Source organism: Serratia sp. 25CWL12 (assembly GCF_055790885.1).
Genome location: NZ_CM147698.1, coordinates 173,015 through 230,685 on the forward strand (window position 1 = coordinate 173,015; position 57,671 = coordinate 230,685).

52 protein-coding genes, 1 tRNA gene and 5 pseudogenes (1 of these 58 cut by a window edge) are annotated in these 57,671 nt (G+C 46.9%); 20 read left to right on the forward strand and 38 right to left on the reverse strand.

Annotated elements, in window-relative coordinates:
- Window positions 1-187: 187 nt before the first annotated feature.
- From ACX9GV_RS00790 to ACX9GV_RS00820, 7 genes are all read right to left on the reverse strand, one after another.
- Window positions 188-487, reverse strand: coding sequence for a YqjK-like family protein (locus tag ACX9GV_RS00790; RefSeq protein ID WP_473196703.1), 300 nt, complete (start codon window positions 485-487; stop codon window positions 188-190).
- Window positions 465-884, reverse strand: a complete 420-nt coding sequence (locus ACX9GV_RS00795; RefSeq protein WP_473196704.1) for a phage holin family protein — start codon at window positions 882-884, stop codon at window positions 465-467. Before ACX9GV_RS00795 ends, ACX9GV_RS00790 begins: the two co-directional genes overlap by 23 nt.
- A gap of 2 nt (window positions 885-886) precedes the next feature.
- Window positions 887-1,192 carry an ElaB/YgaM/YqjD family protein gene (locus ACX9GV_RS00800; RefSeq protein WP_473196705.1) on the reverse strand — a complete coding sequence of 102 codons (306 nt, stop codon included), beginning with the start codon at window positions 1,190-1,192 and terminating at the stop codon, window positions 887-889.
- Window positions 1,193-1,402: 210 nt separating this feature from the next.
- Complete coding sequence (locus tag ACX9GV_RS00805; protein WP_023489313.1) at window positions 1,403-2,068, reverse strand: DedA family protein; 666 nt, start codon at window positions 2,066-2,068, stop codon at window positions 1,403-1,405.
- Window positions 2,069-2,214: 146 nt separating this feature from the next.
- Complete coding sequence (locus ACX9GV_RS00810) at window positions 2,215-2,664, reverse strand: hypothetical protein (RefSeq protein ID WP_473196706.1); 450 nt, start codon at window positions 2,662-2,664, stop codon at window positions 2,215-2,217.
- Window positions 2,665-2,929: 265 nt separating this feature from the next.
- Window positions 2,930-3,706, reverse strand: coding sequence for a transcriptional regulator ExuR (gene exuR, locus ACX9GV_RS00815; RefSeq protein ID WP_473197944.1), 777 nt, complete (start codon window positions 3,704-3,706; stop codon window positions 2,930-2,932).
- A 113-nt stretch (window positions 3,707-3,819) separates the two neighbouring features.
- Window positions 3,820-5,118, reverse strand: a complete 1,299-nt coding sequence (locus ACX9GV_RS00820; protein ID WP_473196707.1) for an MFS transporter — start codon at window positions 5,116-5,118, stop codon at window positions 3,820-3,822.
- A 396-nt stretch (window positions 5,119-5,514) separates the two neighbouring features.
- On the opposite strand from ACX9GV_RS00820, the gene uxaC reads away from it, so the two are divergent.
- From uxaC to ACX9GV_RS00835, 3 genes are all read left to right on the forward strand, one after another.
- A complete protein-coding gene (gene uxaC / locus ACX9GV_RS00825; RefSeq protein ID WP_473196708.1) occupies window positions 5,515-6,927 on the forward strand; it encodes a glucuronate isomerase in 1,413 nt (470 codons plus the stop codon).
- A 20-nt stretch (window positions 6,928-6,947) separates the two neighbouring features.
- Window positions 6,948-8,438, forward strand: coding sequence for a UxaA family hydrolase (locus tag ACX9GV_RS00830; protein ID WP_473196709.1), 1,491 nt, complete (start codon window positions 6,948-6,950; stop codon window positions 8,436-8,438).
- A gap of 61 nt (window positions 8,439-8,499) precedes the next feature.
- Window positions 8,500-9,069, forward strand: coding sequence for a YgjV family protein (locus tag ACX9GV_RS00835; RefSeq protein ID WP_023489469.1), 570 nt, complete (start codon window positions 8,500-8,502; stop codon window positions 9,067-9,069).
- A 39-nt stretch (window positions 9,070-9,108) separates the two neighbouring features.
- Here ACX9GV_RS00835 and sstT read toward each other — a convergent pair whose 3' ends face one another.
- Entirely contained in the window at window positions 9,109-10,344 is a 1,236-nt protein-coding gene (gene sstT, locus ACX9GV_RS00840; protein WP_023489468.1) for a serine/threonine transporter SstT, read from the reverse strand.
- 278 nt (window positions 10,345-10,622) lie between these two features.
- A complete protein-coding gene (locus ACX9GV_RS00845) occupies window positions 10,623-11,597 on the reverse strand; it encodes a TerC family protein (RefSeq protein WP_473196710.1) in 975 nt (324 codons plus the stop codon).
- Between the two features lie 745 nt (window positions 11,598-12,342).
- Between ACX9GV_RS00845 and ACX9GV_RS00850 the strand changes: the two genes are divergently transcribed.
- A complete protein-coding gene (locus ACX9GV_RS00850) occupies window positions 12,343-13,434 on the forward strand; it encodes a DUF262 domain-containing protein (RefSeq protein WP_473196711.1) in 1,092 nt (363 codons plus the stop codon).
- 384 nt (window positions 13,435-13,818) lie between these two features.
- Here ACX9GV_RS00850 and ACX9GV_RS00855 read toward each other — a convergent pair.
- The 3 genes and pseudogenes from ACX9GV_RS00855 to ACX9GV_RS00865 form a co-directional block, all read right to left on the reverse strand.
- Window positions 13,819-13,932 (reverse strand): annotated as a pseudogene (locus ACX9GV_RS00855) (glutamine amidotransferase); the annotation flags it as partial.
- Between the two features lie 3 nt (window positions 13,933-13,935).
- Window positions 13,936-14,916, reverse strand: coding sequence for a Gfo/Idh/MocA family protein (locus ACX9GV_RS00860; protein ID WP_473196712.1), 981 nt, complete (start codon window positions 14,914-14,916; stop codon window positions 13,936-13,938).
- A 51-nt stretch (window positions 14,917-14,967) separates the two neighbouring features.
- A complete protein-coding gene (locus ACX9GV_RS00865; protein ID WP_473196713.1) occupies window positions 14,968-15,516 on the reverse strand; it encodes a M48 metallopeptidase family protein in 549 nt (182 codons plus the stop codon).
- 185 nt (window positions 15,517-15,701) lie between these two features.
- Here ACX9GV_RS00865 and rlmG point away from each other — a divergent pair, with 185 nt between their 5' ends.
- Window positions 15,702-16,841, forward strand: coding sequence for a 23S rRNA (guanine(1835)-N(2))-methyltransferase RlmG (gene rlmG, locus ACX9GV_RS00870; protein WP_473196714.1), 1,140 nt, complete (start codon window positions 15,702-15,704; stop codon window positions 16,839-16,841).
- A 177-nt stretch (window positions 16,842-17,018) separates the two neighbouring features.
- Here the strand turns inward: rlmG and ACX9GV_RS00875 are convergent, their stop codons facing one another.
- Window positions 17,019-19,040, reverse strand: a complete 2,022-nt coding sequence (locus ACX9GV_RS00875) for an oxidoreductase (RefSeq protein ID WP_473196715.1) — start codon at window positions 19,038-19,040, stop codon at window positions 17,019-17,021.
- Window positions 19,041-19,305: 265 nt separating this feature from the next.
- On the opposite strand from ACX9GV_RS00875, the gene ACX9GV_RS00880 reads away from it, so the two are divergent.
- From ACX9GV_RS00880 to aqpZ, 3 genes are all read left to right on the forward strand, one after another.
- Window positions 19,306-21,012 (forward strand): amidohydrolase, encoded by a 1,707-nt coding sequence (locus ACX9GV_RS00880; protein WP_473197945.1) that lies wholly within the window; start codon window positions 19,306-19,308, stop codon window positions 21,010-21,012.
- 343 nt (window positions 21,013-21,355) lie between these two features.
- Entirely contained in the window at window positions 21,356-22,699 is a 1,344-nt protein-coding gene (locus ACX9GV_RS00885; protein WP_473196716.1) for an APC family permease, read from the forward strand.
- Window positions 22,700-23,317: 618 nt separating this feature from the next.
- The gene (aqpZ, locus tag ACX9GV_RS00890; RefSeq protein WP_023492656.1) at window positions 23,318-24,013 is read left to right on the forward strand and encodes an aquaporin Z; all 696 of its coding nucleotides are present in this window, start codon (window positions 23,318-23,320) and stop codon (window positions 24,011-24,013) included.
- Window positions 24,014-24,086: 73 nt separating this feature from the next.
- Here aqpZ and yfcF read toward each other — a convergent pair whose 3' ends face one another.
- Window positions 24,087-24,722, reverse strand: a complete 636-nt coding sequence (yfcF, locus tag ACX9GV_RS00895) for a glutathione transferase (RefSeq protein WP_473196717.1) — start codon at window positions 24,720-24,722, stop codon at window positions 24,087-24,089.
- A gap of 395 nt (window positions 24,723-25,117) precedes the next feature.
- On the opposite strand from yfcF, the gene ACX9GV_RS00900 reads away from it, so the two are divergent.
- Window positions 25,118-26,578 (forward strand): EmmdR/YeeO family multidrug/toxin efflux MATE transporter, encoded by a 1,461-nt coding sequence (locus ACX9GV_RS00900; protein ID WP_473196718.1) that lies wholly within the window; start codon window positions 25,118-25,120, stop codon window positions 26,576-26,578.
- A 238-nt stretch (window positions 26,579-26,816) separates the two neighbouring features.
- Here the strand turns inward: ACX9GV_RS00900 and ACX9GV_RS00905 are convergent, their stop codons facing one another.
- The 3 genes from ACX9GV_RS00905 to gss form a co-directional block, all read right to left on the reverse strand.
- Window positions 26,817-27,245, reverse strand: a complete 429-nt coding sequence (locus ACX9GV_RS00905) for a PIN domain-containing protein (protein ID WP_473197946.1) — start codon at window positions 27,243-27,245, stop codon at window positions 26,817-26,819.
- The gene (locus ACX9GV_RS00910) at window positions 27,245-27,499 is read right to left on the reverse strand and encodes a type II toxin-antitoxin system Phd/YefM family antitoxin (protein ID WP_037384135.1); all 255 of its coding nucleotides are present in this window, start codon (window positions 27,497-27,499) and stop codon (window positions 27,245-27,247) included. Before ACX9GV_RS00910 ends, ACX9GV_RS00905 begins: the two co-directional genes overlap by 1 nt.
- A 479-nt stretch (window positions 27,500-27,978) precedes the next feature.
- Window positions 27,979-29,838 carry a bifunctional glutathionylspermidine amidase/synthase gene (gene gss / locus ACX9GV_RS00915; protein ID WP_473196719.1) on the reverse strand — a complete coding sequence of 620 codons (1,860 nt, stop codon included), beginning with the start codon at window positions 29,836-29,838 and terminating at the stop codon, window positions 27,979-27,981.
- Between the two features lie 474 nt (window positions 29,839-30,312).
- Here gss and ACX9GV_RS00920 point away from each other — a divergent pair, with 474 nt between their 5' ends.
- Both ACX9GV_RS00920 and ACX9GV_RS00925 read left to right on the forward strand, forming a co-directional pair.
- On the forward strand, window positions 30,313-30,648 hold the full coding sequence (locus ACX9GV_RS00920; protein ID WP_473196720.1) for a hypothetical protein: 336 nt from the start codon (window positions 30,313-30,315) through the stop codon (window positions 30,646-30,648).
- A gap of 53 nt (window positions 30,649-30,701) precedes the next feature.
- On the forward strand, window positions 30,702-32,726 hold the full coding sequence (locus tag ACX9GV_RS00925; protein ID WP_473196721.1) for a family 10 glycosylhydrolase: 2,025 nt from the start codon (window positions 30,702-30,704) through the stop codon (window positions 32,724-32,726).
- A gap of 642 nt (window positions 32,727-33,368) precedes the next feature.
- Here the strand turns inward: ACX9GV_RS00925 and ACX9GV_RS00930 are convergent.
- The 6 genes and pseudogenes from ACX9GV_RS00930 to ACX9GV_RS00955 all read right to left on the reverse strand — a co-directional run bounded on the left by ACX9GV_RS00930 (window position 33,369) and on the right by ACX9GV_RS00955 (window position 37,228).
- Window positions 33,369-33,746, reverse strand: coding sequence for a YidB family protein (locus ACX9GV_RS00930; RefSeq protein WP_473196722.1), 378 nt, complete (start codon window positions 33,744-33,746; stop codon window positions 33,369-33,371).
- 44 nt (window positions 33,747-33,790) lie between these two features.
- Window positions 33,791-34,240, reverse strand: a complete 450-nt coding sequence (gene lysM, locus ACX9GV_RS00935) for a peptidoglycan-binding protein LysM (RefSeq protein ID WP_473196723.1) — start codon at window positions 34,238-34,240, stop codon at window positions 33,791-33,793.
- A 283-nt stretch (window positions 34,241-34,523) separates the two neighbouring features.
- Window positions 34,524-34,907 carry a hypothetical protein gene (locus ACX9GV_RS00940; RefSeq protein ID WP_473196724.1) on the reverse strand — a complete coding sequence of 128 codons (384 nt, stop codon included), beginning with the start codon at window positions 34,905-34,907 and terminating at the stop codon, window positions 34,524-34,526.
- Between the two features lie 521 nt (window positions 34,908-35,428).
- Window positions 35,429-35,917: pseudogene (locus ACX9GV_RS00945) on the reverse strand (transposase); the annotation flags it as partial.
- Window positions 35,918-35,923: 6 nt separating this feature from the next.
- Window positions 35,924-36,574 (reverse strand): HipA domain-containing protein, encoded by a 651-nt coding sequence (locus tag ACX9GV_RS00950; RefSeq protein WP_473196725.1) that lies wholly within the window; start codon window positions 36,572-36,574, stop codon window positions 35,924-35,926.
- 15 nt (window positions 36,575-36,589) lie between these two features.
- A complete protein-coding gene (locus ACX9GV_RS00955; protein WP_473196726.1) occupies window positions 36,590-37,228 on the reverse strand; it encodes an ArsR family transcriptional regulator in 639 nt (212 codons plus the stop codon).
- A 111-nt stretch (window positions 37,229-37,339) separates the two neighbouring features.
- Between ACX9GV_RS00955 and ACX9GV_RS00960 the strand changes: the two are divergent.
- The 5 genes and pseudogenes from ACX9GV_RS00960 to ACX9GV_RS00980 form a co-directional block, all read left to right on the forward strand.
- Window positions 37,340-37,497, forward strand: a pseudogene (locus ACX9GV_RS00960) (phage virion morphogenesis family protein); the annotation flags it as partial.
- A gap of 80 nt (window positions 37,498-37,577) precedes the next feature.
- Window positions 37,578-37,871, forward strand: a complete 294-nt coding sequence (locus tag ACX9GV_RS00965; RefSeq protein ID WP_473196727.1) for a TM2 domain-containing protein — start codon at window positions 37,578-37,580, stop codon at window positions 37,869-37,871.
- 444 nt (window positions 37,872-38,315) lie between these two features.
- Window positions 38,316-38,552, forward strand: coding sequence for a TA system antitoxin ParD family protein (locus tag ACX9GV_RS00970; RefSeq protein WP_473196728.1), 237 nt, complete (start codon window positions 38,316-38,318; stop codon window positions 38,550-38,552).
- Window positions 38,553-38,572: 20 nt separating this feature from the next.
- Entirely contained in the window at window positions 38,573-38,851 is a 279-nt protein-coding gene (locus ACX9GV_RS00975) for a type II toxin-antitoxin system RelE/ParE family toxin (RefSeq protein WP_473196729.1), read from the forward strand.
- Window positions 38,852-39,009: 158 nt separating this feature from the next.
- The gene (locus tag ACX9GV_RS00980) at window positions 39,010-39,891 is read left to right on the forward strand and encodes a hypothetical protein (protein ID WP_473196730.1); all 882 of its coding nucleotides are present in this window, start codon (window positions 39,010-39,012) and stop codon (window positions 39,889-39,891) included.
- 528 nt (window positions 39,892-40,419) lie between these two features.
- Here ACX9GV_RS00980 and ACX9GV_RS00985 read toward each other — a convergent pair.
- The 3 genes from ACX9GV_RS00985 to ACX9GV_RS00995 form a co-directional block, all read right to left on the reverse strand.
- A complete protein-coding gene (locus ACX9GV_RS00985; protein WP_473196731.1) occupies window positions 40,420-40,896 on the reverse strand; it encodes an NUDIX hydrolase in 477 nt (158 codons plus the stop codon).
- Window positions 40,897-41,116: 220 nt separating this feature from the next.
- Window positions 41,117-42,154 carry a hypothetical protein gene (locus ACX9GV_RS00990; protein WP_473196732.1) on the reverse strand — a complete coding sequence of 346 codons (1,038 nt, stop codon included), beginning with the start codon at window positions 42,152-42,154 and terminating at the stop codon, window positions 41,117-41,119.
- Between the two features lie 249 nt (window positions 42,155-42,403).
- Window positions 42,404-43,309, reverse strand: a complete 906-nt coding sequence (locus ACX9GV_RS00995; RefSeq protein ID WP_473196733.1) for an SIR2 family protein — start codon at window positions 43,307-43,309, stop codon at window positions 42,404-42,406.
- A gap of 415 nt (window positions 43,310-43,724) precedes the next feature.
- Between ACX9GV_RS00995 and ACX9GV_RS01000 the strand changes: the two genes are divergently transcribed.
- Both ACX9GV_RS01000 and ACX9GV_RS01005 read left to right on the forward strand, forming a co-directional pair.
- Window positions 43,725-44,036: a type II toxin-antitoxin system HigB family toxin gene (locus ACX9GV_RS01000; protein WP_473196734.1), complete on the forward strand. Its 312-nt coding sequence runs from the start codon at window positions 43,725-43,727 to the stop codon at window positions 44,034-44,036.
- Window positions 44,033-44,452: a helix-turn-helix domain-containing protein gene (locus ACX9GV_RS01005; protein ID WP_473196735.1), complete on the forward strand. Its 420-nt coding sequence runs from the start codon at window positions 44,033-44,035 to the stop codon at window positions 44,450-44,452. The genes ACX9GV_RS01000 and ACX9GV_RS01005 overlap by 4 nt, the downstream gene beginning before the upstream one ends.
- 552 nt (window positions 44,453-45,004) lie before the next feature.
- Here the strand turns inward: ACX9GV_RS01005 and ACX9GV_RS01010 are convergent.
- Together ACX9GV_RS01010 and ACX9GV_RS01015 are read right to left on the reverse strand one after the other, a co-directional pair.
- A complete protein-coding gene (locus ACX9GV_RS01010) occupies window positions 45,005-45,205 on the reverse strand; it encodes a hypothetical protein (protein ID WP_165843119.1) in 201 nt (66 codons plus the stop codon).
- On the reverse strand, window positions 45,198-45,377 hold the full coding sequence (locus tag ACX9GV_RS01015) for a host cell division inhibitor Icd-like protein (RefSeq protein WP_473196736.1): 180 nt from the start codon (window positions 45,375-45,377) through the stop codon (window positions 45,198-45,200). Before ACX9GV_RS01015 ends, ACX9GV_RS01010 begins: the two co-directional genes overlap by 8 nt.
- A gap of 195 nt (window positions 45,378-45,572) precedes the next feature.
- Between ACX9GV_RS01015 and ACX9GV_RS01020 the strand changes: the two genes are divergently transcribed.
- Complete coding sequence (locus ACX9GV_RS01020; protein WP_473196737.1) at window positions 45,573-45,755, forward strand: YlcI/YnfO family protein; 183 nt, start codon at window positions 45,573-45,575, stop codon at window positions 45,753-45,755.
- A 652-nt stretch (window positions 45,756-46,407) separates the two neighbouring features.
- Here the strand turns inward: ACX9GV_RS01020 and ACX9GV_RS01025 are convergent.
- Both ACX9GV_RS01025 and ACX9GV_RS01030 read right to left on the reverse strand, forming a co-directional pair.
- The gene (locus ACX9GV_RS01025; protein ID WP_473196738.1) at window positions 46,408-47,121 is read right to left on the reverse strand and encodes a BAR domain-containing protein; all 714 of its coding nucleotides are present in this window, start codon (window positions 47,119-47,121) and stop codon (window positions 46,408-46,410) included.
- A pseudogene (locus ACX9GV_RS01030) lies at window positions 47,118-47,441 on the reverse strand (tyrosine-type recombinase/integrase); the annotation flags it as partial. The pseudogene ACX9GV_RS01030 and the gene ACX9GV_RS01025, both read right to left, overlap by 4 nt.
- A gap of 239 nt (window positions 47,442-47,680) precedes the next feature.
- On the opposite strand from ACX9GV_RS01030, the gene ACX9GV_RS01035 reads away from it, so the two are divergent.
- Window positions 47,681-48,831 (forward strand): IS3 family transposase gene (locus ACX9GV_RS01035; protein WP_473196739.1). Its coding sequence is split into 2 segments (ribosomal slippage): window positions 47,681-47,942 and window positions 47,942-48,831, totalling 1,152 coding nucleotides; the frame shifts between segments, so codons are not numbered across the junction.
- 386 nt (window positions 48,832-49,217) lie between these two features.
- Here ACX9GV_RS01035 and ACX9GV_RS01040 read toward each other — a convergent pair.
- From ACX9GV_RS01040 to dnaG, 8 genes and pseudogenes are all read right to left on the reverse strand, one after another.
- Entirely contained in the window at window positions 49,218-50,558 is a 1,341-nt protein-coding gene (locus tag ACX9GV_RS01040; protein ID WP_473196740.1) for a KAP family P-loop NTPase fold protein, read from the reverse strand.
- 159 nt (window positions 50,559-50,717) lie between these two features.
- Complete coding sequence (locus ACX9GV_RS01045) at window positions 50,718-50,987, reverse strand: Ogr/Delta-like zinc finger protein (protein WP_473196741.1); 270 nt, start codon at window positions 50,985-50,987, stop codon at window positions 50,718-50,720.
- Window positions 50,988-51,043: 56 nt separating this feature from the next.
- A pseudogene (locus tag ACX9GV_RS01050) lies at window positions 51,044-51,250 on the reverse strand (phage portal protein); the annotation flags it as partial.
- A gap of 323 nt (window positions 51,251-51,573) precedes the next feature.
- Window positions 51,574-51,649: transfer RNA gene (locus ACX9GV_RS01055), tRNA-Ile, on the reverse strand.
- Window positions 51,650-52,182: 533 nt separating this feature from the next.
- The gene (locus ACX9GV_RS01060) at window positions 52,183-54,372 is read right to left on the reverse strand and encodes a phosphocholine-specific phospholipase C (RefSeq protein ID WP_473196742.1); all 2,190 of its coding nucleotides are present in this window, start codon (window positions 54,370-54,372) and stop codon (window positions 52,183-52,185) included.
- Between the two features lie 422 nt (window positions 54,373-54,794).
- A complete protein-coding gene (locus ACX9GV_RS01065; protein ID WP_473196743.1) occupies window positions 54,795-55,019 on the reverse strand; it encodes a hypothetical protein in 225 nt (74 codons plus the stop codon).
- A 487-nt stretch (window positions 55,020-55,506) separates the two neighbouring features.
- Window positions 55,507-57,345, reverse strand: coding sequence for an RNA polymerase sigma factor RpoD (rpoD, locus tag ACX9GV_RS01070; RefSeq protein WP_023491307.1), 1,839 nt, complete (start codon window positions 57,343-57,345; stop codon window positions 55,507-55,509).
- Between the two features lie 157 nt (window positions 57,346-57,502).
- Window positions 57,503-57,671: the 3' portion of a DNA primase gene (dnaG, locus tag ACX9GV_RS01075; protein ID WP_473196744.1), read on the reverse strand. The gene runs 1,580 nt beyond the window's last position; the window shows 169 of its 1,749 coding nt (coding positions 1,581-1,749); its start codon lies beyond the right edge, outside the window; the stop codon is at window positions 57,503-57,505.

Genomic DNA, 57,671 nt, shown 5'->3' on the forward strand with positions numbered 1-57,671 from the left:
GGCTGTTCTTAGCCAAAACGGATTAGTGGAGTGAATGTTAAACGGGGATGGTTTAGGTTGTTAGTAATAATTATTGGCGTTTTCTTTCAAAAAAAATGAGTATGTCGGCGGTGTTTAAAGCAGCCAGATGGGGGATGCCCATAGTGATGGTCCTAGCGGTGCTGCCATTTGAGTGCATACTCGGCGCTTAATCCTTTACGCGTAATGCCCGATAACTTTTACGCATTAAGCGGAATGTTCCCCATAAGCTCAATGCTCGTCGTGACCAACGCATCAGCTTGTTGGGGTGTCGCAGGCTGTAAAACGTAAAAATTGTGGAGCCGATGGCGATATATTTACGTAGGCCATATACCACCTGCCAGCCGTGATCGATGGGGGCGGTTTTTTCCAGCCATAGGGTTTTACTGGCAGCCAGATCCAGCCGCTGTAGCTGGATCTGCAGTAACAATTGCTCTTTTTGCCATTCACGGTATTGGCGGTGATTCATGTTCCCCCTCCAATGCCGAACGGTCGAGTTCTAATTGCTTGCGTGTTGCCCCTAGTAGGGTTGAACGGCGAGCCTTGTTTAATGTCCAGATGCCCACCACGATTGCCAGGAACAGTAAAGCAGCCGTGGTGGTGCCCAGTGCAATCAGACGGTAAGCCGGATCGACTGCCCAGAAGATCAGCAGCAATAGGCTCATTAGCCCAAAGGCGGTAAACAGCAAGGTGATCCCGGCCATCATCAGTAACTGGACGAGGTTGGCTTTCTCCTCTTCTAATTCGATAACAGCCAGCTTGACTCGCGTTTCCACTATCCTGACCAAGATGGTAAGAATACGTTGCGCAATATCCAGAACCCCTTTAGCGGGGCCCTGTTCACGAGATTGTGGAATATTTGCCATAATCAGCGGCGCGCGAGCAGAACGCCTAACACCACGCCAACTGCAGCACCGATGCCTACACCAGCCCACGGATTGCCACGCACATACTCATCAGCGTGACCAGCAATCTGTTTGGTTTGGTGGACTAATTTATCACCCGCATCGCTGAGGTGAGCGCGGCTATCTTTCAGTGCGTTTTCTGCTTTGGCACGGAGTTTTTCGAGCTCAGCTTTCGATTTGTCGGAGGAGCTATTGAGTACTTCTTCCAGTGTATCGGCCAACGACTTCAGTTCGGCGCGTAAACTTTCTGCATGTGGATCTTGTGCCATGATAACGACTCCTTAAGATTAACTGAGACAGAGCTTCAACATAGCTGATTTATGGGGGAGAGCAAAGGGATGTAGCCCACAATTGTGACTATATCTATCGTAATGGACTCGTTACAGAGGGCGGAGTGGGTTACTGTTCCTGATATCAACGCTCTGATACCACAAAGAGGGGCATACTCGCGTATGTTCCCCCTCTGCTTGTTACGCGCGTTACTTTTGCTTATTAGCGCGCTTCTTACGCCATAGCATCACCAAGGAACCGAAAAATCCAAGCACCAGCAGCACTACTGGCAACATCATCAGCCCGGACATCAGTTTCTCTTCATATTGATGGAACACGGCGGTGTTCCCCAAGCTAAAACCCACAGAAACCAGGATCAATACCCACAGCAATCCGCTAACCCAGTTGAAGAACTGAAAACGAACATTACTTAAACCGGACAAACCGGCGATAGTCGGTAACAAGGTACGCACAAACGCCAGGAAACGGCCAATCAGCAGTGCTGACAGGCCATGACGATAAAACAATTGGTGAGCGCGCTGGTGGTAATGTGCTGGCAAGTGTGAAAGCCAGTTTTGCACAATACGTGTGTTACCCAGCCATCGGCCTTGTATATAACTGAGCCAGCACCCCAGGCTGGCTGCCGTCGTCAGAATCAAGATAGTGACGGGGAAGTTCATGGTCCCTTTGGCGACCAGCACTCCCACCAGGATCAACAGACTGTCACCCGGTAGAAAGGCGGCGGGTAGCAGGCCATTTTCCAGAAATAAAATAAGAAACAGCAAGACATAAAGTGTCCAGACTAACGAGGGGTTAGCCAACATTTCAAAGTCTTGTTGCCATAATGCATGCAACAATTGCTTAATAATTTCCATCCGGTGTTCCTAAAAACGTCATTGTTTGTTTTCGTTCAGCAGTTGGGCGGCGGTAAACAAGATGATCGCGAAAGCCTATAACTACTGAAAATAATGAGACAGGGCTGCGTTATTCTTTACTTCACTTCTTTTGGGGCAACACCCGCTCACGAATCATAAGTCAGTGAGCCACGGTAGAGTATGTTACTTTCTTTCCAACCGCCGACTCTGTTTTGTTGCGCTGGTGAGTGCAGCATCCAGTTGATCTGTTGAAGTCGTTGGGCAATAGGGGGAACTGGCCGCCATTGTTGACGCATACCACCGATTGGCTCTGGAGTTTCTGTTGTTAAAGTATAGGCCGGAACCAACCAGGAAGAAGCGAGCAGTGAATTAGCGTAGGTATGTACCCGGAGCAACAGTTGCGGTCTCTGGCTAAGGGGCTTACGGCGCAAATCACTGGATGGACGATCAAGCTCAACATGATGTTCAGAAGCTGAAATCCCGGGGTGCTCATCAGCGATTGTAGCACTGAGCGAGGCAACGATACCGGTGGTTTTAGTTGCATGAGATGTTTGGCCGGTAGCCGAATCGGCCCAACAAAAAAGTACAATCAGCATGGCAAACAACCCGTGCATCTATTCGCGTTCCGCCCCAGTATCCACAGATAAAAAAGTGGTCTCACTTTACCAAAATAGCACGATTGGCAACAGGGAAATCTATGTTGAAAGCGGCGTAATATGACACGAAAGTAAGGGAATCTGGGATCGATTCAGCCGTTTTTACAAAACCTGACACTGAAGCCCCATGCATTACTCTTGGATGACCTTATACCTGTCGTTATTCACGGTATAGGGGAGCTTGAATAGCAGACAAAAATAAAGACTATTTGCTACCGGTTGCCAGAGTATCGAGATGGATCACCGGGTTCTCTGCAAACAAGTAGCGGTCTGCATTGTACTCAAAGTCATCTGTTGTTGCGTTAAATAGCATCTGCTTGGTGTTTTCCAAGTGCTGCCACATTGCCAGTTTGGCTCCATGGGGGTCTTTGCGGATCAGGGCTTTGAGAATTTCATCGTGGTCGTCACACCAACTGGCAATCGAGCGTGCGTCGATGTGTTCATGCAGTTTGAGCCAGTAAGGGTTGCTGACACGCTGAGCCCACATTTTTTCTACAATGGTCGCCATGGCGGTGTTCTGGGTCGCTTGGGCCACTTGAACGTGAAATTTAAGATCCCATAACGAATCGCGGAAGCGGTCTTCCTGGCGCGCTTGTTCCTGGATCTCCATCAACAGGACGATATCCTGCTTGGTGACTTGGGTCGCGGCGAATTCGGCAATGTTACTTTCGATTAACTGGCGCGCCTGTAGCAGTTCAAAAGGCCCGGCAGTGGCAAATTCGAGACTGTCGCTACTCCCCACCAGATTCTTCTGTTGGTTGGAAATGACATGGATCCCAGAACCTTTACGTACTTCGACATAACCTTCCACTTCCAACATGATGATGGCCTCACGCACCACGGTGCGGCTCACATTCATCTCTTCAGCGATATAACGTTCGGCTGGCAATTTATCACCCACTGAATAAACCCCTCCTTCAATGCGTCGCTTGAGTTCGGCGGCTAACTGCTGATAAAGGCGTCTGGTTTCAGTGAATTCCATCATGAATACTCGGCGGTAGGCAGGAAAATAGGCTGTAATGAGGGTTGTTATACCACTTAACCCCCATGGCTGCCAATGAAAAGCCCGGTACAGATGACCGGGCTTCAGGAGGGTTAACTATAATTGTCTATTATTTTTAGTCGTTCCTGTTCCAACTCCACAACTGAGTGGTTTTGCAACACGATCCAGATGACGATGGCACCCAGGATATCGAATACAGACAAGGCGGCGAATAGTGGGCTGAAACCCCATGTATCGGCCAGCGCACCAACCACCAGAGCAAATAGGGTGCTCGCGGTCCAGGCAGCCATACCGGTCAGACCGTTAGCGGTGGCTACTTCGTTGCGGCCAAACACGTCTGAAGACAAGGTAATCAGTGCGCCAGACAGGGATTGGTGAGCAAAGCCACCGACGCACAATAGCGCAATGGCGACATAAGGGCTGGTAAACAGACCAATCAGCCCAGGGCCAATCATCAGCACTGCCCCCATAGTCACCACGAGCTTACGGGAGACGATTAAGTTGACTTTAAAGTGCTTTTGGAAGAATGGCGGCAGATAACCCCCCACAACGCAACCCAGATCGGCGAATAGCATTGGCATCCAGGCGAACATGGCAATCTCTTTCAGATTAAAGCCATAAGCTTTAAACATGAATAATGGGATCCAGGCGTTAAAGGTGCCCCAGGCGGGTTCTGCCAGGAAACGTGGTAAAGCAATACCCCAGAACTGACGGTTGCGCAGGATCTGCCAGGCAGACATCTTTTTGGCGTTAGTGGTCTGATGATGCGCTTCTTGCCCTTCCAGAATATAGTCACGCTCTTTATTAGAGAGTTTCTTCTGGTCTTTAGGGTGTTTGTAGAAGATCAGCCAGCAGATAGCCCAGATCAGGCTCAGGATACCGATGATGACAAATGCCATTTCCCAGCTGTATACCACAATGGCCCAGACCACCAACGGTGGCGCCAGCATAGCGCCGATAGATGAACCGAGGTTGAAGTAACCGACGGCGATAGAACGTTCTTTGGCTGGGAACCATTCACTACTGGCTTTTAAGCCGGCAGGTATCATTGCAGCTTCGGCCATACCGACTGCACCGCGAGCCAGGGCTAGACCGCCCCAGCTATTCGCCAGTGCGGTGGCCATACAGAAGATGGCCCACAGGATGGCAAACATGGCATAACCGATTTTCGTGCCGAGCAGGTCAAGGATATAACCTGCCACAGGCTGCATAACGGTATAACAGGCCGAATAAGCGGCGACAATATAAGAATATTGCTGGGTAGTAATCCCCAACGAGCCTTCTAATGTAGGTGCTGCGACGGACATCGCATTGCGTGTTAGATAACCGAGCACGGTGCCAACAGTCACCAATCCGATCATATACCAGCGTAACCCTTTAATTTTACGCATCCCAAATCTCTCCCAGTTTTGAGTTCCTGCCACTGGCTAACCTGTGGCGGTTGTGCGGTGGTAATTCCCTTTCATCCTGTTGCCGATATTCCTTTACTGGCACTGCCTGCGCATTGGGATAGTGAATTGCCAAAAGCCCTTAGCAGGATGGTGTCACAATAACTTGTCATACAACTTTGAAAGTTGAGTGATATCACAAAAGGCGTTATTTTATTAAGTAATAATAAAACGCATCATATGGCACTAAATTAACGATGAATTTCCCGCGAAATGGGCTTTGGTGCGATGAAAAGGTATAAACCAAGTCAATATGGTGCGGGGTGCTTCATTAAATTGGTATAATATCTTTTTGGAATGACAGCGATACTAGATAGGACACAAGGTGAGGAGCCCGATATGGCCACGTTTTTGAGTGATGATTTTTTGCTAGACAGTGAATTTGCCCGTCGCCTGTACCACGACTATGCTGCGGAGCAACCTATTTTTGACTATCACTGCCATCTGCCACCGCAGCAGATAGCCGAAAACACCCGTTTTCAGAATATGTACGATATTTGGCTGAAGGGGGACCACTATAAATGGCGTGCTATGCGTACTAATGGTGTCGCAGAACGTCTGTGTACCGGTGATGCTTCTGACCGTGAGAAATTTGATGCCTGGGCAGCAACCGTGCCGCATACCATTGGCAATCCACTGTACCACTGGACCCATCTGGAATTGCGCCGTCCATTCGGGATCACCGGTAAACTCCTTTCCCCTACTACTGCGGATGAAATTTGGCAGCGCGGTAACCAGTTGTTGGAGCAGGATACTTTTCGTGCTCGCGGCATTATGCAGCAGATGAAGGTGAAAATGGTGGGTACCACGGATGATCCGATCGATGATCTGCGGCACCATAAAGCCATTGCGGCTGACAGCAGTTTTGCTATCAAGGTGTTGCCAAGCTGGCGACCTGATAAAGCCTTTAACATTGAATCTGCCGGGTTTAATGATTATATGCAAAAGCTCGAAGCCGCTGCGGATACCTCAATTACCCGCTTTAGCGATCTCTGCGATGCATTGAAAAAACGGATGGACCACTTTGCTGCACATGGTTGCAAGATTTCCGATCACGCGCTGGATGTGGTGGTTTATGGCGAGGCCGATGAAACCACACTGGATAGTATTTTGGCGCAACGCTTGAGTGGCAAACAGCCAACAGCGTCACAAGTTGCCCAGTTCAAGACGGCGGTCCTGCTGTTCCTGGCGACAGAATATCAGCGCCGTGAGTGGGTGCAGCAGTATCACATTGGTGCGCTGCGCAATAATAACAGCCGGATGTTTAACCACATTGGCCCAGATATTGGCTTTGATTCCATTAACGATCAACCGGTGGCCGAACCGCTGTCACGTTTACTCGATGCTCAGGCCAAACAAGGAACCTTGCCGAAGACCATCCTTTACTGCCTCAACCCGGGTGATAACGAAGTGCTCAGTACCATGATCGGTAACTTCCAGGGGGAAGGGATGCCAGGCAAGATGCAATTTGGTTCTGGCTGGTGGTTTAACGATCAGAAAGACGGTATGCAGCGTCAGATGACTCAGTTGGCTCAACTTGGCTTGCTTAGCCGTTTTGTCGGCATGTTAACGGATAGCCGTAGTTTCCTTTCTTATACGCGGCATGAATACTTCCGTCGTATTCTGTGCCAGATGATTGGCCGTTGGGTGGTTGATGGCGAAGCGCCAGCAGATATGGTGTTGCTGGGGGACATGGTGAAAAACATCTGCTTCGACAACGCTAAACGCTATTTCGCTATCGAATTGGGCTAGTTAGAACTCAAGGTTGGTTTATGCAAAGCATTATAAAGATTCATGCAAAAGATAATGTGGCGGTAGCGCTACGTGATTTGGCTACTGGTGAAAGACTAACATGGGATGACCAGACGATTACCTTGCTGCAGGAGGTGGCTCGAGGGCACAAGTTTGCCCTTGAACCGATTGCTGTGGGGGAGAGGGTTATCAAGTACGGTTTACCGATTGGTCATGCGTTGGCTGCTATTGCACCGGGTGAGCATATCCATTCGCAAAATATCAAAACCAACCTGAGTGATCTGGATAGCTATCAATATCAGCCGGAATTCCAGACGTTACCGCAGCAAGCGGCTGATCGTGAAGTACAACTCTATCGGCGTAGCAATGGTGAGGTTGGGATCCGTAACGAACTGTGGATCATCCCGACGGTAGGCTGCGTCAACGGTACTGCACGTCACATCCTGCAGCGTTTTCTGAAAGTGACCGAAGGAGCACCTGGTATTGACGGTGTGTATCTATTCAGCCATCCGTTCGGTTGCTCTCAACTTGGGCAGGATCATGATAATACCCGCACCATGTTGCAGAATATGGTGCGTCATCCCAATGCAGGTGCGGTATTGGTGATTGGTTTAGGTTGTGAGAATAACCAGGTAGATATTTTCCGCAGTACGCTGGGTGATTTTGACCCGCAGCGCGTGAGTTTTATGGTCTGCCAACAGCAGGATGATGAAGTTGAAGCTGGTTTGGCCTCTCTACAGGCGTTATACCAGACCATGCGAGATGATCATCGCCAGCCAGGCAAACTCAGTGAGCTGAAGTTTGGTTTGGAATGCGGTGGCTCTGATGGGTTATCGGGGATCACCGCCAATCCATTACTGGGCTGTTTTTCTGACTATGTGATCGCTAACGGTGGCACCACGGTACTGACCGAGGTGCCGGAAATGTTTGGTGCCGAGCGGATACTGATGAGCCGTTGTCAGGATGCGGTGACTTTTGAAAAAACCGTTGCCATGGTTAACGATTTCAAACAGTACTTTATTGCGCATGACCAGCCGATTTACGAGAACCCTTCACCGGGTAACAAAGCCGGTGGCATCACCACGCTGGAAGAGAAGTCATTGGGTTGTACCCAAAAAGCGGGGCAAAGTGAGGTTGTGGATGTTTTAAAGTATGGTGAACGTCTGCATCGGCCAGGGCTGAACCTGTTGAGTGCACCCGGTAATGATGCGGTGGCTACCAGCGCGCTGGCGGGGGCGGGTTGCCATATGGTGTTATTCACTACCGGACGAGGAACACCCTACGGTGGTTTTGTTCCAACGGTGAAATTGTCCACCAATTCGGAGTTGGCGGCTAAAAAACCGCATTGGATCGATTTTGATGCTGGCCGCTTGATCCATGGCGTGCCGATGGCGCAACTGCTGACGCAGTTTATCGATTTAATTGTCGCCATTGCTGATGGTAAACCGACATGTAACGAAGTGAATGACTTCCGCGAACTGGCTATTTTTAAAAGTGGAGTGACGCTGTAAAGTATCAGGGGTAAAATAAAACGTTATTTTGTTTTACCCCTTCCCCTCTCAGGATCCATTCATGACGTTTTATTGGTTTGCCCAGGCAGTCGGTGTGCTGGCTTTTTTTGTCGGTATCACCAGCTTTTTCAATCGAAATGATCAGCGTTTTAAGTTGCAACTGTCAGGCTACAGCCTAGTTATCGGTATCCATTTCTTTATGATGGGGGTGAATGCCGCCGGGACCAGCGCCCTGATCGGCGCCTGCCGCAACCTGGTCTCCATGCGGGTTCGCAGTTTGTGGGTGATGTGGCTGTTTATCATCCTGACCCTGTCTATCGGTTTATGGCGTTTTCAATACTGGGTCGAGTTGTTGCCTATCTTTGGTACCACCATCACCACTTGGGCACTCTTCCGCACCCGTGGTTTGACCACCCGTTGTGTACTGTGGTGTTCAACCGCATGTTGGTTAACACACAATATCTGGCTCGGCTCGATAGGCGGTTCACTGATTGAAGGGAGTTTTCTGTTGATCAACGCTGTTAACATTATCCGTTTTCGGCGCTTGCAACTGCGTGGCATCGATCCTTTTGCGGTGGAAAAAGAGCTACCGACAGCGCAATGCCAGCCAGTTAAACCAGAGAGTACGTGAAGTGTCTTACCCTCTCGCAAGGAGAGGGTAAGGGGGACATTAACGAACCTTTAGTGGGTCCTTATCAGCCAAGCGCTGATCTTCTGCTTGGCAGACTGCTGCGGTAAACACCACATCAGTAGAGGAGTTGAGAGCAGTTTCTGCTGAGTCCTGCAGCACGCCAATGATAAAGCCGACACCTACCACCTGCATGGCAATATCATTAGGGATACCAAACATATTACAGGCCAGCGGGATTAACAACAGGGAGCCACCCGCCACGCCAGAAGCACCGCAAGCACAAACTGCGGCGACGACACTCAGTAACAGCGCGGTAGGAATATCAACAGCAATACCGAGGGTATGAACAGCGGCCAGGGTCAACACAGTGACGGTGATCGCTGCGCCAGCCATATTGATGGTGGCACCCAGTGGGATAGAAACTGAATAGGTATCCTGGTTCAGGTTCAACTTTTTGCACAGTTCCATATTCACCGGAATATTGGCGGCGGAACTACGGGTAAAGAAGGCCGTTACGCCACTTTCACGTAGGCAGGTCAATACCAGTGGGTAAGGGTTACGGCGGATTTTCCAGTAAACAATCAGCGGGTTTAGCACCAGTGCCACCAGCAACATACAGCCGATCAACACCACGAGTAATTGTGCGTAGTCCCTGAGCGCCCCAAAACCACTCTCTGCCAGTGTCGATGACACCAGGCCAAAGATACCCAGTGGCGCACAGCGGATCACTCCCCGTACCACCATGGTTACTGCGTGGGACATATCGGTGATTAATGACTTGGTGGTGTCAGAGGCATGACGCAATGCCAGTCCCAGCCCGATAGCCCAGGCCAGAATACCAATATAGTTAGCATTGGTGAGGGCATGGAACGGGTTGGCGACGACATTCATCAGCAGGCCTTTCAAGACTTCTGTAATACCGCTTGGCGGGCTGATGTCGGTGTTTCCCACAACCAGAGTCAATGTGGTCGGGAACAGGAAACTGAACACGACCGCGGAAAGCGCAGCGGCGAAAGTGCCTAACAGATAAAGGAACAAAATTGGGCGGATATTGGTTTTTTGCCCCTGTTTATGATTAGCGATGGAAGCCATAACCAGTACCAGTACCAGCAGTGGAGCTACCGCTTTCAGCGCACCGACGAACAGCGAGCCCAATAAACCCACTGCCTTGGCAGCAGGGGGTGACACCAGTGTCAGGATAATACCTGCAGCAAGGCCAACCATGATCTGTATAACCAGGCTGCCCTGAGTGATTCGTGCTAATAATTTATTCATGATGCTTTTGCGTTTCCGCTCCCTGATAAGATGACATACAGAGCTCTCTACCTTGGCAGGAACGTTGCCGGGTTATTTATGGTTGTCTCTGTAACGAAGTGTGTTTGCCTTGTTAGTATTCAGTAAACAATGCGCCTTGAAAAGGGGAGACGATGAAATAATATGCGTAGATAACTGGCCAAATACATTTCATTTACATTTGTGTGACCCTGATAACATTCTGTATATATAAGAAATCGCCAAACAATAATGGGGTGATTAACACCCCAAATAATAGATTATGGTTTTTGCCGAGATTTAATATCATTGCGCTGGTTAACCCAGGCATTGATCAGCAATGTCACGAGGAGGATCCCTGCGACAACACTCAATGAGATGGCAATCGGGATATGATAAAAATCGACAATCAACATTTTGATACCGATAAATATCAGGATCGCCGCCAAACCATACTTCAGCAGTGAGAAACGTTCAGCCACGTTGGCTAACAGGAAATACATGGCGCGCAACCCCATGATGGCGAACAGGTTGGAGGTCAGCACGATAAACGGATCGGTGGTCACCGCGAAGATCGCCGGGATACTGTCAACGGCGAAAATAACATCGCTCAGTTCAACCAAAATCAGTACTAGCATTAGAGGGGTAGCAAACAATATCCCATTGCGGCGTACGAAGAAACGCTCCCCTTCCAGGTTGTCGGTGATGCGTAAATGGCTACGCAGCCACTTCACTAGGGGCTTATCGCCAATGGCGGCATTATCCTCCTTCGCTATGGCCATCTTGATACCGGTAAACAGTAAGAAAGCACCGAACAGATAGAGCAACCAGGCAAATTGGGTAATCAGCCAACTTCCTGCGAAGATCATGATGGTACGCAAGATGATTGCACCTAGCACACCGTAAATGAGCACTCGGCGTTGTAAATTAGGAGGAACAGCGAAATAACTGAATAGCATTAGCCAAACGAAGACGTTATCAACAGCCAACGATTTTTCAATCAAGTAACCGGTCAAGAAAGCCAGCGCTTGAGTATCGGCTACTGCGCGTCCTGCGGTTTGATTCAGGTAGTACCAAAAACCAAAGTTGAATAACAGCGCCAGGCTCACCCACACCAGTGACCAGCAGGCAGCCTGCTTAAATGTCATGGTCTGCGCGCCTTTACGACCCTGTAATAACAGGTCTATGGCCAGCATGACGACAATGATGACAGCAAAACTGCCCCACAACCAAGGGGTGCCAACGGTATTTATCATTCAGGAAATCCTTCTACAAAACAAAAACGGCCAACGTCGGAAGACGCTAGCCGCTATGATTAACGCTGCAAGCAAACCTCGCCTTCCGGCAAGGTCTCACTTACAACGCTGATGTGGTGATAAACACCTTCAACATCAGGTTGCCCGGTAACCGGATGCTTGCGCACCGTATTGACGATTAACCGGCAATGAAGTTACTCCCCTTTGCAGCGCAGGAAGTTAAAACAAAATGTGCGGCTGGTCAACGTTAATCCTTATTATGGCACAATTTTCTGTACACCCACGGAGCGGATGAAGTTCTGCAACAGGCTTTGGCTTAACGGGGGTATAACAGTCTGATACTTGGTAAAATTCTTGGCTTCACCCGCTTTTTTCATAGCTCAGGCCTGTCTAAACCTTAGGTATTCTCTAGGTGGTAAATGCTCAGCTTGGCGTTCATCAGTCGATTTGAGAGCCATTCTCTCCGATGTTATCAAAATACTTTATCATTGAGATTATCAGTGGCCTGTTGAAGAAACTATCTCAGATAGAGTGCTCATGGCACCAGAGTTAGAGTCTACCATTGTATGGTTTGCGGGCTGGTAGCGTACTGTTTAATTGATGGCAAGCTATCAATTGAATTGGTTCGTCCATCAAGGGGGGATGATAGTTTAACCAAAATCTCATAAAACTAAACATTTAGTTTGACATATCTAAATGTTTAGTTATAGTGTCTGAAAAATGCTCAACTACTGAGGTTATTTAAATGCGGAATGAAGTAAAAGTACAATCAAATACAACCACAGTGAATATTCAAACACTATGTAGAGAGATTGATGCAGGCAAAGCAGAGCAAGGAGGAATAAAATTAAAACCGTTCTATCAGCGAGAATACAAATTTACTAAGAAAGATGAGAGTTTTTTAATTGAGTCACTACTTATGGGAATCCCTATTCCTACAATTTATCTAGCATCAGATACAACAAAATTCCCGCATGTGTCAAATGTTATTGATGGACAACATAGATTAAGAGCGATACATAGATACATTAATAATGAGTATCAACTAACAGGATTAGAAAAGCTCGCGAATCTAAATGGAATGTCTTTCACAGAACTTCCTGTAGAATTAAAAAATAAATTATCAGTACAAACTAGTTTAAATTTAAATTATATCCACGTTCAAGATGATCCTAATTTAGAGTTGGAGATATTTTTAAGATATAATAAAGGGACTAATCCTATGTCGAAACAAGAAATTCGACATGTTTTATTTGGGTCACAATTTAATGATTGGGTTATCAATAAAGTTGGTGAGTTGAAAAATAACAAGGAGATGGCTGATATTTTCAATATGGTAAAAAAGAGACTAACTGATAAAGCTGTTCATGCAGACTTTTTTTTGATGTTTTATATCTTGCATTATGGTCTTAATCAGAAATATGTGGGTACGCCATATTATGTTGATGCTATTATGGATAAGACAAGGAAAATGAACAATGATGAAGTGAAAAAATTCATTGAGCGTTCTGAGTATATTTTTGAACAAATGTTAAATTTCTTAAGGTTTATAACAGCTCATGGCATTCAGCATCCTTTCTCTAAGGAGATATATGCACCGTCAGAGAAAAGGCATCTTTTTCAATCTAGTATATTAATGATTATAACCGGAGTGTTTAATTACGTTATCTTAGATGATGTTAATTATAATGAGATTGGTGCTGAAAAAATACTGGGTGCAATAAAAAATGGATTTAAAAATAGCAATTATTATGGTTCAAAGAGCGCGACAACGAATTATGAGTTAGTAAATAATGCAGTTGAGTCCATAAAAGCAGAGATTAAATTAACTATATGAGCTGGATTTCAATTTAGACTTCACTAATAATATTATACTTAATTAACGTGAATATATTTGACCAAGCTAGTTATTAGGGAAAGCGTACTGAAGGGGAGTAGCGACGGTGGTCGGTGGAGGGTTCTTCAGTACGCTTTGTTAAGGCTACTCACATTTAGAGAGCTTCTTGCATACTCACTCAGCCAATAGAGGTGATTACCACGCCGCAGTGGTTTTCTGCTGGTAGCGGTAGTTACCCGGCTGGAAGATGCACTATACCCTTCTTACTTCAAACTGCTTGGGTGTTAGCTGCGCTCTGTCACCCTAGTCACATAGTGGGCTATGCACTTAGGGCTTTCATCGCTGACTGCCTTCAAGCAATTCGAAGTATTTGGGGTATAAAAATAGGCGCTCAGCGGCAATATTCCCCTGCTGCAGGAACATTTGGTCAAAATTACCCTGTTCCTGCAAGATACGTTGCGGGGCATCACCGGTTTGCATTAATAGCAGCGGTTTCATCGGTTATTCACTGTCTGCTGGGAACACCACGCCGGTCTGGCGGCGGATCTCAGTCAATAACTGAGCGATGTGCCGTGAGTTTTCCAGACCAATATGCTCGACCTGCTGTTTCTCTACCAAATCGGCAAATACCTGTGCTTCGTACAGCATGGTATTTTCGTGTTGTGGTTGAGTCAGCACTTGCGATTTTTCACCCCGTGGTGTGAGCACCACATTTTGCACTTCGGAAAGCCGTTCGATCACCAGCGTGCCCTCTTCCCCCTGAATTTCGCTTGGGATATCGGAGTTACTCACCTTGGAATGACAGATAGTGACATCAAAGTCACCATAACTCAGGCAAACGCTGCCGTGGCCATCGACCCCCGTGTCCAACAAGGTCGCGCTGGCCTTCACTTCTTTAGGCGCACCAAACAGGCTGACTGCACTGGCGACACAGTAGTAACCGATATCCATGATCGAACCGTTGGAGAATTGCGGGTTGAAGGTATTCAGGTTTTCACCAGCCAGATAACGCGGATAGCGGGAAGAGTATTGGCAATAATTAAGAAAGACTTTACGCAGCTTACCCAGCGTTGGTAAGGCTTGTTGCAGTACGGCAAAGTTTGGCAAGTAGGCAGTTTTAAAAGCTTCAAATACCACCACCTGATTTTCCCGTGCGCAAGCCAGTAATTCTTCCACCTGACGCAAATTAGAGGCTAATGGCTTTTCACAAATCACATGTTTCTTGTGGCTGAGGAACAGCAAGGATTGCGAGTAATGTAGTGAGTTTGGGCTGGCAATATACACTGCGTCGATAACATCGGACTGGGCCAGTGCTTCTAGCGAGTCAAAGAAGTGTTCAACGGGGTAATTGGCCGCAAATGCCCGCGCTTGTTCTAGTTTACGTGAGTAGACGGCGGTCAGTTGCATCTTGCCGCTTTTATGAGCAGCATCGACAAAGCGTTCTGTAATCCAGTTGGTACCAACAACAGCAAAGCGAATCATAGGTTACTCCGGTTGCTCAGGAAAATTATTTACAGCAGATTAGCATGCGAATCATGTTAGGCGAATATCCCTAATATCTGGCAGGTTACCGGGCGGGGGATAGAGCTCACCAAACAGTGACAGATGCGTCAGATACAAGCGGGTATCAAACTCCAATTGGTGGTAGCTCGGCTCCATATGGCAACATAAACTGTAGAACGCTTTATTGTGCTCTTTCTCTTTCAGGTGCGCTAATTCATGAACCACAATCATACGCAGGAAGGGTTCTGGGGTATTTTTAAACACTGCCGCTATGCGGATCTCGGCCTTGGCTTTCAGCTTGCCACCTTGTACGCGGGAAATGGCGGTATGTTGACCTAACGCCTGTTTTAACACCTGAATTTTGCTGTCGTAGGCCACTTTACTCAATGGTTGCGCATTACGCAGATATTGATTTTTCAGATCGACAGTAAACTGATACAGCGACTTGTCAGTGGTGCAGTCGTGAACCTGCGGATAGCGCTGTAACAGCACCTTTCCCAGCCGTTGCTGTTCGATAAGCTGTTGTACCTGCGTTTGCAGGTGGTCGGGATAGCCTTGCAGGTAGATCAGTTGAGGCATGTGATTCAATATTCCGTGTTATACCCGTCACCAATCAAGCTGCAGGCGGCAGAGGGGCAGTGCGGTTATTTGGCCTGGTCAGTGTACTCAATCATATCGCGCTGCTTTCGTCTTGGTAAAAAAACATTTTACTGCTGAGCGTTTTTAGGGGATAAACAGCCCAAATTTATTGGTCAGGAGCGGCAATGAGCCAACTCGATTTAGGAACACAGCAACTGGAGCTGGAGCGTTATCCTCAACAGGAAGAGGCCAGTCAACTCCAGGCATGGGAGGCAGCAGATGAGTATTTGCTGCAACAAGTTGAAAACATTGATCTAGGTGAACGCCCACTGCTGATCTTCAACGATAACTTCGGTGCGCTGGCTTGTGCCCTGCATGGCTACAAGCCTTACAGCATCAGTGATTCCTTGATGAGCCAGTTGGCAACCCGCCATAATCTGCAGCTTAATGAATTGGATGTGGAGCAGGTAACACTGCAAGACAGCCTGGCCGCATTGCCTGCCAACCCGGCTGTCGTGGTGATGCGCATTCCCAAAGCCTTGGCGTTGTTGGAACAACAATTGCGGGCATTACGTCAGGTGGTCGCGCCAGATACCCTGATTGTAGCCAGTGCCAAAGCACGGGATGTTCATACTTCCACGTTACAACTCTTTGAACGGGTACTTGGTCCAACGCATACCAGCCTGGCCTGGAAAAAGGCTCGCCTGATTTATTGCCAGGTCGCTGATATCGTGCCCCCAGCAGCAGCGGAAACCACCAACTGGCCGCTTGATGGTACAGATTGGCTGATTCATAACCATGCCAATGTGTTTTCCCGTGGTAGCCTGGATGTTGGCGCTCGTCTGTTTCTGGAACACTTACCGCAGGATATCAACGGTCATATTGTCGATCTGGGTTGCGGCAACGGCCTTATCGGTATGAAAGCCTTGGTTCAGAATCCGCAAGCGCAGGTCACCTTTATTGATGAATCTTATATGGCGGTGGCTTCCAGCGAACTGAATGTGGCGCATAATTTGCCGCAGGCATTGGAGCGCTGTGAGTTTAAAGTGAATAACTCACTGGCGAGTATTGAGGGGGGCAGTCTGCAGGCAGTATTGTGTAACCCGCCTTTCCACCAACAGCATGCCATCACTGACCATACTGCCTGGCAGATGTTCTGCGATGCCAAACGCTGTCTACGAGTGGGTGGTGCGTTGTACATTGTTGGTAACCGTCATCTTGACTACTACCAGAAGTTGCAGCGCTTGTTTGGCAACTGCACCACGGTCGCTGCCAATAAGAAGTTTCTGATCCTCAAGGCGGTTAAGTCTGGCGTACGCCGTTAGTGGTTATACCCTTCTTACTTCCAAACTGCTTGGGTGTTAGCTTCGCTCTGTCACCCTAGTCACATAGTTGGCTATGCTCCTAGGGCTTCCATCGCTGGCTGCCTTCAAGCAATTCGAAGTATTTTGGGTATTATAGGTTGGGGATCGCCCAACCTATTGCCGCAGCGATGATGGGCGCTAAAGTGCCATGGCGAGCTGCATACCCTGCTCAATCGCCCGGCGGGCATCCAATTCGGCGGCGCTATCTGCGCCGCCAATCAGGTGAACCACTTTGCCCATGTCTAGCAGCGGTTGCTGTAGTTCGCGACGTGGTTCTTGCCCAGCACAGATCACCACGGTATCTACCGATAGACAGTGTTCTTGCCCATCCCGCAGGATATGTAACCCTTGATCATCAATGCGCAGATAACTGACGCCATTGAGCATTTTTACACCGCGCGCTGCCAAACTGGTGCGATGGATCCAACCGGTGGTTTTACCTAAGGCTTCGCCTATTTTGCTGGTTTTGCGTTGTAACAGAAACAGTTGGCGTGCGGCTGCGGGCACGATTGGCCCTTGATCACTCAGACCGCCACGGTGAGTAAACTGCGGGTCGATACCCCATTCACGGTTGAACGCCTCTAGGTGCAAGCTGCTGGAAGCTCCACTTTGGCTGAGATAGTCGGCAGTATCGAAACCGATCCCACCCGCACCAATGATCGCCACCCGCTGACCAACCGGCTTTTTATCCCGTAATACCGCCAGATAGTCCATCACCATCGCGTGCTTGATACCGGGAATGTCCGGTAGGCGTGGCTTGATGCCACAAGCGAGGATCACTTCATCGAAGCTTGCCAGATCCTGCGCCTGTACTGGTTGCCCCAATTTCAGCACCACGTTATTCAACTTTAATTGATGGTGAAAATATCGCAGTGTCTGGTGGAATTCTTCCTTGCCGGGGATCTGCTTGGCAATATTGAATTGACCACCAATCTGATGATCAGCATCAAACAGCGTGACTTGATGTCCACGCCGGGCCGCGGTGGTGGCGAATGCTAATCCCGCAGGCCCGGCACCGACTACCGCCAGTTTTTTCACTGAAGTGGTGGCAACCCAGGGCATTTCAGTTTCGTGGCAGGCGCGCGGATTAACCAGACAAGACGCGACTTGCCCCATAAAAACCTGGTCCAGACAAGCTTGGTTGCAGCCAATGCAGGTGTTGATTTCGTCGGCTCGCCCTTCAGCCGCTTTCTCTACCCAGGCGGCATCCGCCAGGAAAGGGCGCGCCATAGACACCATATCAGCACCACCGCTAGCTAAAATCTGTTCTGCCACGGCCGGATCATTAATGCGGTTGGTAGTGATCAGTGGGATCCCCACTTTGCCCATCAATTTTGCTGTCACCCAACTGAAGCCTGCGCGAGGTACCAGGGTGGCAATGGTAGGGATACGCGCTTCATGCCAGCCAATACCGGTGTTGATCAGTGTCGCGCCTGCCTGTTCGATGGCACTGGCAAGTTGTTCGATCTCCGGCCAACTGGCGCCGTCTTCCACCAGGTCGAGCATCGAAAGGCGGTAGATCAGAATAAACTGTGCCCCTGTTGCCTGACGTACTGCCCGCACAATGTCCACTGCAAAACGCATACGCTTGATAAAGCTGCCACCCCATTGATCATTGCGCTGATTGGTGCGCGCCACCAGAAACTGATTAATCAGGTAACCTTCAGAACCCATCACTTCCACACCGTCGTAACCGGCCTGTTGCGCTAACGCTGCGCAGTGGGCGAAGTCAGTAATCGTTTGTTCAACCTCTTGTTCCACCATGGCGGTGGGGCAAAATGGACTAATGGGGGCTTGTAGCGCCGAAGGGGCAACCGGTTGTGGTTGGTAACTGTAGCGCCCGGCATGGAGAATTTGCAGCGCGATCTTACCCCCCGCCTGATGGACGGCATCAGTGACGATGCGGTGGTGTGCCACCTGCTGTGGCTGATTGAGCACGGCTCCCCCTTGATAAACCACGCCTTTTTCATTGGGTGCGATGCCCCCAGTTACGATCAAGGCGACGCCTGCGGCCGCACGTTCGGCATAAAAGGCCGCCAGGCGTTCAGCTCCATTGGGCAGTTCTTCCAAGCCGGTGTGCATCGATCCCATTAACACGCGATTCTTCAGGGTGGTGAAACCGAGATCGAGCGGGGCCAACAGGTGTGGGTATGAATTCATCGCACTCTCCGAGAGTTATTATGCCAGTCACCATTCAAGCCCAGCGGGCGATGACGAAAAGTGGTCGGATGAGATAAATCTAGCTGTTGTTTGCTTACTTGGGAACAGAAGAGCGGTTGAATGTGATGTCGAATGTGATAGTGCGCATGGATCTTGATTATTTCATTACATTTTATAGGGATAAACGCCAGCACCTTCTACCTGCCACTTGAATCGACTTGAGTATATACTTAGGGTCATTTTATGTGGTTTTGAGATAGTGAATATGACACCAGCGACCAACGTTGCCGATGTGATTTATTACAACGGCACCATTTATACAGCGGATGCGGTTAATAGCATTTGCAGTGCATTGGCGATCGGGCAGGGATACGTTTTAGCGGTAGGGAGCGATGAACAGGTGCTGGCACTGGCCTCTTCAGCGACAGAATGTATCGATCTGCAAGGTAAAATGATGATGCCGGGGCTGATCGACAGCCATATGCACCCCTTTTGGGGGGGCAAGCAACTCCAAGGATGCAGCTTGCACTATGCGGCGCTGACGGTGGAACAGACATTGCAGCATATTCAGGCGCATTTGGATAAATACCCCGCAGCTGATGATGAGTGGTTGACGGTCCGTGCCTGGCAGCGTCAAGGAATGGTTCCGGCGGGGGCTGATATGAGCCGTGCGCTGTTGGATAGCCTCAATACGCGTCGCCCGGTGGCACTGTTCTCTAATGATTGTCATACCCTGGCCGCCAATAGCCGTGCCTTGGTCATGTTGGGTATTGATGAAAATACCCCTGTCCCATCAGATGGCAAGATTGCCCGAGATGCCGATGGGCAATTAACCGGGATTCTGGAAGATGCCCCCGCTATGCGCGCCTTCGACAGCATTCCTTCCGGTACTGCAGAGCAGAGCGTACAGGTAGCGGCCCGCGTGCAGCAGGCGTTACATGCGCAAGGGGTCACCACCGTCATGGATACCCGCATATTTGCCGAGCAACTCCAGGCGTTTGCCACGTTACGTTCTCGCGGAGAACTGACGCTACGGATGCTCGGGGCCAAAGAAGTGACGCCAGATAGCGTCCCTGGGCCAGAAGATGCGGCACGTGCGGTGCAGGAAGTGGTTGATTTTGCCAACCAGTGGAGCGACAAAACCTGGACACCCAAAGCCGGTATTGCGGTTGAGCATCTCAAACTCTTTGTTGATGGCGTTTTACAGCCCCCAACCATGACGGCAGCGCTGTTGGAGCCGTATCGCGAACATCATGGTGAAGGTACGGGTGATCGCTATGGGGATCTCTACTTCACTACGCCGGTGCTCAATGCGTTGATTGTTGAATGTGGCCGCGCTGGTTTGCACCCACATACCCATACTGTGGGTGAGGGGGCTATTGAGCAGGTACTGGATGCACTTGAGTTGATGCGTGATGCCTGCCCTGGTAAAGATGTCCGCCCGGGGTTGGCCCATGCAGAGCTGGTGGCTGCCCATCAATATGAACGTTTTGCCGCTCTTGGGGCTACCGCTGTACTGTCGTTCCAATGGGCGGGATTACCAGCGGTGTTGATTGATGAAGAGCGTGAAATGCTCGGTGAAGAGCGATTCCTTCATCTGGAACCCGCAGCTCGCTTCCTTGATGCCGGGGTGCGCTTGGCTTATGGCAGTGACTGGCCCATTGACCGGCTGGATGAGTGGTATAACCTGCAAGTGGGGATGACACGCCGCGCTTGGGATGCTGAAGGGAATCCTACTGGGCCACGCTTGGATAATGATCGTGACCTAACCCTCATTGAAACATTACGCGCTGCGACCATCGATGCCGCCTACATGATTGCTAAAGAGCAGTATATTGGCTCGCTTGAGGTGGGCAAATTTGCTGATGCCATCGTGCTGCACCATAATTTGTTCGAACAACCGGCGAATAAGATATATCAAACCCGTATTCAGCGGACGCTGGTGGGGGGGGAAGTGGTCTATCCGGCCTAGTACCAACGTTGTTGTTTAACCAGCAGGGGGAAAGGGTAACTTCCCCCTGCAAAAGCCTTCAAATCTGCTTAAATAGATTTAACTGCCTATCACTTTTGGTGAACTTGCTGGATGCTTGGTGGGTGACTCATGGCAATGCTATCGACATATTGTTGAAACATTAAATCAACGGGTTGGTAGCGAATTATTTACCTCTTGTCAGTAGATTGGCTTGAAGCGAATTGTTCACTTCCCCGGTAGCCTTTCTTGTGCCAGAATCCGTGCCTTGTTTTTTCCGCAGCACAGAATAACCCATGGGAATCGGCCCTGAGGGAATGGCGCTGCGCCAGGAGATGATACGGCAATGCCACAAAATATTCAGTTGCAACGAGTTCTTAAAACCCCAGCCTTAGTGGCATTTGGTCTTGCCTATATGGTGCCATTGGGCGTATTCACCACCTATGGTCAGGTGACGGTGTTAAGCCAAGGCCATTTGCCGATTGCTTACCTGGTGACCATTGTGACCATCTTGTTTACCGCACTGAGTTATTGCCGGATGACTAATGCGATGCCGTTAGCAGGGTCGGCCTATTCTTATGTGCAACGCAGTTTTGGTGGGAAAACTGGTTTTCTGGTGGGTTGGGCGCAGATTCTGGATTATTTGTTTCTGCCCATGCTTAACTATTTGGTTTTAGGTATTTTCTTGCATGAGGCATTTCCATCGATTCCGGCCTATGTGTTTATTCTGGCATCCATTGGTAGTGTCAGCGCCCTGAATATTCTGGGTGTCCGCCTGTTGAGCTCAGTCAACTTTACGCTGATTGGTTTGCAGATGGTGTTTATTGTGCTGTTTATTGTGTTGTCATTTAGCGAAGCGGATCTCAGCCCCGCCGCGTTGATGAAACCACTCTTGGTGGATGCGGGTAATTTTTCCGGCCTGATTGCCGGTGCCGCGGTACTTTGCCTGGCATTTCTTGGTTTTGATGCTATCGCCACCATGGCAGAAGAAGCTGACGACGCTAAGAATACCCTGCCACGAGCGATCCTGATTACGGTGATCAGTGCCGGTGCCATTTTTGTGGCGGTATCTTATGCTGCACATCTGGCTTATCCAGACTGGCAAGCGTTGATTCCTCATCAGGATACTGCCAGCTTGATTATCTCTGAACATGTGGGTGGCAAGTGGATGTATAACTTCTTTATGGCCACTTACTTGACGGGGGTATACGCCTCTTGCATGAGCGCACAAACCAGTGTCTCGCGCATTTTCTACGCCATGGGGCGTGAAGGTGTGCTGCCGCGTAAAGTATTCTTCCATCTCCATTCCCGTTTTCGTACACCATGGCGGGCGATAGTGTTTGTGGCAATAGTCTCTTTATTGGCCCTGTGTATGGATTTGAACATGGTGGTGTCGATGATCAGCTTTGGGGCATTGGGGGCATTTACCTTTGTTAATCTCAGCGTAATCAAACATTTTCTGATTAATGAAAAGCAGCGGGGCCTGAACGCGATGTTCAAATATGGCTTGTTGCCGCTGATTGGTTTTGGCATGTCAGTATGGTTGTGGTTTAACCTGGATAGTGAAGCATTGAAAGTAGGCCTAGGCTGGTTGCTGGCCGGTTTTATCTATCTGCTATGGTTGACCAAAGGATTGCGTAAGGATCCCCCGGCAGTCACCCATGATGATATTTCCCACCTGCTTGATTAAGACTGAGGGTGGCTTAATAAGGCCGCCCTATCTTTTCAATACATGCTTTTCTTTGATAATGCCAACCCAGCCTGTAGCCAATAACGACGAATTATCGTGAGAAAAACATATTGTTAGCAATTTAATGGGTGTTGTAAAATCAGTGTGATTTTATGGGTTCAATTGAGAATAAGCATTATGCTTTCAGGACGAGCAATGTATTGAATACATCACTCTCGGTAAAAAATCGGACACATTATTTTACATTTTATTATTATTACTGGTCACTATAGGCATAGACAAGATAAAAAAATAGGCATTTAATAGCCGCCGTAATAGGGATATATCAGATAGACCATCATAATTTAAGTTGCCTGTGCGCTGGTAATGCTTATAAAACAGAACTATTGACCGAAGTCAGCTGATCAGTTTTTACTTTCCACGCATTTGTAATCCATACCCTAAATAAATCAAGTCACAATTCAAAAGAGTAGCGTATTTTGAATTGTGTTTGTGTTGGCCCAGAAGGGCAGGGCTCAGGGAAGAGCCGAGTAATCAGTCTCTGCCTCCCCGATGTAACTTGAAGTATGACGAGTATCTCTCTGATAGAAATTTATTTTTTCTTGTAGGATACAATCTATGTCAAAGCGACTTTTTGCTGAATTTTTTGGTACATTTTGGTTAGTATTTGGTGGCTGTGGGAGCGCAGTATTAGCTGCTGCATTTCCACAACTGGGTATTGGGTTTACGGGTGTAGCGTTAGCGTTTGGTCTCACCGTTGTGACCATGGCTTATGCTGTCGGTCATATTTCAGGTGGACATTTTAACCCGGCAGTGACCATGGGATTATTTGCTGGTGGCCGCTTCCCGGCAAAAGATGTTGTTCCTTATGTTATTGCTCAGGTTATTGGTGGTATCGCCGCCGCCGCAGTGCTTTATTTAGTTGCCAGCGGTAAAACCGGCTTTGATGCTACCGCAGGTGGTTTTGCTTCGAATGGATATGGTGAGCATTCGCCTGATGGATACTCTCTACAAGCAGCCATTGTTATTGAATTAGTCCTGACTGCATTCTTCTTGATTGTTATTCATGGCGCAACGGATAAGCGTGCACCGGCAGGTTTTGCTCCACTGGCTATTGGTCTGGCATTGACATTGATTCACTTAATCAGCATTCCAGTCACCAATACCTCAGTTAACCCAGCACGCAGTCTGGGTGTGGCGATATTCCAAGGCACTTGGGCGCTACAGCAACTCTGGGTATTCTTGTTGATCCCATTAATTGGCGGCATTATTGGCGGGTTGATTTACCGCTGTCTGTTGGAAGACAAAAAATAAGTATCACTCTCAGGGCAGCCCTTGTGGCTGCCCTGCTATTATTGTAACGACGATAGTTTTAGCGACGATAGTTTTAGCGACCAAAATTTTTGGGTAATGCCAACCAAGCCTGTATCGAAGGGCGTTGCCACTGTTTTTGTGCATAGTGGCGAATATTTTCCGGTACCTCATCACCGTGCATAACCAATCGGTTAAGTATCAGCGCCAGATCGGTATCAGCGATGCACCACTGGCCGAATAAATTCTCATGACCATGGTTCAATAATTGTTGCGCCGCGTTAAGTAATTTTTGAGTAGCTTGCTGGGCAGCGTCACTTAAAGGTGCAAATTTGCCCTGAGCAAAAATGACCTCCGTTGGTCGCTCAGTGCGCAATGGCAAGAGATCACTACGCAGCCAGGCTTGAATTTCACGGGCTTTAGCGCGTTGTTTAATATCCCGTGGATAGACTGGATGTGCGGGATAGGCCTCTTCCAGGTATTCATCAATGGCTGAAGATTCGCAAAGATGAAAATCATCCATCACCAGCGTGGGTACACGATGAGTGAATGACAGTTCGCCATAGGTTTGACTCCGCTGTTCCCCTTGAGATAAATCTACCGGTTTAATGGTAAAGGGGATCCCTTTTTCTGTCAGTGTCACAAATGCTGACATGGCATAAGGGCTGAAAAAGTTTGCATCCGTGTAGAGAACAATGGCTGACTGGTTCATAACATCTTCCTGAAAATAGTGGGAACTGACATCATTAGTCAGCCATCAAACAAAATCAAGGTGATGGTATCGTCAGAGGATCCTGACTAGGATAATTCCGGTTTGGTCGATTAAGCCGACAAACTTTGCCCATCGCTGTTTAAGCTGCAGGTATCATGGTTGCCATTCTGTTGCCATTCTATATCCATCGCCAATGAAGCCGCAGGGGTGTTGACTACGTTCTTTCGCCCTAGTCACATAGTTATCTATGCTCCTAGGGACTCGCTCACTTGTCGCCTACCTGCAACTTCATTGAACTTGAGTATAAATCCTCGTTTCACAGGAATATCTTGCAGAGTGAACAGAGATAAACCATCATTCGAAACGACGTTTCACTTCCCCCCAGCAGGCTGACTTTGAACTTACATAGGCTACTTCACCAAAGTGTCGGTAAAACGCCTTGGTATGCCAAGAGAAAGAGTTATCGGGTGCTTTTTTGGCGAGAGATCACGCCACTGGCGATACCGATATTCTTGGAAAATACCTGCGTCTTGTTGATGGGGGTGTTTAGCACCTTTCTGGTGAGCTGGCTTGGTAAGGAGTCGATGGCGGGTGTAGGGCTGGCAGATAGCTTCAATATGCTCATTATGGCGTTTTTCGCTGCCGTCGATTTGGGGACCACTGTGGTGGTGGCCTTTAGCCTTGGCACTCGGAATCGCAAGCGGGCACGGGCAGCTGCGCGGCAATCTCTGGTATTGATGGCCGCTGTGGCGCTCTTGCTGGCATTGGGGATCCATCTGGCAGGGGAACAGATTATTGATGTGATTGCCGGTCAAGCCTCGCCGGAAGTGAAAACCCTGGCGCTTTCTTACCTGCAAACCACCGTGTGGAGTTATCCGGCAGCGGCCATTACCATGATCGGCAGTGGTGCCTTGCGTGGTGCGGGGAGTACCAAAATTCCGCTACTGATTAATGGCGGTATGAACATTTTAAATATCCTGATCAGTAGTGTGCTGATTTATGGCCTGCTTGATTGGCATGGATTGGGTTTTGTCGGTGCAGGCCTAGGGTTGACCATTTCCCGCTATATCGGTGCCGTCTGTATTCTTTACGTGTTGACGGTGGGTGTCAGCCCGGCGCTACGTATTTCACTCAAGAGTTACCTGAAGCCACTCAACCGCAATATCTTGTGGGATGTGTTGGGGATCGGCATTCCAGCCAGTATTGAGTCAGTACTATTCAACAGCGGGAAATTGTTGACGCAGATGTTTGTTGCCGGGATGGGAACTAACGTTATCGCCGGTAACTTTATCGCATTTTCCATTGCGACGTTGATTAACCTGCCGGGTAACGCTTTGAGTTCTTCTGCAATGATCATTGTTGGCCGCCGCTTGGGTAAAGGGCAGAGAGGGCAGGCTGAGCGGCAATTGCGTCATATATTCTGGCTGGCAACCCTTGGTTTAACCCTTATTGCCTGGGGAACAGCGCCGTTCGCCGGGCTATTGGCCTCTTTCTATACCCAGGAAAACGACGTTAAAGAAGTAGTGAAAACGTTGATCTGGTGGAATGCGGCTTTTATGCCCATCTGGGCTGCCTCGTGGGTATTGCCACCCGGGTTAAAGGGAGCGCGTGATGCTCGTTTTACCATGTGGGTTGCGATGCTCAGTATGTGGGGTTGCCGAGTGATTGTCGGTTATATTCTCGGTGTGGTACTTGGCATGGGGGTGGTCGGCGTCTGGTTGGGTATGTTCTTTGATTGGATTGTGCGCGGTACTTTTTTCTATTGGCGCATGGTCAGCGGCCGCTGGTTGTGGCGATATCCACGCGTTAAGGGACAACCAGCCATTTTGGCAGAAAAACCGCCATCCGCCTCCTGACGGATTAGCACCAAAGCGGCGTAGCGCTACCCTCAATGGTGTTGGATAATAAATCATCGTTTCTGTTGTCGATTGAATAGCTTCCTTAGCTTCTTGTGGGGAAGGTTTATTGGTTATCGTTGTAGGTGATTGGGCATAACAGAAAGCAGCAAACAGCTGCCAAACAACGTGTTAAACATACAATCTCTTTGTTTTGCATTAACTTTGCGGGTAGATCAGTAAGGGCTGGAGGATTGGCTTATCTTTTTCCAAGATCCCATGGATTGATAATTTCCACACCTGTTTGTTCAAAATCAACAACATTCCTAGTCACTACTGCCATTCCATGCACAAGTGCCGTGGCTGCGATAAGGGCATCACGTTCACCGCGCTTATCGGGAACATGTAGCCGAGCACAGCGCAACGCTACAGCAGTATCAACAGGCAGCGTTCTTCCGGCAAATTCAGGCAGTACCTGCTGTTCGAGCCAAGCTCGAAGCACTGTACCCTGTACTGCATCTCTGCGCTCAACAGACAGGATCCCCAGCTCCAACTCCATGATGGTGATCGAAGATACAAAGAGATCAGCAGCATCCATGCTTTCAGCCCATGCTGCCACGCTTGGATCTACCTTGCCGGTCCGCACCTTACGCAGTTCAGACACCACGTTAGTATCGAGAACGTACATCATGAAAAATCAGCCGGCTTCGTTCCGATCAACGCGCGGGGCGGCTCAAACTCAACATCAGCCGCACTAGGCATAGCTAATGCGTCGGCAATACTCCGTCGTTGTTTTGTCAACCTCTGATACTCCTCGATACTCAGAAGAACATGAGCAGCTTTACCTCGATCTGTAATTATCACCGGGCCATTCAGAGCCGCTTTTTTGACTCTGGTAACATCCTGATTTAGTTCTCTGCTAGAAAATGTCGTGATGGGCATATCCAACCCCTCCAGTAACAACTCACCATGTAGTAACGTTACTACATTTAATTTATGCTGTCAAAGTCAAGCTGGATTAACACAATGAGTGAATCTCGCGTATTGCTTGCCGGTTACCGTTGTAGGTGATTGGGCATAACAGAAAGCAGCAAACAGTGCCAAATAACGTATTAAACATACAATCTCTTTGTTTGATATTAACTTTGTGGGTAGATCAGTAAGGGCTGGAGGATTGGCTTATCTATTCGATAGAACACTTAATATAGCGGTTACTCAGACTATCAAGCTCCGTTCAGTGTATCACCCGAATAACGTTGCAGTGGCCGGGAGCTTTAATGGCTCAGGTGTATTAACGATATTGGTCAATTAAAGCGTCTATTATTATGCTGGTGGTGTTAATACCGGTGGTACCAATGGCAAGGCTCTTTTATGAGCCTTGCCAGTTGATTGGCTAGAGTGACGTCACAAGGCTAATTCCTTCAACGCTTTTCAACCATCAGCGGTTCAATATCGCTCTCTTTTTTAATGACTAGCGAGTCATCACCACGCAAGCAGGCTCCCCCATAGTTACCCCCGACCGTAAAGGTACAAACCTGAATATACTTGCCAGCAATATTAGGCAGACACCAGAGTTGCTGATAGATATTTTTACGATCGAGGAAGTTACCGGAACTTTGATCAAGCAGTTTATCGTCATGGCTAACCAAATCGATATTGTCACCGCAGCGGCCAGAAATAGGCTTCACCGCATAGCCAGTTTTCGCCAATTGGTTATTGAGCACAAAATCGGTTTCCAGCAGGTAACGATGATGAGGGAACAACTGCCAGAGCACCGGCAAGATCGCTTTATTACCCGGGATCACGGTCCATAGTGGTTCAAAAACCATCACTTCAGGGCGCAGCAGTACGTCGATAAGGCGTACTTTTTTGTGTGGGTGGCCGGTATAAATAGGCACGGCGGCATATTCGCTTGGGCTGACCTCGCGCACCTGATCGATGGCGGTTTCCCATGCCCAGGTTTTCCACACGCAAGTGATCAGTCGATTGTCGCTGTCAATCAGTTGCCCGGTGGCATTCCAGCTGAGTTTATCGAGCCCGTTAAGAATTTTGCTGCCGAACCCAGCATCAGTGAGGGCTTGCTGCATAAAGCGGGTGTGGTAGTTCTCTTCCAGATCCTTATCTTGCATGATATGCACAAAGGGACGCGCTTTACTGTGCTTCCAGGCACCGGTCAATTCACTTAATAGCTCTTGGGAGGGGTTGTAGCCTTTGCCTTGGTAACCGGTTTTTGCCCATTGCTCGATGATCAGCTTGCTTTCGGTGTGACAAGAGGCTGAATCTGCATTGTATTCGTACACCTTCAGACCGCGCTCATCCATGCAGAAATCCATGCGCCCGGTGATCATATCATGACGCCGACGCTGCCAGGAAAGCCGTAGCCGTGGCCATAGAATTTTAGGAATGTCGAACAGCGCCAGTAGGTTGTCATCCTTCATCACCTTATCGGTGGCGTGCAGGTACATGAGGTGCAGTTCATTGGTGGCTTTGACCAACTCCTGCTCGGCACGTTGGCTGATGGTGAAATACTGGCAGGGATCTTTATTAATAAAGTGCCCTTTGGACTCGATATAGACCGCCTGCAGGGGATCTTGCTCGTTGAGCCATTTACCCGCGTATTGTCCGTTATTTTCCAGCCGTGCGCTTTCAATCACCAATGCTTTTCCCGGCAATGCCGGTTGTGGCAGGCTATGCTCACGGTCATCGGTCTGGATCATCCAGCCGAGAATGGTGGTGTCATCGAAGCTGTCTTCGATAGTGTAATGGCCCTGGTTTTCTACCAACTTCAGCTCGCGTGTCCACTGTTGTCCTTGTGGCAATGGCGTGTGAACCACGTTTTGTTCTGCAATGCGGACTTTATCGCCCACCCGTTGGGTCACCACCGCCACATGGCCGGTATGTTTAAATTCCCCCCCTTTGTGCCAGATCAGCAATGAACCTGGCAGCGGCGGCCGTTTTGAGCCATTGGCAAAGGCTTGCAATGGCAACAGGTTGTCATTGACGACCTGGCGCAAAAAACGTAGTGAGAAAATTTCATAGGCCATACCGACATCGGTAAAGACAAAGCCATAGGTCAGGAACAGAAAACGGCGGGCAAATTCGACACACTGCCACTTGTGACCCATGTATTCGTTATTGATATAGCTGCGAAATGAGACATCTATGGAGGGCGGGCGAGGAGCTAAACTAGCGTAATTTGAGGAATAAATGGCGACGCCACCTGGTGCATATCCTAGTAAGGCTCCAAACGGAGCATCACCACTTATTGGGCTGTTACTCATCAACCTGACCTTCTTAAACCGACTGAGTAACGATTATCATAGCACTCAGAACCAAGGGCGGGGGTAATGTTTTATCTGTGCACGATGGGTGGCGTAAGGGTGATGACGCGTTACCAAACCAAATCGCTGGCAAATCGTCAGTGTGGGGTCAGAACTCCCTGAATCGACAATGATTATCTCATCGGCAATGTTGACTAAAGGAGCTAGTTGCCCAGGGTATGCATTTTGACCACAGCCGTGAAAGGCCAATGAATGGTGTATGGCGAATTTCATTGGAATGATGTTTTACTTTAGTCAATTAGGTCTCCTTGTTCTAAGGACTGAGTCTCAAGGAGAGCAGAACCCTCGTAATGTGATCAACAACAAAATATTAACTTATTAGTTTGTTTTATGCTTTGGAATTTATTATTCTTATTTTATATGGATGAGGAGAGGGAAGACAGTGAATAAGATAGGAATAATAGCCATGGTGGCATGCGTGATGGTCCTTTCCGAGGCTACTTCCCCACAAAGATTAACGAAGACTGGAACCTTCAGCCATACTTTCGCTTTTTCCTAAGCTATAACCCGTTAACGGGGGAAACGACTAACAGTGCTGATTTAGGTGAGTTAAGGCTCGGCTTGATTGTTAACTATAACCTAACTGCCAAGATGACTTTATGGACGAATATGGCATGGGAAACCACCCATTGGGATAAGTCTAAAAATAATCAGCTAGTGACCATTACTCACGGAGATAATAACCAGCAGGATTTCCGCTTGTACTCCGTCGTGTTAATTATTCTTGGTAATGACATTTTCAGAGGCTGAATTAGCAAGGAGTTAGCTCGGCCTTATATCATCAAACCTTCAAGGACACTGAAATGTATAACAGCACTTTTTCTATCACCGCAAAAATGATTGCACTGGTTCTCGCTACGGGAATGCTGTTTGGTTGTGACTCTGGCGAAACGACAGCGAATAATGGTACTAACAATACCGACAGCAGCAACACCGATAACGGCAACACCGATAACGGCAATACCGATAACGGCAACACCGATAACGGCAACACCGATAACGGCAATACTGATAACGGCAATACCGATAACGGCAATACCGATACTGACGATACCGATAAGCCAGTGCAAACTTATTCCCCTCTGTATAAATATGTCAAAAACAGTGACGGTACTTACGGGTACGATACTAATATCCCCGTTGATCTTTATAAAGGTGCCAATCAGTTTATCAAGATCCCCGATAATTATATTGCACCGAAACATGCTTTCAGAAGTGCGTGGGTAGCGACCATTAGCAATCTCAATATGCCGCTTGTCAAAAGTGAGGATGCCTTTAAGCAAACCTATTTGGGCATCCTAGACCGATTTAGCGCACTGAATATGAATGCGATGATTTTCCAGATACGCCCGATGCTGGATACTTTTTACGCTTCCGAGATTAACCCTTGGTCACAGTTTCTCAGTGGTAAGCAGGGTACAAATCCTGGTTATGATCCCCTGGCATGGATGATTGAACAGACCCATCAGCGCGGTATGGAATATCATGCCTGGTTTAACCCTTACCGGGTGAGCAATACCAAAATTAGCAGCCTGTTGAAAACTAATTCGCTGGGGTTGTCTACTGAACAAATTTTATCCTCGACGACAGAACAGCAGATTGGCTATCTGGTGAGTGCCGGTATTCTGTCTCCAGATAATTTTGCGGCGAAAAACCCGCAATGGGTATTAATGTTTGACGAAAAATTCTTTTTAAATCCGGCAATCCCTGAAGTCATTGAACATGTAGTTGATACCGTGGAAGAAGTCGTGCGCCGCTACGATGTTGATGCCATCCATTTTGATGATTATTTTTATCCTTACCGCATCTCGGTTAACGGTGCCACTGTGCAGTTTGGGGATAAAGGCGAGGACCGGGCTACATTCGAAGCCTATGGTCTGAATAACCCGTATCCTGATACCCCGCAAGGGATTGAGGATTGGCGCCGCGATAATATCACTCGCCTGATTACTGGCGTGCAAAGTGTCATCACTAAGCATAATCAGGATAAGGGTTCGGCGGTGCAGTTAGGCATCAGTCCGTTTGGTATTTGGGAACATAAAGGGCGTAATGAGCTGGGTTCTAATACACCGCTCGGTTCTTCACAGTCATACAGTGGTAGTATTTTTGCCGATACCCGGAAGTGGGTTAAGGAAGAACTGATTGACTATGTTGTGCCACAGATTTACTGGAGTTTTGACCAAGCGGCAGCACCCTATGGCGAACTTGCCACTTGGTGGAATAACCAGATGGAAGGTTCGCACACGCAACTCTATATTGGCCATGCCAATTACAAGCATGTTTCCAATGCCTCCGCCGATGCTGCTTGGATGAACTCTAATGAGATCCCTAATCAAATTTTGTATAATCAAGAGCTTAAGTATGTTTCTGGCAGTGTTTTCTTCAGCTATAACGATCTGTTAGTGTCTAATGTTGCGTCACAAGCTGTGGAAAAGCAGGCGGCTTACGGTGCGAAGAACACCTCTATTGAGCTGCTGTCGCAAACTTATCTCAGTACGCCGACACTGCCACCGAGCAAACCTTGGCTGGATCAAAAAGTGACCGCTTTGCCGCAGCAAGCTCACTTTGATTCCGACAGTAAAAATACCTTTAGCTGGTCGGACAGCGCGGATAACGATACACGCTACTATGTGATCTACCGTGGTACCGGCAAGCCAAGTACCATCTTTGCCGATCCAAAAAATATCATTGGCAAAGTATGGCGGGGGACAGGTAATAACTTCAATTATCAGGACAGTAATAATCAGGATCAAAGTTATACTTACTTGATCAGTGCTATTGATGCGGCACAGAATGAGACGGCACCCGTCACCGTGACAGTCAAATGAGTCGGTAATACACACTAAATAATTCGAGTTGCATGTGTGTTGGCTTTGCTACGAGGTCCATCCGTGGACCTCGCCCCTTACGGGGCCGCCGCTAGCGGCGTTCAAATCTGATCCAAGTACGTGCTACGGCGATATCGATTCCTTACAATCTGATGGTGGTATTGTTTGGTGCGATGACCCCGACCTATTTGAAGTTGTTGGAACGGATGTTTGGTAGTACGCCATACAATGTGTTGTTGTATATCGGGGCGAGTATTGTAATTAGTTTGGCGGCGAGTTTGTTTTGGCAACCTGCTGTTAAAGAGACGTGAATGGCGTAGAGTTGCCGGCTTTTGTCGGCATATCCCCGTTATCTTGCAAGTGACTTGAGTGTTGGCTGGGCGAACCTCATGGATGAGGCCAGTAACTGCAGCTAATACCCAAGCAGTTTGAAGTAAGAAGGGTATATTGATTATCTTGAATCATTTTAGACAATATCAGATTTTACGTAGATGCACGCACTTCAAGTTTTCGGTCAGCGTTTTCACATAACCTCAGTGAACAGCGAACATTAGGTAGATAGATGATGGTTGATAATAAATTACAGGCCTGAATACAGGCCTGTAATTTGCTACGACCAGTGAATACTCACATGACGTAAACTTAACTAAATAGCTTCCCTTTCAGCAGATTAAGCCCTGCTGAGACCATATGGCCCTGCGGTGACAGACCATCGACGATTTTTGGCAGGTATTCAGCAATCAGCGCCGAGGCGGTTTGCGAATCAACGCCTAGTTTCGCGGCGAGATCCTGCAGCGCAGACGAACCAAACACTGAAGTGATCTGTTCGTTATTCACCGACATATTACTCTGCTGGCTAAGCCACGACTCAAAAATTTCACCTAAGCCGTTGTTGCTAAATTTTTCCAGAATGGCCTGGAAACCGCCTTGCTGTTCAACCCAGACCATGATTGCCTGTAGTTGCTCAGACTTATCAGCCTGCCCGCCAAGCATGCCGCCGATTTGATCTAATAATCCCATGGTAGACTCCTTACAATCATTGCTAAAAATTCCTGATTTACGGCTTACTTCGCCGGGATAATCAGTACTTGACCCGGATAGATCTTGTCGGGATGTACCAGCATTGGTTTATTGGCTTCAAAAATAAGCACATAGTTATTGGCGGAGCCATACATCGTTTTTGAGATTGCGCTCAGAGTATCACCGGATTTCACCGTATAATATTGGCTTTCCACCCCGCTTTGCGTCACAGTAACGCTATCATTGACCTGCCCAATACCGGTAACGTTGCCTACCGCCACCAGAATTTTTTCTTTATCTTTCTGTGAGCCGACATCGCCCGTCACCGTAGCTGTACCATCGTCAGCGACATCAATATTGACCTTTTCGGCACCAGGCAGGTTAAGGCCATCAATATGTTTTTTCAGCTTGTCAGCCTGATCTTCTTCGCTACCGCTGGATACGGCATCCCAAATTTTCTCGCCCGCTTCTTTCACAAAACTTAATAATCCCATCTATTCATACCTCCATTATTGTTTCCAATGAAAATTTTCATCAGATCTGATAAACCATATACCAATATATTTCAATGTGCTGGGTATGAGTCTTGATACCGCGCCATAACCGCAACATCCTGAAACAATACTCGTCATACTTCAAGCTGCCTGGGTGTTGGCTTTGCTACGAGGCCATCCGCGGACCTCGCCCCTCACGGACGAGGTGAGTAACTGCAGCTAACACCCAAGCAATTTGAAGTAAGAAGGGTGTAACATTATAGGCTAATGGTCATTCCTTTGCCTATTCAGTTAATGCGTTCAATCCTTCAGGGCTCCAGTCATCCACTTCATCAGGAGATAAAGTGGCTGTGTGACACAGGTCGGCCCTGAGCAGGCGTATGGCAATTAAGGCCATACCCTGTGAAATAATAATGTTCTGCATTGCCATCATCCAGCTTGATACCTTCATCTTCCAAAAACTCCACGGAATAACCAAGTAAGGTAAACAAGAACACGACTGATCATCCCTCGATTCAATCCAAAGGACAGCATTGGCAGTGCTGCCTTTTTTAACCTTTAGTGTACGTTCCACCATTCCCAGCGCTTTACCCATATCAGCCGTGACCTGGTAATTGTCTTCAATCTGCTGGCGTGATTTTGAGGGTGCCCGTTTTTGTGTGCTCAACTTTTCAACTTGCACATGATCGATATCAGAGCAAACAGCAATTCCCTATAGTCGCCTACAACGGGTGTTAGACCTAAACTCATCACAACAACTCACAATCAGCGATACAGATAAGATCCTGCGAGCTCTTGGCAGCAGTCTAGAAAATGAAATGGCAGCCAGAATTGTAGCGCGCTTGAGCAAGGATATCCTTGATCTAGTGCAGGCTGAGGTCATTCACACGCTTGCGTTCTATGGTAGGAAGGAGCGTAGTTTTATGTAAAAGATAGGGAAAACTTAAAATACATCGCCATTTTATCGCCACTTGAATTTGAACCAATAAAAAAACCACCTTGAAATGGGTTTAATTATATGATTTTAAATATAAAATTTCTCACCTGCTGGGTTTGAACCAGCGATCAATCGATTATGAGTGTTAGGTCAAAGACTTACCTTAAAATACTTATTGTTATATTTCATATAATTAGACTAAACAAAACTATTGTATAAATACCCTCAGAGATCCCCTTATTTTTAGAGACTCAAATAATGCCAAGTGTGCGGGTATATAATCGATGCTGCTTCAGGTAATAAGTAAACTTCTCCATCAGCAATATCGCGTAGGCTTCTTTCATTTTGGGCAGTAACTGATAGTAGATAACACCTTGTCGGAAAAATGAATATGTTCGGCTTTTGCTGGTATTGACCTTGATCGTTCGCTCCAAACCCGCGCTATCGCCCGCTTTGCCCAGCAGCGTCAACAGGACTATCGCCAGTGCACTGAACAGAAATAATCGATCACGTCGGGCCGGATTTTTGACTCGAACCTGACCCATTCCCATACCAAATTTGTAGTCCTTGATGTCCCGAAAACTGCTCTCGATACCCCAGCGCTGACCATACAGGCACAAGGCTTTGGCAGCGCTCAAATCGACGCGATTACTCGCCAAAAACCACGGCTCTTTCATGCCGCTCTTGTGACAGCAATAGACCCGCTCGACCCGCTGTCGCTGCCCGGTAAGCTCTACACTCGCTTTTTATCCTAGGCGGGCGATACGCGATCTGGCCTCGTCAAGGTGGTGGTGTAATGCCTCAAGGCATGGAGTGAAATTGGCGGAGAAGCGGTTGCAACTGCTGGCTATAGCAAAGAAGTTTTCTGCCAAACCCAGTGCCTCTCGCCAGATATCCCCGCTAATCACTTCCGGTAGTGACGCCGGTCGAAGCTCGTTCACGATTGCACCACTCGCTCTGGGGGCGAACCCCATAGGCAGAATGTCGTAGGCTGGCGCGAGGTGATACGGGCGGCCATGGCTATTGATGAACGACAGGTTCCCGTGGTGCATATCGGTGTTGCCAATTAGCATCCCGAATGCCCAAAGCCGAGCGGTGCTGGCGGCGGCATCAGGGTGGACAAGCCCCTCCGCAACTAGGCTATTGACCAGAACAGGCCAAGGGGCCCTGGCATTGCCGACAAACTCCGCATCAAGTGCCCGCAGCGAGCAGACGCCGAGACGACCTAGTTGCCCAACGCGGTCGAACCGGGGGATCTCGAGGAAGCGCTGACCACCAAAATCATATACCTCTGTTTCTACACCCAGCACCCTTAGTGCCAAGTGCTCGGCCAACAGAAGGTCGCGCCAACGTTCGCTAACCGGATTATCGTCTGGAGCTGAGAATTTCACTAACACATGACCGCGTTCTGTCTAGGTACAGAATTTCGGCTGTTCACCGCCTGCATATGACCCTGGTGCCTCACCGGCATCAGCCGCCAATGCCAGCTTGGGGTAGGTTGTGGCACGCTCAACTGGGGTGGGTATTGGCATTGCCAAGAAATGGTCCCGTGCCTGCTGCCCTATCAGCAGGTTGCCGATAGCATCATGACTGTGTGCAAGCAATGCCCTAATCACATCTGCATCTGCCCATTGCTCTGGATTCGCCGGCAGGCCGAGCTCAACCGCATGGGCCGATGCATAGGCTCGCCCGAGATACCCTTGTGGTCGCATGTCAAACAGCCACCACGGTAGCCCGTCACTATGGCGACTCTCATTGTTGGTTTGCACCATAACAAACCCACTCGGGCGAACAGGAATGAGCTCACCAAGGGGCTTAATGCGCCCTTCATCGGTGATGTGGTAAATGGGCGCAGACCTGAATCCGCGATAGGCATCACGTAGGGCATATTGAATAGATGGACCAGCCCCAATTCGAACAATATCATCGTCAAGAATCTTCAATGCGCGGGACATTGTTGGTTGGCTAATATTCATTATTTCAATTAGTTGCCTTGCCGTTCTCGGCTCCTGGCTGAGCAACTGGCGTATCGTTTCTGAGCGAGTAGGCATAATGTTGAATCACTTAATGAATAGATAGATGAATAGATAGGTGAAAAAACATCCTATCAATTAAACTGTCACTGGTCACCCACCAGAAGGTACCGCGCCAACATCCCCAGCCAGGTACAGCGCATTGCCGGAGTTCACCACTACGGCCTACGGAATCGCCCAGCCGTAAAGGGCTGAAGGTAAAGTATGCCGAGCGTAGATTGTTGGGGGGGAGTGGGGAGGCTGATGAGATGATCCACAAGATGTTATTGCACTGGCTATCTGTTTGAATACATACTGTAAAAAATTTTATCGGTTTCAATATCAAGAACCATTTTATTGGTTATTTAAAATAGAAGGGAGTTGAAGAATGGTTTTTTGTCGTGGTTGCGGTAAAGAAATTCACGAAACAGCAAAAGCTTGTCCACACTGCGGGGCCACACAAGTAAGCGGCCAGCAGGGTTCTAAAAACCGCATCTCAGCAGCATTACTGGCGTTTTTCCTCGGAGGGTTGGGAGTCCACAAATTCTATCTCGGGAAAGTTGGTCAAGGCTTCTTGTACCTACTGTTCTGCTGGACTTTTATCCCTGCAATAATTGCTTTTATTGAGTTTATTATTTACCTGTGCAATTCAGACGAAGAATTTGCCCGTAAGTATGGCTGATTTACCCTAATGCCCGTTTCCCATAGCCTAAAACGCACTAAGCGCGTTTTGGGATCCCTGGCCTTTTTATCGCCCAAAACGGAGCAAAACGCCGCTGACAAATGCCAATGTCATGCATAGTCACGCCCCGCAGTCAATAAGGCGGCATCGATTGCTAGATGTTCGGTTACACCAAACCCAGGGGTTTTTGGGGCTCAAAAAATAAATGGGGGGACAAAAGGGGACAGTGACCAATAAGCCAATAAAAAAGCCACCCTTCAAGGTGGCTTTTTTATATGATTTTACCAATAAAATTTGGTGGCCCTGCTAGCCCCGCACGTAATTAAGTTGCACTGTGCGACAATTTGTCGCGCAATAACGACTGTAGTGCGTCAAACACTGACGTAGCAATTGAAATCATCCCAATACCTTACAGGCACGGGTGACTACATCAGGAGGTTTAAAATGGCAACAAGCATCCGCTTAGATGATGATTTTGTTAAAGAAGTTAAAATACACGCAGATGCGATGAGCCGTAGCGTGCCCAAACAGATTGAGCACTGGGCTAAGATTGGCCGGATTGCTGAGGACAACCCCGATCTACCGTTTTCCTTTATCAACGAAATCCTGCTGGCGAAATCAGAGATGGACAACGGGAGAATGAAGAAATATGTGCGCAGAAAAGGCAGGTCAGGAAATTGAGGTTTACCGGTCAAGTCGCTTTGAGAAAGCCTTTAATCGCCTCGGGCAAAGAAGATCAGTACAGCGTTGATGAAGAGATTGAGCGCATCATCGCAAACCCGGAGATAGGCGAACGCAAGAAAGGCGATCTCAGCTATCTGTGGGTACATAAGTTTTATATGGGGAAGCAGCAATACCTGCTTGGCTACTCTTGGCTGGACCAAAAACTGACAATCTATCTTTTGAGCCTAGGAACGCATGAGAATTACTACGATGAGCAAAAGCGGCACCGCAGAGCCGACCTGAAACTAATCGGGTGAAGTCGCGCAAGCAAATTGAGTAAATTAAAACATATAGTTACTCGGTGCCCCCTCATTTGAGACGATCCCGAGTTCAACCGAGCCATAGAAATAAACCTTTTCTTGGCAAGCTAAATGGTACATTCAGATAACTGGTCGGTTCCTGAGGACAACAAATAATGCGATTCAATAATAAAAACCTGTTTATTATTCTATTATCCCTCTGCACATTCCAGACTTATGCGGCACAATGCACAGCGGAAACCTTCGCTAAAAACAAACTAAACAACTTCATCCTCTTGAGCCAGCAGACAAGAACAGAAATCCCCAAATCGGTTGAAATCACTATTGATAGCCCTGATGGGTATCTCCGCGTATCGGCTCAAAGCAACTTCAGCCAATGCGGTGAGCTAATTGGCGGCAGTATAAAAGAGGTCAAAACCTCAACAGGCCCGAAAAATGTTTTCACGGCTACCAATGAAATTCAACTTAACAGAACGGAATTTGGCTGGCGCATTCAGTTGGATGTGAACGGAGTCATAGCCGATAACAACAGTCAGAAGACCACACAACTATATCGGCAGACTCTGGAGGGAATGTACCAGCTTAATAATAAAGGATTTATCAGCCACGTGGTTAATCGTTCTATTATCTCGGCCACAAAAGCAGGAGATAAAGACAAAACCACAGTGGGCACAATAGACTACGTTTTAAATTCATCAGGGTTGCTGGCAAGGGCGGTAAACAAAGGAAGTTTGGCGATAGATAACAATACGATTGTATACAGCTATGATGGTAATGATCGTCTGATCAAAACCCAATCCCCCTCAACAATAGAAGAGTATGCCTATGATAACGAGGGCCGTGAACTGTCCGTGAGCAAGACCCAGACGTATTTCACCATCGAAAAAAACCTGATTACGTGTGAGGAGTGGAACTCGCATGGAGAATGCACACGCGCCAATATGGATATTATGGTCGTCCCAGTCGATCGGACGGGTAAACAGTATGTGGACAAACATAAAGCCGTCATGACGGCGAAATACGAATACTGGAATTGACCATTTCACCCGCCATATGGGGTAGCCAAAATAGTATGGAAACCGAACCTAGTTGCATTATCTCATCCGACTTCTGAGCTGAACCGCCCCGGTACAGATTGGCACGGAGCGGACAAGCTAAATGAGCCGAAGGTCCGATCAGAGCGAGGAGCGGACATTACGATATCATTAACTAAATAACTTTTCACAATAGCGCTCCACTTTACGCTATGCCTTGAGTTGTAAGGGTTACGAGTCTCATACAGCAAAATCATGCACTGATGCAGGTTGCGAGCACGCTATGATTATCTGCTTGAAAATAAACTAAAAATATCAACTGTAGCGGTATTATGAAATGCTATTTAGGACACTGTGATTACTCTGTAATTTGTGTTTTATCCATTACAAGTCTAAATCACTTAATCATGGCCATACATATTTAGCATAATTAAATTGAGCAAGAAGAGAGACATTTAAACGTTTGCTTCTCGCTCGTAATGGCCCCTACGCCAGCTTCAGACTACTTTGTGCCAGTAGAGGGCATCGAGGTCATTTGAATAAATTCGATGCAGGGGTTCCAATTAACTTTTTCTCAATTATGTCAATGATCAAATCGAGTGGGAAGATTATTTCATTGGTATGTCTCAGTTCTTCAATTGTCCACCAGTGGTGATCTCGAATAACTTTCTTTTCGTTGCTAGTCCACCTCGACCGGTCAATATTTGATTTATCAGCATTAATAATAAAGAAACGTTCTTCAGCAAGAACAGTCTCACCGCTTGGTAGCATCATTTTAAAGTTTCTGGATGCTATCTGCGGTCCTGCTGTTGTTCTTGTCAGCCCCGTCTCTTCAAATAATTCACGCAAAGCAGCCTGCTCGTAAGATTCATTATGTCCAAGCCCTCCACCTGGAGTTGCCCAGTATGCATTTCCATTCAAAGCATCATCTTTATGGCAGAAACTAAAGAGCAAGACGTGACTTTCAGGTGAAATAACTATTAACCGAGATGCTGGTCGAGTACGCACAAAGCCCCCCTATATATAAAATGTTAACTTCAACTTTTGAATTTATATAAACATAATTTTCATTAAAAATCGCCTAATATAACGCATTCCCCGCAGCTTTAACTACATTCAACTTCCGCTTCTCGCTCTTAACCGACTATCGGATTTCATCGTGGCCCACAATAGAGCGCTATCAGATCAAGTCGCGACTAATATATAGAAAGTTAGTCTCTGTCACTGCTTAGTCATCTTTTGTATGAATATGAAAATGATATCCGCATAAACCACCATTATCTTGATCGTCTTGTTTTAAATGCTCGCCACAGAAAATACATTCCTCATAGTCTAAAGTTGCGCCGCACCAAACGCATAATTGCTCTGCGATTAAAAATGTACCGTGTCCACACTGGAAGCAATCCTCAATGTTCGAGTCCTCACCACTTCGCCAGTCATAATCGTGTTCATCATTGAGTGCTTGCATGAGTAATGGTGTGATAAGGTCCGCAAATCCGCAGGCAAAGCATCTATACTTAAATTCGTCTTCGTTACTTTCGACACTGCACCCACCGTCAAGGCTTTCGTCTGAAGCCGCAAGTAAATCTGAGTGGCACATGTCACATCTGCATTCTGGCAGGAAACGTTCCATGTGCTTAGGGATGCCAGCAAAAGACCATGACTCATTGCATTCTTTGCGTTTAGCCTCGTAAAGGGCGTTATGTTTAAGCATGGTTTCCCAAGAACTACCTAGTAATGGGAATGGAGCCTCCTCAAGCTGCTGTGTAATAAAGTCACTGAGTACAGGGAAAAGGTCCGCAACAAATCCAGCAATCTCACCCAAAGTATTTTCTGGATGCATATGCTCAAGGTCATTCCGACAATTCTGAAGTTGCCTGATTGCTTTCCAATCCACCTGAATATTAAAACCCTTGAACCTCTGCTTGATTGCTTCTGTATCAATGGTAGTAGATTTAAAATTGCCATCAGGAACCCATTCAACGCCACCATTACCATCAGATTTAGGAAGTATTTTCGGTGGGTTATATATCAGGGTATAGGCATCCTCCGGTTCATCAACAGATGTTGCGATTTTGTACTTGAATAGGAGAAGCATTCCTGCAAAAAGATTTCTTACTGAAGATAGTGCTCGTGCTGGATTTCCACCATCTTCAACTTTTCGCTGGGATAGCTCAAAATCTTCTATACCAAGCTGTATAGAGAGTAGGGCATTTTCACGCAATTTTTCTGCATCTAGCGCCGGTAATGCTTTCTTGTTTGTCACTGGTAGCTTCCAAGTATCAAAATGATGGGCCTAAAATACATGAGCAAGGACTTAGTAAGGTAGTTAATTATTTTTTCAGCCATCTGCCAGTACTCTCCGTCTAGGTTATGAAGGTGGCAAGATGTCTCCTTATCGCTCATAGCTGCCCGAACACCTTGCTACGGCAGCTATGAGCGAGAAGCGGACTAAAACCTCATCTCAACGGTCAAAGAATATTTTTCTTTGACCGTTCTCTTTACAGGCAAAATATCATCTATTTTTATTGTGAACATCATTAATTATATCTAGATAATATTTTTTCTCCTTCCCTTTGAACACTGTTCCAAACTCATTATTAATTTTAACTCCAACACTTTTTAAAAGATCTATTTTTGGTTTTGAAGTAGGTTTACCATAAAGATGATGAGGGATGTAATATGTTATTTCATGTTCTAACTTTATTTTATTTGTAAGTCGACTTCTTTCTCTGAATGTAAGCAACCACCAAAGGTCAATCTCAACAAAATCTAAATTTAAGCCTAATATATATACATCCTTAGTAAAAAAATCATCTATCCAACTATTACCAATATCATTTTTTTTCAACCGTTTTGTAAGCGGTTCGTTGAACGACTCATTGGAGTACCGGCTTCCGGTAGTTGTATAATCCCGCATGTTTTGCAAATAACCGCTGTAATGCTCATAGCCAAGGATTATTGAGTTTGGGTTATTCAATGCTCCATGTATATGCCATATTTTTTTGTTTTTCACCTTGTGATGCCTGAAGATATTATATTTACTCTCTTTTATTTTACCTTCATTTTTTAAATCTTCAGGTCTGATACTGTCATCTAAACAATATTCAAAAGCCAAGTCATAATTTGTTGTTAAAATGTTGTCACATTCTAGTTCTATTATTTTTTGGTGAATTTCATTTGGATTTATTTTGTTTATTTTTGATGCAATGGAATCTTTTATTTCACTTTCTGAAAATCCATTTTTATTTTTATTTGAAATATTAAAATAAATCTCCTCGTAGGCTAGTGGGAATGGTTTATCATGTGTGTCAATCTTGATTTTATATATTTCCCCTAAACTATTTAGTACATCAAGCCAAGAATTTCCTTCTGTGATATTATTTATACCATTTCCAATGAGAAGTGAATAATCGCGCATTTCTATACCTTTTTGTTAAGTGCACTTTTTACGCCCTACTTCTGATATTACAATACTATTCATCAACATGCTCGACACCGATACAGTAGTGATAAGTAGAACCGGTTTACGCGCTCTATGTTCTTCATCGGTGTAAAGCTGATAAGTACACCACGATGCTCGCAACGTCAGCTTTTGGCACGAAATGGATAGACTGTTGGGCTATCAGGTCTGCTATGGGCGAGGAGCGGGCATTGCTAACAGCATCCAGTGTGAATCAACAGGGAGCAGGTCATGCCCTCAAGGTTCACTTTGTTCAGGTTAAGTAGGTATTTTGGCGAGGTTATGAAATGAAAAGTTATCGTTCACATATTGTAAACGGGAAAGGGCAGAGCTATCATGTTTACATAATGTAAACGAATAGAATGACCGCAAGATGCACGTAATTTCAAAAGAGCCTTTTGAGGAAGCGGCAAAGCGATATCCCAACGATTCGTTAGCCATTCGGGCGCTGTACCGCTTAGTGCGCGAGACGGATTTCCCTTCTCCAACTGAGATGCGAACTCTGATACCGAGCCTGGATAATTTTAAGTACCGGAACAAATTGTGGGTTTTGGATGTAGGAGGCAATAACTTGAGGGTTATCGCCTATATCAATTTCGTGAATAAGCGCTTCTATGTGAAGCACATCGCAACCCATGCTGATTACGACAAGTTGAGCCGCTATTACAGGGAGAGCAAAGAATGATTATCGACACTGCAAAAGCCATTGAAGCAACCAAACAACTCATAGCTGCTGTCCCCTTCCTGGGGGGCAGTTCGTCCGAGAGCGATTACCGCGAGGCTATGGAGCTGGTGGACTACCTGATCGAGAACGACGACGAGAACCCACTTATTGACTTACTGGCGAGTAAGATTGCCGACTATGAAGATAACAGCCCTCGTTTCGCTGAATTCAACAAAGCTATCTCTGAAATGCCGGTCGGCGTTGCACTGCTGCGTACCCTGATTGACCAGCACAAGCTGTCTTACTCTGATCTCAAAGAGGAGATCGGCTCTAAATCACTGATTAGCCAGATTCTGTCTGGGCAGCGCTCTTTGACCATCACTCACATTAAGGCACTGTCGGCTCGTTTTGGTGTGAAACCAGAATGGTTTTTATAACAAATTAAATTATGTTGAATAGCACTGGTTGTTTGCAGCGGTGCTATTCATTAATGGATTAATATAAACTGAGTATATACCCGTCGCCATTCAACTTGCAGCGGTGTTGGCTTCTCTCAGATACTCGGCTCCTCCTGTGCCTCGCCCTCACGGGGCCGCTGCAAGCAGCGTTCAAGTCTGCTCCCGGCAGACTTGTCACCCTAGTCACATAGTTATCTATGCCGACTATCACATTAGACTTCCCTCAATTCAACAAAGCACCAACTCAAGAGCGCCGCAGCATAGGCCAACGATCACTCCTTGGCCCACTCCACTAATGCGTTCAATCCTGCGGGGCTCCAGTTATCCACTTCATCAGGGCATAAAGTGGCTGTGTGACATAAATCGGCCCTGAGCAGGCGTATGGCAAGGCTGAAAACTTTCAGGAAACGGAAAGTTGATGCTTGGCTCTGGCCTTTCCTATCCCGACCACTAAAGGGGGATATCACCGCTGGTGCCATTTTGGGCTGCGTTTGGCCCCAGCGTGTGACCGGTTGATGGTTTATATTCCTGTTATTTGGTTGCTGGTTCGCTGCATGTTGTGCATTGTTCCGGCAACATCTCATAGAGCGTGTCTACTCTGTCGAGAAGGATAAATAGCAGTGTTTCCCTTACGGCTTGCTGATTTGAAAATAGGGCGGCGTGGGTCAGTGCCAGGCACTGAAAAGCCACCTCTTGCGCAGTCAGTGGGGTTCTATCGATCAGGTTAGACATGGTCACCCCTTTGTACCGGTAGGCGGCCAGCAAACAGCAAGATGTAATCAGGGGTATAGCGGTGGCGGGCTGATTTTTCATCAAACGCGGTTCCCCGCAGCATAATGGGCTTAACTTTCTTCTGGGTGCGGTTGATCGCCGCAAAGATGTAGGTACACTTTGTGGTAGCCATGGCGTTAGTCCTTCTAACGTTGTGGTTAGACGCCTCGGTAGTGGTTCGAAGCACTCTGGGGCGTCGCTATTTTTGCTCTGTAATACATTACAGGTGGCATTCACTACAATATAACTAAGTGAATGCCACTTCAATGTCTGGTAGCATTTATTTTTCCTGTATACTGAATGCTACCTATTGCGAAGAGGTTGACCAATGGCAACGGGTTCACGTAATAACAAGTCACAGCAAATCGTATCAAGAGTTCCTCTTGAATTAATTGATGAACTTGAAAAAGTAAAGGACGAAGGCGAAAGCACCGCAAGTTTTGTCGTAACCTCAATCAGAGGCGAGATCAAACGCAGACAGCGCAAGAAAGGTAAACAAGAACACAACTGATCATCCCTCGATTCAATCCAAAGGACAGCATTTGCAGTGCTGCCTTTTTTAACCTTCGGTGTACGTTCCACCATTCCCCGCGCTTTACCCATATCAGCCGTGATCTGGTAATTATCTTCAATCTGTTGGCGTGATTTTGAGGGTGCCTGTTTTGGTGTGCTCAATTTTTCAACTTGCACATGATCGATATCAGAGCAAACAGCAATTCCCTATAGCCGCCTACAACGGGTGTTAGACCTGAACTCATCACAACAACTCACAATCAGCGATACAGATAAGATCCTGCGAGCTCTTGGCAGCAGTCTAGAAAATGAAATGGCAGCTAAAATTGTGGCGCGCTTGAGGAAGGATATCCTTGATCGAGTGCATGCTGAGGTCATTCACACGCTTGCATTCTATGGTAGGAAGGAGCGTAGCTTTATGTAAAAGATAGGGAAAACTTAAAATACATCGCCATTTTATCGCCACTTGAAATTTAGCCAATAAAAAAGCCACCCTTCAAGGTGGCTTAATTATATGATTTTACTACTAAAATTTGGTGGCCCCTGCTGGGTTTGAACCAGCGACCAATCGATTATGAGAACGGTGTACCACCTATACTAATCAATAGGTTACCATAAATTACAATAACTTAGCCGTTGAGTATTATTGGTTAATCGTGAACTTCTGAGTCTTGGGGGGACGAAAAGGGGTCATTAAAAAGTGTACCTCGGAATGTAGGCCAGCCTTGGTTGATAAGCTCAGCGCTATCAGGATGATTTTGGCATGCAAAGCAATACAATACTGCTCGTTCTGTATTCGTTAATTTTACTTCGAGCATTGTTTTATATACTTCAGAGTCATTATCACTTAAATGATTCAAGAGTTCTATTATCTTCAGTATGACAGCTAATTCTGATTCAAAATCATGGGGTGTGTATCTGATAGCATCTTTTGCGATATCTTCTATTGATATTACTTGGTCAACAAATTTGAGGCGCTTTAGCCTTCTTATTTCATTTGCAACAACATCACCAAGGGGGGAGAAGGCATTTTGTCGGCTAAAGAATCCAGACTCTTTAAGTGATTGTTTAAGTGTATCGCTTAGCACATTTATTTGGTTAACTATTTTATCATTGTTACTAAACGTCATTAGTGCAGTGTGATTATCATTGGTGGATTTTATACTTTTAATAATAAAAAGAACACTTACTAGAGATAATAGAGGGCCTACCGTTCCAGCAACATAGGCACCAAAGTTTGACCAATCACTGGTTTTTTGTGATACAGGAATGTTATGAAAAACAAAAATATAGCTGACAAGGCTGAGAATTCCCAACACAGCACAAACGTACAACATACAATTTAATAATTTTTCATTTATCATCTATTAAACTCTAACGGGTTATATTTTTTAGCTTCCTCAAGATGATCTGGCGCAAAGTGCGCATAACGCATAGTCATCTTGATATCGGTATGACCGAGTATACGTTGTAAAACTAAAATATTTCCACCGTTCATCATAAAATGTGAAGCAAATGTATGGCGTAGAACGTGTGATAGCTGGCCGTCAGGTAGCGCGATTTCAGAACGTTGCACCGCTTTTCTGAATGCTGAATAGCAAGAAGAAAACACCGGCCCTGCATGCTTGGGTATTGGCAGTGAGTTATAAAATTCGTCACTTATCGGGACCGTTCTGTTTTTCTTGGAGTTCTGTCAATAACTGTACCCGCTGCCGACAGCACGGCCCAGGGTTCGGCGTTGGATGGTACCCGAACAGGTGACGGTACCACACCAAGACCACTTAATTTTGACCAGATGAGCAAGCAAGAACGGCGGGAGCTGCATGATAGGTTGCGGAATATGACCAAAAGGAGATAGTTGATCTTACCCAGCAATAGTGGACACGGCACTAAGTGAGTAAACTCTTAACCCAGAGGTGACTCATGACTAAAACATCAACAACGAAAAACAAGCCCCGTAAACAACATACGCCCGCCTTTCGTGACGAAGCACTTAAGCTCGCCCAACGTATTGGGGTGGCCGCCGCTGCGCGAGAACTCGGTCTGTATGAATCGCAAATCTACGCTTGGCGTACTAAGCAACAGCAAAACCTATCTGCTTCTGAGCGTGAACAGACTCTTGCTACTGAAAATGCCCGCTTAAAGCGCCAATTAGCCGAACGTGATGAAGAGTTGGCTATTCTCCAAAAGGCCGCGACATACTTCGCGAAGCGCCTGAAATGAAGTATGTCTTTATCGAAAAACATCAGGCTGAGTTCAGCATCAAAGCCATGTGTCGGGTGCTCCGTGTCGCCCGCAGTGGCTGGTATGCCTGGCGTCTACGTCATCATCAGATAACCCCGCGTCAGCAGTTCCGTCTTGTCTGCGATGAGGCCGTTGGAAAGGCATTCAGTGACGCAAAACAGCGGTATGGTGCGCCACGTCTTTCTGATGAGCTTCCAGCGTACAACGTCAAAACCATCGCCGCTAGCCTACGTCGTCAGGGGCTGCGCGCAAAGGCCTCGCGCCGGTTCAGGCCGGTCAGTTACCGTGAGCATGGTTTGCCGGTGTCAGAAAACCTGTTGAAACAAGACTTTACCGCCTGTGGGCCGAATCAGAAATGGGCGGGTGACATTACCTACTTGCGTACAGATGAAGGCTGGCTTTACCTGGCGGTGGTGATTGACCTGTGGTCGCGAGCCGTCATCGGCTGGTCGATGTCCTCGCGGATGACGGCACAACTGGCGTGCGATGCGTTGCAAATGGCGTTGTGGCGGCGTAAACGCCCGGAAAATGTCATTGTTCATACAGACAGAGGCAGCCAGTACTGTTCAGCGGATTACCAGGCCTTACTGAAACGCCATAATCTGCGTGGCAGTATGAGCGCAAAAGGCTGTTGTTACGACAATGCCTGTGTTGAAAGCTTCTTCCACTCACTAAAAGTGGAGTGTATCCACGGCGAGCACTTTGCCAGCCGGGAAATAATGCGAACAACCGTGTTTAATTATATCGAGTGCGATTACAATCGCTGGCGTCGCCACAGTGCCTGTGGTGGTCTTAGCCCGGAACAATTTGAAAACCAAAACCTCGCTTAGCTGTGTGTCCATTGTTCGTGGGTAAGATCAAGTCACCACCACCGGCAGAGAGTAAACCGCACATTGTTACCCCTGAAATGGCCGCAGGACTGGACGGCTTAGGCGGTCAGTTGCTGGCATTCCTCCGGTCGATTGGTATTGAGCCAACGCCTTGTTATCTGGGGCTAGGGTGAGTTTTGGTGTTTCACATAGTTTTAAATTGGATCGCGGCCGTTTGGAACTCTAAGAATAACCAATCAAAGCAAGGGGGAGTTATTAGAGTCGTAACCTACAGGATTACAATGATTAATATGGTTATCAATATCGGTGAGCGTTGAAACGCTCACCTTTAATATTTATCAATCCATACGACTGATAACACACATTGATTAAAAAAGTGTTAATGTTTATCTAATATTGAACCCTTGAACCAGGTCAAACATCGATTCAAGGAGATCAACATCAATGTGGCTATATTTTTGTTTCATTTCTTGATTAGCTGACTCTTCAGCGGTTAAATAATGACAGGTCAGTAGTTCCATTATCTCTTGGGATCTGCTTAATTTATTTATGTGTTCTTCTTTAATATTTATTCTTGCTAAGGCATTGTTTGGAATTATGGTTTTTTTAATTATTTCAAAGAGTAATTCTTGGTCGTATACTTTCAGGAATGCCACAAGTCCAAGGGCTACGCCGAATATATGTTGTCGGTAATATTTAACATTATCTGGTTCGGCCATTATAGCAAATACTGAATAACAACGTTCAGCTTCACGCAACGAGCAGTTGTTTATTTCCAAAAGATAATTGAGGGTGTTTAGAATATCATTGTTCATTGAGAGTAAATTGTTTCCGCCGTCTATCTTAAGGAGGTAGTTATATATGCTCGGATTATGGTATGTTGGTTTTTTTTCTTCGAAAGATATTCTTTGTTTAGGTAATGTAAACCAATAGTGTATGAATTTATTAAGGTAAAGTCTTGAGTTTATTTTCCCGTATTTACATTCGATGTTTTTTTCAAACTGTTCACGATTGACAACAAGAAAGAAGATAAACCCCTCGACAGAAAAGAGATGCTTTATTTTTTCTAGTAACTCCAAAGAGAAATCAGGGCGAGCACGATCTAGTTCATCGATGATGAAAAATATTTTTTTCTCTCTTTCTATACTTATTTTTTTAAGGACTGTTCGAAAGCTTTCTATTTCTATAGACTCTTTTTCTCCTGACTTTAGTTTTTTTTCTATAAATTCTTCGAGAGGGGATGAAATTGCATTCGTGATGGTTTCTTTCACTCCATCAATAGTGTTACATGAAACTAAATTATTGGTTAATGTACTAACCAATAATTTTGCTGAGCCAATGGCTAATGAGACTCCAATCGTTTTGCCTAAGCTCAATAGATTTTTACTTAGACCTTCCATTGCTCCTTTTTCATTTTTTATTAGTGTGTAAATTTTAGATGTAATAGCTATAAATGGATCTGATTGATAATCTGCTTCAAATGCATCGAAATAAATAACATCAAACTGTTGCTGATGATTTATTTCGATTTCTGATTGCATCATTTTTACAAATGATGTTTTCCCATTTCCCCATTGGTCATCTAATGCTAATACTAGATTTTTATCTGGGGCTTGTGTCGCGACTCTCATGATTGTATTGTAAAGTTTTTTACGACCAAAAATATCATCTTCACTACTAAAACCATTTGAGAATTCTCTTTCTGGCCTGCTTAGTGGTATTGCCATTATTTAATCCCTTATTTTAAAAATGTATGGTATGCCCTTTGGTAATTGGTGCGGCATGCCAACGGCGATAATATGTTAAACCCTACTTAAATGAAGCTTATAGAATATAGCCAAGAGAAACGATTTTCAGCAAGTTATCACTTCAAAAATAATATCCCTTCACAACTCAACCTGTCCCTGCAACAAATCCAACGCATACTGACGTTCATCAGGCTTTAGCCTGTCCAGCAAGAGCTTGACCAGCTTATTGCCCGTCAGCCCGCTGGGGCTAAGTGTGTGGGAGTATGTGGCGTTAAAAACAAAGATGTGGCCGCATTCCACTTCTGAACAGGAACAGTAAAGATCCGCCAGTTGCTTACTTTTCCACTCAGTCTTACGGATAATGGCCGGAGCGCTACACTCCGGGCAATTGATTTTAAATAGGTGCATGTTAACTATCCCGCATGCCAGCGCTAGCAATTGGGGTGATTCTATCTTACTTGCGGTCATTTTTTGCCCTTATCTGAGCTATTGTCCGCGCTATCCAGGTCAAATTGCAGGTGTAAATGTGCCGGTATCTCTGAGTCACTATTGATACCGGCCATAAATTTGCGTTGCAGCGGGATCACCTCTTCCTTACGGTAGGTATCACGGGCGGTTTCAGGGTTCCCCATTATCGCCCCATTGGTGGGAATAATACCCGCCAGGCCAGCCGCGACGGTCATATTGTAAGGGGGGCAGCAATTTTGCCAACACACTGACTCTACGTTCTGAAGAAATACGTTTCACTTGTCACTCCATCGCCCTCTGGATCTATGTTTAGAAGGGGGAGGGAACAACTATGCTGACACTGAGGGAGCAGAAGGGCGTGAGATAGCCAATGAGAGGCAGAAACATAGGCTGATGTAGCAACCAAACCCAGGGTTTTTGAGGCCCAAAAAATAAATGGGGGGACGAAAAGGGGACAGTGACCAATAAGCCAATAAAAAAGCCACCTTGAAAGGTGGCTTAATTATATGATTTTACTACTAAAATTTGGTGGCCCCTGCTGGGTTTGAACCAGCGACCAATCGATTATGAGTCGACTGCTCTAACCGCTGAGCTAAGGGGCCAGGCGGCGTGATTATACGGTAATGACGGGATGCAGGTCTACAGTCGTCTGTTTGTATGGTGCTTTTCTGTTCAGCTATAGCCGATTGTTATTGCAGATGGGTTTTGCGAGTGTGCTGTCAGGCCTGCAAACAGTACGTTGTTGGCGTTATTGCTATTTATACCCATCCTATTCAGTGGGCAGTGTTGGCTACTACAGGCGGTGACTGGCATTAGCATAGGGATCTAAGCGTTGATCGGCATTTCTTCTTACTGATTGATACCACACCGCTCTACCGCTGAGCTGAGCAAGGGAATCGGGCGTGGGTCACCAAAACTACAGGCTTCAATTTACAATATGATGCTGTTATGGCGTTTTTTGAAAAATTAAATTTTAAAGCAATTATTGGTCAACCGGATTTCTATGCTTTAAATAATAAGATGAAAACGGTAAGTACGTTCCCGGAGGTTTAACCTCCGGGATAATGCACATCAGGTGAATCCCTGACGTATTTTGATTTTAGGTTGGTATGCAGCGCAATGTCGGGTCTATGCCTTACAACAACCCCATGGCCGGGTCGGTAATGGTATGTTTACCCGTTTCCACATGGCCAGCAAAACGGCGACGGTAATCCGGTAATGCTGGGCAAGTCACCTCAAAATCATACCAGTTCCCGCTATCGTCCAGGTTCCAGTCCAAATCCTTTTGGGTACCAGCGTCAACGTTAATCGTCCAAGGGCCATCTTTACGATAGGCTTGGGCTGATACGTTAAAGATGCAGGGTTGCGTACCGTTGTTCATCAACGTCACTATCACGCCACCTGTCGTAATGTTATAGCAAACACGTATTTCGGGATTAGCAGCAGTACTATCCCGAGTTAATAGACCAGCAAAAGCACGGTGATAGCCGTTGGGGCCTAATACCCACAAATCATAACGCCCGTCATCATCAAGTGCCCAGATATCGTCTAATAGTTTACCTGCCTCAACAACATAACGGCGCGGTACGCGATCCAGATGCAACTTATCGTATACATGGAATACCGCCGCCTCACTGCCCGTATTGGAAAAGATCAGGCTGACGACTTGGGCCGTAGCATCAGTGCGGGCACTGGTGTGGAGCTCATAAGGCAAAGCACGCGCTGGTTTTATACCCGGTTGCTGTACTGGCAAGTTTTGTTGTGATGGAACAGGAATTTTTAGCTTCTTTTGCTGTTCATTGCGCAATGTATCCGCATTGTCTTTGGTATTTCGACCTGCGAGGGCGGGCATTTGCTCAAAATTAGGGTTGGCAAAGTTAAAAGCACTGGTCAAATCGCCGAACACCGCGCGCCGGAAAGGGCTAATGTTTTCTTCTGCTATGCCAAAACGGGTTTCCAGAAAGCGCAGTACCGACGTGTGATCAAATTGCTGTGAATTGACCCAACCGCCGCGACTCCAAGGGGAAATAACAAACATGGGCACCCGTGGACCAGGGCCATAGCAATCTTGGTCCTGAGGGGGCATTCTCGTGCCATCAACAATCGGATGTGTGTAATATTCATACGATAAATCCTTATCACTGAGCGTAGATTTACCGATAAGTTGACCATCTGCATCCAAAGAAGGGGCACAAGGTGGTGGCATGTGATCAAAGTAGCCATCATTTTCGTCGAAATTGAGGAATAATACCGTCTTACTCCATACATCCGGATTAGCTGTTAATGCATCCAGAATTTCCTGGGTATACCAAGCCCCCTGTATTGGGCTTGAAGGGCCAGGGTGTTCGGAATAGGCAGCAGGAGCAATAATCCAAGTTACCTGCGGCAAATTACCTGACAAAATGTCCTGTTTAAAGCTCGCTAAAAAACCACCATCGGACATGGTATTGGCAATACCTTTATATAATCCTTTGCTATCGGTTGCCGGATCATAACTCGGGTTTTCTTCCGGTTGAAGATCGTTATAGACTGGCTTGCCAGAAAGGATATTGGCTTCGCGATATTGAGCGAACCCCGCCAATGGATTGTCAGTAAAGTTATCCGGCATATTTTGATAAACCTTCCAGGATACGCCTTTAGCTTCCAAACGTTCTGGGTAGGTGGTCCAGTCATACGCGTAATTCAGGTCGGTATCAGTGGCGAGTTCATCGAAGACATTATTAACCACGACCTTGCCGGTAGGTGTGGTTGCGCCGTTGGTCCCCGTCATATGAAATAAACGGTTGCTATTAGTACCACCATGCAGAGAGCAATAATAGGCATCACAGACGGTAAAAGCATTAGCGAGGGCAAATTGATATTCTAATTCCTGCTCACCATAATAGGACATGGATTGAGGTTCTTTGTATTGAGGCCAGTTTGTCATGCGGCCTTTATCCCAGGCATTTCTGGCATCAACCCAAGAATGCGGCGTTCCTGCAACACGTTGCGCATTACCCTGATTTTGATCAAGACGATAAGGTAATATGGAGTTCCCTTTACCATCCTTCTGTTGCCACACATTCAGGCCATCGGGTAATGGAATCGTAAAGCGATCGCCAAAACCACGCACGCCAGGGAGCGTACCAAAGTAATTATCAAAGGAGCGGTTTTCCTGCATAAATATAACAATATGCTCCACATCATTAATCGTGCCGGTTGCATTATTTGCCGCAATGGCCAGCGCTTTTTGAATGCTAGGTGGGAACATTTGCATAGCAGTCATCGCAGCAACGGTGCTTAATGACCCTTTTAAAAATTTGCGTTTGCTTTTATCAATAGTCATAACGGAGTCCTGTTTCCCTTATTCTTCGCTTTAATAATGAAAGTTGTCGATGTGCTGGCTGTGCTTATGATTTACTTCTCCATAGGGCTGACATTTCGGGCTATTGTTTTGTGAAATTCAAATCGGTTAACGACCGATGAGTCATAAGTTCACCACGTTACTCGGCACAAGGCATCGCCCTAAAGGGCCAGCGCAAGCGCTGTTCAAAACGCTTTGCGTTTTGTCCTGCAACTAAATTATCTAAAGGATCATTTCATCTATACTCGTCATACTTCAAGTTGCTTGGGTGTTGGCTGCCCTCGTTCACCCTAGTCACATAGTTAGCTATGCTCCCAGGGATTCGCTCAGTTGCCGCCTACAGGCAACTCGAATTATTTTGTGTATATAATATCAGGTGATAATTAGGGGGTGTTTTAACCTAATTAAGGGGCGCAACGTATGGTGGCTTCTTTCTCTTTCTCTTTCTCTTCTTCTTTTTCTTTTCCTTCCTCTTTTTCATTTTCTTTCTGCTCTTTTTTAAATTCACTGAAAGATTTAGAACTGTCGGATGAGTCACAGGCTGACAAACATGTCAAACAGAATGAAACGAGAAATAAATAAGACAATTTCTTGAGCCAATGAGATTGGCGATGGCGGGTAATAGGCATGTTTTACTCTCCTTGTTTAAAATGATCAGTTTAAAATGATCTCCTGCACTGTAGTCCTCAATGATGGTAAAAATATGAAAGTAATATGTAATTAGCGTTACATCTCAAGAGGATATCCATCACCATTAAATTGCAGAGTTATGACCCGTGGCAAGGGTATCCACTGCAAGGGACGGCAAGCGAACGTGGCTTTGGAACCGGACTAGGGTAGAGGTAAGGATAGGGTCAAAGGAAAGCAGGACGGAATTTTCTGAGATGATATTGCCAAGCGCGGAGGTCGTTTTTACAACTCAATACCCGCAGAATGCCTTATGGCTGATGGTGACTAAATCTGCTGGTATCCACTTCGGTGACAGAATTGATTAGAGGAACTGGGGGGAATCTAGAATGGTATCTGCGGATATTTCCACTATGGAAAATAAGCAGGTGGTCTATTCTGTCTTTCAATAATTAAGCCCCAGCAATGCTGGGGCTTGGGTCGAAAAACTTAATCATCCAAGAAGCTGCGTAACACTTCCGAGCGGCTTGGGTGGCGTAGTTTACGCAACGCTTTAGCTTCGATCTGGCGGATACGCTCGCGGGTAACGTCAAACTGTTTACCCACTTCTTCCAGAGTGTGGTCGGTATTCATATCAATACCGAAACGCATCCGTAGTACTTTCGCTTCGCGCGCGGTCAGGCCAGCCAGAACATCGTGGGTGGCAGAACGCAGACTTTCCGAAGTGGCAGAATCCAGTGGCAGCTCAAGAGTGGTATCCTCAATAAAATCACCAAGATGCGAATCTTCATCATCACCAATTGGCGTTTCCATGGAGATAGGCTCTTTGGCGATCTTCAACACCTTACGGATCTTGTCTTCCGGCATTAACATGCGTTCAGCCAACTCTTCCGGCGTCGGTTCACGGCCCATTTCTTGCAGCATCTGGCGTGAGATACGGTTGAGCTTGTTGATGGTCTCAATCATATGCACTGGAATACGAATAGTGCGCGCCTGATCCGCAATCGAACGGGTGATCGCCTGGCGGATCCACCAAGTTGCATAAGTCGAGAACTTATAACCACGGCGGTATTCAAACTTATCTACTGCTTTCATCAAACCGATATTACCTTCCTGGATCAGATCCAGGAATTGCAGGCCACGGTTGGTGTATTTCTTGGCAATAGAGATAACCAGACGCAAGTTGGCTTCAACCATCTCTTTCTTCGCGCGGCGAGCTTTGGCTTCGCCAATCGACATGCGACGGTTGATGTCTTTAACTTGCTCAATGGTCAGGCCGGTTTCTTCTTCGATCTGGCGCAGTTTCTGCAGGCTACGTTGAACATCGTCAGCCACTTCTTTGAGTTTCTCTGCCCATGGTTTGGCCATGGCAAGTGCAGCTTCAAACCAGGTGGTACTGGTTTCGTTGCCAGCAAACAGGGTCACAAAGTTTTTCTTCGGCATTTTGCACTGTTCAACACACAGTTTCATGATCAGGCGTTCTTGAGTACGAACGCGATCCATCATGGCACGCATGTTGTTGACCAGGAAGTCGAACTGTTTAGGCACCAGACGGAACTGTTTGAAGACCTCAGAAAGCTTCAGGATCTCTTCTGCTGCACTGGCATGGCTACGGCCATGGGTTTTGATAACCAGGCTGGTTGCTTCATGTTGGGTGCGCAGGTCAAGAAACTTCTGGCGTGCCAGTTCCGGGTCGATGCTGTTGTCGTCTTCAGCATCATCCTCGTCTTCTTCGTCCTCTTCGTCGTCATTCTGTTCTTCAGGTGTTAATTCAGAACCGATGTGCGTAGCGGTTGGCGCAACTTCCTCCTCCGCATTAGGGTCGACAAAGCCGGTGATCAGGTCAGACAGGCGCACTTCGCCCGCTTCGACACGATCATATTGTTCCAACAAGTAGGTAATGGCTTCCGGGTACTCGGCAACTGAGCACTGCACCTGATTGATACCGTCTTCAATGCGTTTGGCGATGTCGATTTCACCTTCACGCGTCAACAGTTCAACGGTACCCATTTCACGCATATACATGCGCACCGGATCAGTGGTACGGCCAATTTCGGATTCAACGCTTGAGAGCACCTGAGCTGCAGCTTCTGCGGCATCTTCGTCAGTATCGGTGGTATTCTCGGCCAGCATCAAATCATCGGCGTCCGGTGCTTCTTCCAGCACCTGGATGCCCATGTCGTTGATCATCTGGATGATGTCTTCGATCTGGTCGGAGTCGACGATATCTTCCGGCAGATGGTCATTGACCTCAGCATAGGTCAGATAGCCTTGCTCCTTACCGCGGGTGACAAGTAGCTTTAGCTGTGACTGCGGGTTTTGCTCCATAAGACGGTATCCACACTTCAGAGTATTTAGGTTGGTGTCGGTCGGCTAAACTGCCAACAATAGCATTTGGGGCGTTTTCATTGTTGTCGCGGCCCACTATGGCGACATATATCAGGGCATTTCCCTGTTTTTTAGCGGCACTTAAGCCGTTTGGTATTCAGTTTTTCTTCGCTAACGCCAGCTGCAATGACCAAAGTTCTTTACGCTCATCGGCGTTCAGGCCATGCGTTCTGTCACGGGCGATTAAATCTTCCTGGCGTTTTTCCAAGATTGACTCATACAGGTTAGTCAATGTATCTAAAAAATGTTGTTCAACTTGATCCTCA

Excerpts from the sequence above, each read along its gene's own strand:
- ACX9GV_RS00790 (WP_473196703.1), bottom strand. The coding sequence starts at position 487 with ATGAATCACCGCCAATACCGTGAATGGCAAAAAGAGCAATTGTTACTG.
- ACX9GV_RS00795 (WP_473196704.1), bottom strand. The coding sequence starts at position 884 with ATGGCAAATATTCCACAATCTCGTGAACAGGGCCCCGCTAAAGGGGTT.
- ACX9GV_RS00800 (WP_473196705.1), bottom strand. The coding sequence starts at position 1,192 with ATGGCACAAGATCCACATGCAGAAAGTTTACGCGCCGAACTGAAGTCG.
- ACX9GV_RS00805 (WP_023489313.1), bottom strand. The coding sequence starts at position 2,068 with ATGGAAATTATTAAGCAATTGTTGCATGCATTATGGCAACAAGACTTT.
- ACX9GV_RS00810 (WP_473196706.1), bottom strand. The coding sequence starts at position 2,664 with ATGCTGATTGTACTTTTTTGTTGGGCCGATTCGGCTACCGGCCAAACA.
- exuR (WP_473197944.1), bottom strand. The coding sequence starts at position 3,706 with ATGGAATTCACTGAAACCAGACGCCTTTATCAGCAGTTAGCCGCCGAA.
- ACX9GV_RS00820 (WP_473196707.1), bottom strand. The coding sequence starts at position 5,118 with ATGCGTAAAATTAAAGGGTTACGCTGGTATATGATCGGATTGGTGACT.
- uxaC (WP_473196708.1), top strand. The coding sequence starts at position 5,515 with ATGGCCACGTTTTTGAGTGATGATTTTTTGCTAGACAGTGAATTTGCC.
- ACX9GV_RS00830 (WP_473196709.1), top strand. The coding sequence starts at position 6,948 with ATGCAAAGCATTATAAAGATTCATGCAAAAGATAATGTGGCGGTAGCG.
- ACX9GV_RS00835 (WP_023489469.1), top strand. The coding sequence starts at position 8,500 with ATGACGTTTTATTGGTTTGCCCAGGCAGTCGGTGTGCTGGCTTTTTTT.
- sstT (WP_023489468.1), bottom strand. The coding sequence starts at position 10,344 with ATGAATAAATTATTAGCACGAATCACTCAGGGCAGCCTGGTTATACAG.
- ACX9GV_RS00845 (WP_473196710.1), bottom strand. The coding sequence starts at position 11,597 with ATGATAAATACCGTTGGCACCCCTTGGTTGTGGGGCAGTTTTGCTGTC.
- ACX9GV_RS00850 (WP_473196711.1), top strand. The coding sequence starts at position 12,343 with ATGCGGAATGAAGTAAAAGTACAATCAAATACAACCACAGTGAATATT.
- ACX9GV_RS00860 (WP_473196712.1), bottom strand. The coding sequence starts at position 14,916 with ATGATTCGCTTTGCTGTTGTTGGTACCAACTGGATTACAGAACGCTTT.
- ACX9GV_RS00865 (WP_473196713.1), bottom strand. The coding sequence starts at position 15,516 with ATGCCTCAACTGATCTACCTGCAAGGCTATCCCGACCACCTGCAAACG.
- rlmG (WP_473196714.1), top strand. The coding sequence starts at position 15,702 with ATGAGCCAACTCGATTTAGGAACACAGCAACTGGAGCTGGAGCGTTAT.
- ACX9GV_RS00875 (WP_473196715.1), bottom strand. The coding sequence starts at position 19,040 with ATGAATTCATACCCACACCTGTTGGCCCCGCTCGATCTCGGTTTCACC.
- ACX9GV_RS00880 (WP_473197945.1), top strand. The coding sequence starts at position 19,306 with ATGACACCAGCGACCAACGTTGCCGATGTGATTTATTACAACGGCACC.
- ACX9GV_RS00885 (WP_473196716.1), top strand. The coding sequence starts at position 21,356 with ATGCCACAAAATATTCAGTTGCAACGAGTTCTTAAAACCCCAGCCTTA.
- aqpZ (WP_023492656.1), top strand. The coding sequence starts at position 23,318 with ATGTCAAAGCGACTTTTTGCTGAATTTTTTGGTACATTTTGGTTAGTA.
- yfcF (WP_473196717.1), bottom strand. The coding sequence starts at position 24,722 with ATGAACCAGTCAGCCATTGTTCTCTACACGGATGCAAACTTTTTCAGC.
- ACX9GV_RS00905 (WP_473197946.1), bottom strand. The coding sequence starts at position 27,245 with ATGTACGTTCTCGATACTAACGTGGTGTCTGAACTGCGTAAGGTGCGG.
- ACX9GV_RS00910 (WP_037384135.1), bottom strand. The coding sequence starts at position 27,499 with ATGCCCATCACGACATTTTCTAGCAGAGAACTAAATCAGGATGTTACC.
- gss (WP_473196719.1), bottom strand. The coding sequence starts at position 29,838 with ATGAGTAACAGCCCAATAAGTGGTGATGCTCCGTTTGGAGCCTTACTA.
- ACX9GV_RS00920 (WP_473196720.1), top strand. The coding sequence starts at position 30,313 with ATGCGTGATGGTCCTTTCCGAGGCTACTTCCCCACAAAGATTAACGAA.
- ACX9GV_RS00925 (WP_473196721.1), top strand. The coding sequence starts at position 30,702 with ATGTATAACAGCACTTTTTCTATCACCGCAAAAATGATTGCACTGGTT.
- ACX9GV_RS00930 (WP_473196722.1), bottom strand. The coding sequence starts at position 33,746 with ATGGGATTATTAGATCAAATCGGCGGCATGCTTGGCGGGCAGGCTGAT.
- lysM (WP_473196723.1), bottom strand. The coding sequence starts at position 34,240 with ATGGGATTATTAAGTTTTGTGAAAGAAGCGGGCGAGAAAATTTGGGAT.
- ACX9GV_RS00955 (WP_473196726.1), bottom strand. The coding sequence starts at position 37,228 with ATGCCTACTCGCTCAGAAACGATACGCCAGTTGCTCAGCCAGGAGCCG.
- ACX9GV_RS00965 (WP_473196727.1), top strand. The coding sequence starts at position 37,578 with ATGGTTTTTTGTCGTGGTTGCGGTAAAGAAATTCACGAAACAGCAAAA.
- ACX9GV_RS00970 (WP_473196728.1), top strand. The coding sequence starts at position 38,316 with ATGGCAACAAGCATCCGCTTAGATGATGATTTTGTTAAAGAAGTTAAA.
- ACX9GV_RS00980 (WP_473196730.1), top strand. The coding sequence starts at position 39,010 with ATGCGATTCAATAATAAAAACCTGTTTATTATTCTATTATCCCTCTGC.
- ACX9GV_RS00995 (WP_473196733.1), bottom strand. The coding sequence starts at position 43,309 with ATGCGCGATTATTCACTTCTCATTGGAAATGGTATAAATAATATCACA.
- ACX9GV_RS01000 (WP_473196734.1), top strand. The coding sequence starts at position 43,725 with ATGCACGTAATTTCAAAAGAGCCTTTTGAGGAAGCGGCAAAGCGATAT.
- ACX9GV_RS01005 (WP_473196735.1), top strand. The coding sequence starts at position 44,033 with ATGATTATCGACACTGCAAAAGCCATTGAAGCAACCAAACAACTCATA.
- ACX9GV_RS01010 (WP_165843119.1), bottom strand. The coding sequence starts at position 45,205 with ATGTCTAACCTGATCGATAGAACCCCACTGACTGCGCAAGAGGTGGCT.
- ACX9GV_RS01015 (WP_473196736.1), bottom strand. The coding sequence starts at position 45,377 with ATGGCTACCACAAAGTGTACCTACATCTTTGCGGCGATCAACCGCACC.
- ACX9GV_RS01020 (WP_473196737.1), top strand. The coding sequence starts at position 45,573 with ATGGCAACGGGTTCACGTAATAACAAGTCACAGCAAATCGTATCAAGA.
- ACX9GV_RS01025 (WP_473196738.1), bottom strand. The coding sequence starts at position 47,121 with ATGATAAATGAAAAATTATTAAATTGTATGTTGTACGTTTGTGCTGTG.
- ACX9GV_RS01040 (WP_473196740.1), bottom strand. The coding sequence starts at position 50,558 with ATGGCAATACCACTAAGCAGGCCAGAAAGAGAATTCTCAAATGGTTTT.
- ACX9GV_RS01045 (WP_473196741.1), bottom strand. The coding sequence starts at position 50,987 with ATGCACCTATTTAAAATCAATTGCCCGGAGTGTAGCGCTCCGGCCATT.
- ACX9GV_RS01060 (WP_473196742.1), bottom strand. The coding sequence starts at position 54,372 with ATGACTATTGATAAAAGCAAACGCAAATTTTTAAAAGGGTCATTAAGC.
- ACX9GV_RS01065 (WP_473196743.1), bottom strand. The coding sequence starts at position 55,019 with ATGCCTATTACCCGCCATCGCCAATCTCATTGGCTCAAGAAATTGTCT.
- rpoD (WP_023491307.1), bottom strand. The coding sequence starts at position 57,345 with ATGGAGCAAAACCCGCAGTCACAGCTAAAGCTACTTGTCACCCGCGGT.